This is a genomic window from Ruegeria sp. CDSA033 (genome assembly GCF_059612305.1).
The window spans coordinates 286898-344568 of record NZ_JBXWQI010000004.1 but is presented as its reverse complement, the minus strand read 5'-3'; the positions used below and the strand labels follow the sequence as shown (position 1 = coordinate 344568).

General features: G+C 56.2%; 50 protein-coding genes, 1 tRNA gene and 1 pseudogene (1 of these 52 cut by a window edge). 21 read left to right on the top strand and 31 right to left on the bottom strand.

Going from position 1 to position 57671, the window contains the following annotated elements:
* The 3 genes from phnY to AC2FLA_RS08385 all read right to left on the bottom strand — a co-directional run.
* Positions 1–570, bottom strand: the 5' portion of a protein-coding gene (gene phnY / locus AC2FLA_RS08395; protein WP_496721617.1) for a phosphonoacetaldehyde dehydrogenase. Its footprint begins 879 nt before the window's first position; 570 of the gene's 1449 nt are visible here — the first part of the coding sequence; the start codon lies at positions 568–570; its stop codon lies off the left edge, out of view.
* A 2-nt stretch (positions 571–572) separates the two neighbouring features.
* Positions 573–827 carry a hypothetical protein gene (locus AC2FLA_RS08390; protein WP_496721616.1) on the bottom strand — a complete coding sequence of 85 codons (255 nt, stop codon included), beginning with the start codon at positions 825–827 and terminating at the stop codon, positions 573–575.
* Positions 828–977: 150 nt separating this feature from the next.
* Positions 978–1997, bottom strand: a complete 1020-nt coding sequence (locus AC2FLA_RS08385) for a GlxA family transcriptional regulator (RefSeq protein WP_496721615.1) — start codon at positions 1995–1997, stop codon at positions 978–980.
* 150 nt (positions 1998–2147) lie between these two features.
* On the opposite strand from AC2FLA_RS08385, the gene AC2FLA_RS08380 reads away from it, so the two are divergent.
* Entirely contained in the window at positions 2148–2828 is a 681-nt protein-coding gene (locus AC2FLA_RS08380) for a GntR family transcriptional regulator (protein ID WP_496721614.1), read from the top strand.
* Positions 2829–2840: 12 nt separating this feature from the next.
* On the opposite strand, the gene AC2FLA_RS08375 is transcribed toward AC2FLA_RS08380, so the two are convergent.
* The 7 genes from AC2FLA_RS08375 to AC2FLA_RS08345 all read right to left on the bottom strand — a co-directional run bounded on the left by AC2FLA_RS08375 (position 2841) and on the right by AC2FLA_RS08345 (position 10579).
* Entirely contained in the window at positions 2841–3797 is a 957-nt protein-coding gene (locus AC2FLA_RS08375) for an ABC transporter ATP-binding protein (RefSeq protein WP_496721613.1), read from the bottom strand.
* Complete coding sequence (locus AC2FLA_RS08370) at positions 3794–4771, bottom strand: ABC transporter ATP-binding protein (RefSeq protein ID WP_058277169.1); 978 nt, start codon at positions 4769–4771, stop codon at positions 3794–3796. The genes AC2FLA_RS08375 and AC2FLA_RS08370 overlap by 4 nt, the downstream gene beginning before the upstream one ends.
* 4 nt (positions 4772–4775) lie before the next feature.
* Positions 4776–5681, bottom strand: coding sequence for an ABC transporter permease subunit (locus AC2FLA_RS08365; protein ID WP_082649183.1), 906 nt, complete (start codon positions 5679–5681; stop codon positions 4776–4778).
* Positions 5678–6685 carry an ABC transporter permease subunit gene (locus AC2FLA_RS08360; RefSeq protein WP_058277167.1) on the bottom strand — a complete coding sequence of 336 codons (1008 nt, stop codon included), beginning with the start codon at positions 6683–6685 and terminating at the stop codon, positions 5678–5680. The genes AC2FLA_RS08365 and AC2FLA_RS08360 overlap by 4 nt, the downstream gene beginning before the upstream one ends.
* Complete coding sequence (locus AC2FLA_RS08355; RefSeq protein WP_496721612.1) at positions 6685–7779, bottom strand: M24 family metallopeptidase; 1095 nt, start codon at positions 7777–7779, stop codon at positions 6685–6687. Before AC2FLA_RS08355 ends, AC2FLA_RS08360 begins: the two co-directional genes overlap by 1 nt.
* 68 nt (positions 7780–7847) lie before the next feature.
* Positions 7848–9431: an ABC transporter substrate-binding protein gene (locus AC2FLA_RS08350; protein ID WP_282119435.1), complete on the bottom strand. Its 1584-nt coding sequence runs from the start codon at positions 9429–9431 to the stop codon at positions 7848–7850.
* Between the two features lie 227 nt (positions 9432–9658).
* On the bottom strand, positions 9659–10579 hold the full coding sequence (locus AC2FLA_RS08345; protein ID WP_496721611.1) for a LysR family transcriptional regulator: 921 nt from the start codon (positions 10577–10579) through the stop codon (positions 9659–9661).
* Positions 10580–10924: 345 nt separating this feature from the next.
* On the opposite strand from AC2FLA_RS08345, the gene AC2FLA_RS08340 reads away from it, so the two are divergent.
* Genes AC2FLA_RS08340 through AC2FLA_RS08330 form a run of 3 tightly spaced genes read left to right on the top strand, consistent with a single transcriptional unit; the run spans position 10925 to position 18356 of the window.
* Positions 10925–15172, top strand: a complete 4248-nt coding sequence (locus AC2FLA_RS08340) for a beta strand repeat-containing protein (RefSeq protein ID WP_496721610.1) — start codon at positions 10925–10927, stop codon at positions 15170–15172.
* Between the two features lie 59 nt (positions 15173–15231).
* Complete coding sequence (locus AC2FLA_RS08335) at positions 15232–16989, top strand: type I secretion system permease/ATPase (RefSeq protein ID WP_496721609.1); 1758 nt, start codon at positions 15232–15234, stop codon at positions 16987–16989.
* Positions 16986–18356 (top strand): HlyD family type I secretion periplasmic adaptor subunit, encoded by a 1371-nt coding sequence (locus tag AC2FLA_RS08330; protein WP_496721608.1) that lies wholly within the window; start codon positions 16986–16988, stop codon positions 18354–18356. The genes AC2FLA_RS08335 and AC2FLA_RS08330 overlap by 4 nt, the downstream gene beginning before the upstream one ends.
* Before the next feature lie 70 nt (positions 18357–18426).
* Here AC2FLA_RS08330 and AC2FLA_RS08325 read toward each other — a convergent pair whose 3' ends face one another.
* Positions 18427–19044: a TetR/AcrR family transcriptional regulator gene (locus AC2FLA_RS08325; RefSeq protein ID WP_496697795.1), complete on the bottom strand. Its 618-nt coding sequence runs from the start codon at positions 19042–19044 to the stop codon at positions 18427–18429.
* Positions 19045–19250: 206 nt separating this feature from the next.
* Here AC2FLA_RS08325 and AC2FLA_RS08320 point away from each other — a divergent pair, with 206 nt between their 5' ends.
* The 5 genes from AC2FLA_RS08320 to AC2FLA_RS08300 all read left to right on the top strand — a co-directional run bounded on the left by AC2FLA_RS08320 (position 19251) and on the right by AC2FLA_RS08300 (position 23792).
* On the top strand, positions 19251–20180 hold the full coding sequence (locus AC2FLA_RS08320; RefSeq protein ID WP_496721607.1) for an AEC family transporter: 930 nt from the start codon (positions 19251–19253) through the stop codon (positions 20178–20180).
* A 101-nt stretch (positions 20181–20281) separates the two neighbouring features.
* Positions 20282–21115 (top strand): S-formylglutathione hydrolase, encoded by an 834-nt coding sequence (fghA, locus tag AC2FLA_RS08315; RefSeq protein ID WP_496721606.1) that lies wholly within the window; start codon positions 20282–20284, stop codon positions 21113–21115.
* A gap of 3 nt (positions 21116–21118) precedes the next feature.
* The gene (sthA, locus tag AC2FLA_RS08310; RefSeq protein WP_496721605.1) at positions 21119–22576 is read left to right on the top strand and encodes a Si-specific NAD(P)(+) transhydrogenase; all 1458 of its coding nucleotides are present in this window, start codon (positions 21119–21121) and stop codon (positions 22574–22576) included.
* Positions 22573–23028: a YaiI/YqxD family protein gene (locus AC2FLA_RS08305; protein WP_496721604.1), complete on the top strand. Its 456-nt coding sequence runs from the start codon at positions 22573–22575 to the stop codon at positions 23026–23028. Before sthA ends, AC2FLA_RS08305 begins: the two co-directional genes overlap by 4 nt.
* Positions 23029–23171: 143 nt before the next feature.
* Positions 23172–23792, top strand: a complete 621-nt coding sequence (locus tag AC2FLA_RS08300) for an HAD family hydrolase (RefSeq protein ID WP_496721603.1) — start codon at positions 23172–23174, stop codon at positions 23790–23792.
* Between the two features lies 1 nt (position 23793).
* On the opposite strand, the gene AC2FLA_RS08295 is transcribed toward AC2FLA_RS08300, so the two are convergent.
* On the bottom strand, positions 23794–25032 hold the full coding sequence (locus AC2FLA_RS08295; protein WP_496721602.1) for an MFS transporter: 1239 nt from the start codon (positions 25030–25032) through the stop codon (positions 23794–23796).
* Positions 25033–25178: 146 nt separating this feature from the next.
* Between AC2FLA_RS08295 and zapE the strand changes: the two genes are divergently transcribed.
* The gene (gene zapE, locus AC2FLA_RS08290; RefSeq protein ID WP_496721601.1) at positions 25179–26237 is read left to right on the top strand and encodes a cell division protein ZapE; all 1059 of its coding nucleotides are present in this window, start codon (positions 25179–25181) and stop codon (positions 26235–26237) included.
* A 78-nt stretch (positions 26238–26315) separates the two neighbouring features.
* Entirely contained in the window at positions 26316–26789 is a 474-nt protein-coding gene (locus tag AC2FLA_RS08285) for a phosphate-starvation-inducible PsiE family protein (protein WP_496721600.1), read from the top strand.
* Between the two features lie 3 nt (positions 26790–26792).
* On the opposite strand, the gene AC2FLA_RS08280 is transcribed toward AC2FLA_RS08285, so the two are convergent.
* From AC2FLA_RS08280 to AC2FLA_RS08265, 4 genes are read right to left on the bottom strand one after another with little or no spacing between them, the layout of a single operon-like run.
* Positions 26793–28067: a bifunctional folylpolyglutamate synthase/dihydrofolate synthase gene (locus tag AC2FLA_RS08280; protein ID WP_496721599.1), complete on the bottom strand. Its 1275-nt coding sequence runs from the start codon at positions 28065–28067 to the stop codon at positions 26793–26795.
* A complete protein-coding gene (gene accD / locus AC2FLA_RS08275) occupies positions 28064–28996 on the bottom strand; it encodes an acetyl-CoA carboxylase, carboxyltransferase subunit beta (protein ID WP_496721598.1) in 933 nt (310 codons plus the stop codon). Before accD ends, AC2FLA_RS08280 begins: the two co-directional genes overlap by 4 nt.
* A gap of 60 nt (positions 28997–29056) precedes the next feature.
* Positions 29057–29953 (bottom strand): CPBP family intramembrane glutamic endopeptidase, encoded by an 897-nt coding sequence (locus tag AC2FLA_RS08270; protein WP_496721597.1) that lies wholly within the window; start codon positions 29951–29953, stop codon positions 29057–29059.
* On the bottom strand, positions 29946–33044 hold the full coding sequence (locus tag AC2FLA_RS08265; protein ID WP_496721596.1) for an ABC transporter transmembrane domain-containing protein: 3099 nt from the start codon (positions 33042–33044) through the stop codon (positions 29946–29948). Before AC2FLA_RS08265 ends, AC2FLA_RS08270 begins: the two co-directional genes overlap by 8 nt.
* Positions 33045–33289: 245 nt before the next feature.
* On the opposite strand from AC2FLA_RS08265, the gene AC2FLA_RS08260 reads away from it, so the two are divergent.
* From AC2FLA_RS08260 to AC2FLA_RS08250, 3 genes are all read left to right on the top strand, one after another.
* Positions 33290–34051, top strand: coding sequence for a DUF6478 family protein (locus AC2FLA_RS08260; RefSeq protein ID WP_496721595.1), 762 nt, complete (start codon positions 33290–33292; stop codon positions 34049–34051).
* 11 nt (positions 34052–34062) lie between these two features.
* Positions 34063–34422: a hypothetical protein gene (locus tag AC2FLA_RS08255; protein ID WP_496721594.1), complete on the top strand. Its 360-nt coding sequence runs from the start codon at positions 34063–34065 to the stop codon at positions 34420–34422.
* Positions 34423–34512: 90 nt separating this feature from the next.
* Entirely contained in the window at positions 34513–36039 is a 1527-nt protein-coding gene (locus AC2FLA_RS08250; RefSeq protein ID WP_496721593.1) for an MFS transporter, read from the top strand.
* A gap of 48 nt (positions 36040–36087) precedes the next feature.
* Here AC2FLA_RS08250 and AC2FLA_RS08245 read toward each other — a convergent pair whose 3' ends face one another.
* From AC2FLA_RS08245 to AC2FLA_RS08220, 6 genes are all read right to left on the bottom strand, one after another.
* On the bottom strand, positions 36088–37428 hold the full coding sequence (locus AC2FLA_RS08245; RefSeq protein WP_058277149.1) for a S41 family peptidase: 1341 nt from the start codon (positions 37426–37428) through the stop codon (positions 36088–36090).
* A gap of 6 nt (positions 37429–37434) precedes the next feature.
* The gene (locus tag AC2FLA_RS08240; protein WP_496721592.1) at positions 37435–38565 is read right to left on the bottom strand and encodes a murein hydrolase activator EnvC family protein; all 1131 of its coding nucleotides are present in this window, start codon (positions 38563–38565) and stop codon (positions 37435–37437) included.
* Entirely contained in the window at positions 38562–40079 is a 1518-nt protein-coding gene (gene gpmI / locus AC2FLA_RS08235) for a 2,3-bisphosphoglycerate-independent phosphoglycerate mutase (RefSeq protein ID WP_496721591.1), read from the bottom strand. Before gpmI ends, AC2FLA_RS08240 begins: the two co-directional genes overlap by 4 nt.
* A gap of 103 nt (positions 40080–40182) precedes the next feature.
* Positions 40183–41856, bottom strand: coding sequence for a sulfatase-like hydrolase/transferase (locus AC2FLA_RS08230; protein ID WP_496721590.1), 1674 nt, complete (start codon positions 41854–41856; stop codon positions 40183–40185).
* Between the two features lie 75 nt (positions 41857–41931).
* A complete protein-coding gene (nqrM, locus tag AC2FLA_RS08225) occupies positions 41932–42168 on the bottom strand; it encodes a (Na+)-NQR maturation NqrM (RefSeq protein WP_058277146.1) in 237 nt (78 codons plus the stop codon).
* A gap of 15 nt (positions 42169–42183) precedes the next feature.
* Positions 42184–43209 (bottom strand): FAD:protein FMN transferase, encoded by a 1026-nt coding sequence (locus AC2FLA_RS08220; protein WP_496721589.1) that lies wholly within the window; start codon positions 43207–43209, stop codon positions 42184–42186.
* 374 nt (positions 43210–43583) lie between these two features.
* Here AC2FLA_RS08220 and AC2FLA_RS08215 point away from each other — a divergent pair, with 374 nt between their 5' ends.
* The 3 genes from AC2FLA_RS08215 to AC2FLA_RS08205 all read left to right on the top strand — a co-directional run bounded on the left by AC2FLA_RS08215 (position 43584) and on the right by AC2FLA_RS08205 (position 46502).
* Entirely contained in the window at positions 43584–44108 is a 525-nt protein-coding gene (locus tag AC2FLA_RS08215) for a CBS domain-containing protein (protein ID WP_058277144.1), read from the top strand.
* A gap of 84 nt (positions 44109–44192) precedes the next feature.
* The gene (locus AC2FLA_RS08210; RefSeq protein WP_496721588.1) at positions 44193–45206 is read left to right on the top strand and encodes an NAD-dependent epimerase/dehydratase family protein; all 1014 of its coding nucleotides are present in this window, start codon (positions 44193–44195) and stop codon (positions 45204–45206) included.
* Between the two features lie 72 nt (positions 45207–45278).
* A complete protein-coding gene (locus tag AC2FLA_RS08205) occupies positions 45279–46502 on the top strand; it encodes a nucleotide sugar dehydrogenase (protein ID WP_496721587.1) in 1224 nt (407 codons plus the stop codon).
* 43 nt (positions 46503–46545) lie between these two features.
* Here the strand turns inward: AC2FLA_RS08205 and nqrF are convergent, their stop codons facing one another.
* The 6 genes from nqrF to AC2FLA_RS08175 are packed head-to-tail and all read right to left on the bottom strand — an operon-like array spanning position 46546 to position 52406.
* Entirely contained in the window at positions 46546–47769 is a 1224-nt protein-coding gene (nqrF, locus tag AC2FLA_RS08200; protein WP_496721586.1) for an NADH:ubiquinone reductase (Na(+)-transporting) subunit F, read from the bottom strand.
* A 10-nt stretch (positions 47770–47779) separates the two neighbouring features.
* Entirely contained in the window at positions 47780–48388 is a 609-nt protein-coding gene (nqrE, locus tag AC2FLA_RS08195; protein WP_058272100.1) for an NADH:ubiquinone reductase (Na(+)-transporting) subunit E, read from the bottom strand.
* Positions 48388–49041 (bottom strand): NADH:ubiquinone reductase (Na(+)-transporting) subunit D, encoded by a 654-nt coding sequence (locus AC2FLA_RS08190; protein WP_058272101.1) that lies wholly within the window; start codon positions 49039–49041, stop codon positions 48388–48390. The genes nqrE and AC2FLA_RS08190 overlap by 1 nt, the downstream gene beginning before the upstream one ends.
* Positions 49041–49856, bottom strand: a complete 816-nt coding sequence (locus AC2FLA_RS08185; protein ID WP_496721585.1) for a Na(+)-translocating NADH-quinone reductase subunit C — start codon at positions 49854–49856, stop codon at positions 49041–49043. Before AC2FLA_RS08185 ends, AC2FLA_RS08190 begins: the two co-directional genes overlap by 1 nt.
* Complete coding sequence (locus AC2FLA_RS08180; RefSeq protein ID WP_496721584.1) at positions 49849–51057, bottom strand: NADH:ubiquinone reductase (Na(+)-transporting) subunit B; 1209 nt, start codon at positions 51055–51057, stop codon at positions 49849–49851. Before AC2FLA_RS08180 ends, AC2FLA_RS08185 begins: the two co-directional genes overlap by 8 nt.
* A 5-nt stretch (positions 51058–51062) precedes the next feature.
* Positions 51063–52406, bottom strand: coding sequence for a Na(+)-translocating NADH-quinone reductase subunit A (locus AC2FLA_RS08175; protein ID WP_496721583.1), 1344 nt, complete (start codon positions 52404–52406; stop codon positions 51063–51065).
* Positions 52407–52694: 288 nt separating this feature from the next.
* Here AC2FLA_RS08175 and AC2FLA_RS08170 point away from each other — a divergent pair, with 288 nt between their 5' ends.
* Together AC2FLA_RS08170 and AC2FLA_RS08165 are read left to right on the top strand one after the other, a co-directional pair.
* Positions 52695–53810 carry a THUMP domain-containing class I SAM-dependent RNA methyltransferase gene (locus AC2FLA_RS08170; RefSeq protein ID WP_496721582.1) on the top strand — a complete coding sequence of 372 codons (1116 nt, stop codon included), beginning with the start codon at positions 52695–52697 and terminating at the stop codon, positions 53808–53810.
* Between the two features lie 94 nt (positions 53811–53904).
* A tRNA-Pro gene (locus AC2FLA_RS08165) sits at positions 53905–53981 on the top strand.
* Between the two features lie 131 nt (positions 53982–54112).
* Here the strand turns inward: AC2FLA_RS08165 and AC2FLA_RS08160 are convergent.
* The 3 genes and pseudogenes from AC2FLA_RS08160 to AC2FLA_RS08150 all read right to left on the bottom strand — a co-directional run bounded on the left by AC2FLA_RS08160 (position 54113) and on the right by AC2FLA_RS08150 (position 55926).
* Complete coding sequence (locus AC2FLA_RS08160; protein WP_496721581.1) at positions 54113–55132, bottom strand: tyrosine-type recombinase/integrase; 1020 nt, start codon at positions 55130–55132, stop codon at positions 54113–54115.
* A gap of 14 nt (positions 55133–55146) precedes the next feature.
* Positions 55147–55302: pseudogene (locus AC2FLA_RS08155) on the bottom strand (helix-turn-helix domain-containing protein); the annotation flags it as partial.
* Positions 55303–55800: 498 nt separating this feature from the next.
* The gene (locus AC2FLA_RS08150; protein ID WP_425079684.1) at positions 55801–55926 is read right to left on the bottom strand and encodes a DUF3644 domain-containing protein; all 126 of its coding nucleotides are present in this window, start codon (positions 55924–55926) and stop codon (positions 55801–55803) included.
* Between the two features lie 204 nt (positions 55927–56130).
* On the opposite strand from AC2FLA_RS08150, the gene AC2FLA_RS08145 reads away from it, so the two are divergent.
* Entirely contained in the window at positions 56131–56709 is a 579-nt protein-coding gene (locus AC2FLA_RS08145; RefSeq protein ID WP_496668111.1) for a hypothetical protein, read from the top strand.
* Between the two features lie 94 nt (positions 56710–56803).
* A complete protein-coding gene (locus AC2FLA_RS08140) occupies positions 56804–57658 on the top strand; it encodes a hypothetical protein (RefSeq protein WP_496721580.1) in 855 nt (284 codons plus the stop codon).
* Positions 57659–57671: the final 13 nt, after the last annotated feature.

Sequence of the window (57671 nt, the reverse complement as noted above, 5' to 3'; positions counted from 1 at the left end):
CGCCAGCGTCAGGGCCGTCAGTGGGGTCAGCTCGGTCGGTTTGCAGACCATGCTGTTATTGGTGGCAATGGACGGTGCAATCTTGTGGCTGACCATGTTCAGAGGGTGATTGAACGGTGTAATTGCGCTGATGGTTCTGACCGGCTCGCGTTTGGTGAAAATCTTGCGCGCCTTGCCGTTGTGGGTCAGATCGCACGAGAAAACCTCACCATCGTCCTTCAGGGCCTCGGAGGCAGCGAACTGAAAAACGTCCTGCGCGCGCCTAGTTTCATAGATCGAGTGCTGATGGCAGATGCCAAGCTCAAGCGTCAGCCATTTTGCGAGGTTTTCGCGATTTTCACCAATCAACGCGCCGGCGTGCCGCAAAATCTCGCTGCGTTCGTAACGCGTCAATTTGGGTGTGTAATTTGCGGCAATCTCAAAAGCTTTGCGTACATGTTCAGAAGTGCCGGCAGGGACGGTACCGACAACCTCACTCGTGTAGGGGTAGTGGACCGGGATCTTAGCATCGGTAAAGACAATCTCGCCACCAATTCGCATGCCTTCATTGCGGATACCGGATGTGTTCATGATTAATGGGCCGTCGCTGTAGTGGCAAAAAGAAGTGCTTCAAAATTGCGCAATTGCTGGCGCTGCAGAGTGTCGATCACGCAACTGACGATGAAGGGAATGCCCCGCTCGGTCAATCCATCGTGGCAGCGTAAGTCGGCCGCCAGCGCGGCCAGATCATGACAGTTCCGGGAAGTACCCGCGTAGGTATTCTCAACCGGAACATTCAGGATTGAATAGACCCGCGGTTGGGCTGTGATCTGGATTTGCATCATCATCTTCGTAGCCTTGGATTAATTGCGCCCGTTCTAATGCCAGCCATAGATCACAGAATTGCAAAATTTCCGCGTTGGGTCGAAAGCCAGAGCAATCCACTGTGTCAGTCCAGAGCTTAATTTCACCTTGATTTCCAAGTCACACCAATGGTCTTAGCTGCTACTTTCGTGCGACCACGATCTGCGGAAGTTATGCGGCGAAACCTTGTACCGTCCTCGGAAATGAACCGAAAGCCTGTCCGTGCTGGAAAACCCGGATGCAAAGGCAATCTCGGATACGCTGAGATCGGTTTCATTCAAAAGGGCAAAGGCGCGATCCAGCCTGAGGTTATTATAATACTGGCCGGGCGACATCTTGGTGTGCTGCTGGAACAGCCGTTCCATATGGCGTCTGGACAGTGACGCCTGATCCGCCACCGCCTCAAGACTGAGCGGCGATTCAATGTTGTCCCGCATGATTTGGACAGCTTCGACCAGCTTGCCGTTGCGCGTCCCCAAAAGGGCCGAGACGGGCGAAACCTGATTGCTGCCACTTTCGCCGACCCGCCGATGCAGACACATCTCAGACACGTTGATGGCCAGGGCATTGCCGAACAATTCCTCGATCACTTCCAGCATCATATCGGTGCTGGCGTGCCCTCCCCCGCAAGTGCGCAACTTGCCGTCAATCTCGTACAGGCTCTGGGTTGGCGTCATTGTCGGAAAACACTCGCAAAACCCGGGGCGGTTTTCCCAATGAACGGTGAACTTTCTGTCGCCGATCAGGCCTGCCTTGGCCAAGGCAAATGCCCCCGTGCAGATACCGCCAAAATCGCATCCATGTGCCTTTTGCCGACGGATCCAATTCAGAACCCGGGTGTCATACGAGGCCATCGGCTCAGTGCCGGAACACACGAAGGTATAGGCCCCCTGCTCCAGATCGTGCATGGGTTGGTCGGCTTGAATGCGGATTCCGTTCGAACACGTGACCGGTGCGCCATCTGCTGACAGGACGTACCATTCGAACAATTGCTTTCGTGCCAGTTGGTTTGAAATACGCAAGGGTTCAATCGCAGCGCTAAACGCCAACATCGTGGTATTAGGCAGCAACAGGAAATGAAAGGCCTTGGGTGGTCCATCATAGGGAACGTCGACGGAAATCGCCCCCTTGGGCAGGAAACGTTGGCTGTCCACTATACCCCTCCTTCGCGTTCGAATACCGCATCGTCGCTGGCCTGCTGAAACGCTCGAGCAACTTTAAGTTATCAATAGATGTAAGACCCTTGGAAATCGAACGCTCATTTTGTATTTTGGATACAACTTACACCGACCGAGACCACTCTTATGCCCAGAACCCGCGCGATCGCACGTCAAAGTCTTCCAGAAGTCATCACAAATGATCTGCGGGAACGTATCCTAAGCGGAGAGATGGCTGAAGGTGAAACCATCCGCCAAGAGGCCCTTGCCGAGGATTATGATGTTTCGCGCATGCCGATCCGCGAAGCTCTGAAACGGCTGGATGCCGAAGGCCTTGTGCAGCTGACAAACAACCGAGGTGCATCGGTAACCTCGCATTCGCTTTCGGAAATTGGCGAGATTTTTGACCTTCGGGTTCTTTTGGAGGTCGACTTGTTTAAACGGGCCATTCCGCAGATGACGGAAGCTGATTTCGCCAGATGCGAGAAGCTGCTCGACGACATGGAAAGGTCTTACGAAGCTTACAATGTCGGGCGGTGGGGCAGCCTGAATTATGAATACCACAAAGCCCTCTATGCGGCTGCTGATCGTGGGCTGACCAATGAGATCCTGCAAAGGGTTAATCTGCAATCGGACCGCTATGTCCGTATGCATCTGAGCGTCATGGAACAGCGCGAGCCTGCCAAGCAAGATCACCGACAGCTTTTGTCGCTGGCACGCAAACGTCAGGTTGACGAAGCAGGTGATCTGCTGACCAAGCATATTCAACGGACCAAGGATCAGTTGTTGGCGATGGTTATAAAGACACGGAAAGGCGACGCTAGCTGAACGTCGGCATTCCTACCCCAGTGGATGCAGGCACGCCACTTTGTGGTCTGTCCCGCGCAGTTCTGGCGGCGCGGCGCGGCATTCTTCGGTTGCAAGCCAGCACCGTTGTGCAAAGGCACAGCCTTTGGGGATATTCATCGGGGACGGAAGCTCGCCTTCCAGTTTGATCCGATCCTTGCGCGCGTCGGGATCTGCGCGAGGTGTTGTCGACAAAAGAGCCTTGGAATAGGGATGCCTAGGGGCAGCAAACAGCTTTTCTTTCGGTGCCTTCTCAACCGCGCGGCCTAAATACATAACGATCACATCGTCGGCAAAATGCTTCACCACCGACAAATCATGCGAAATGAACAGATAGGCAAGGTTCAGACGTTCCTGCAGTTCGACCAGCAGGTTCAGAATTTGCGACTGGATTGAGACGTCCAGTGCTGAAACCGGCTCATCCAACACCAGCACCTTGGGGTTCAGCATCAGGGCGCGGGCGATTGCAATCCGTTGCCGCTGCCCGCCCGAGAACATGTGTGGATAGCGATCGTAATGTTCGGGGCGCAGCCCCACAAGGTCGATCATTTCACGCGCGCGCGCCTCGCGGTCGGCTGCGGACATCTCGCGGCGATTTATGATCAAAGGTTCTTGCAGGATTTGACCAATCCGTTGGCGCGGGTTGAGCGAGCCATATGGATCCTGAAACACGATCTGCACAGTTTCACGCATCTGGGCCCATTTCGATGGAGTTATTTCAACGCCATCGATGGTCAGACTGCCCGAGGTCGGTTCTTCGATCATCGTCACCACCCTTGCGAGGGTCGACTTCCCACAACCGGACTCTCCTACGATCGCCAACGTTTTGCCCGGCCGCAGTTCGAAGTCCACGCCAGACAAGGCCTTTACCGTTGCGGCCTTCGACAACAACCCGCCTTTTACGGTGTAAAACCTGGCCAATTCACTGGCCTGAACGATGGGGGCGGTCATGCCAGCTCTCCGGTTGTTATCTTTTCAACGTAGTGGCAACGAGCCTTGCCGAACTCCGCACTGTGCGGAGTTGGGGGCAACGATCGGCACAGATCATCTGCATATTGGCATCTGGGGCTGAACAGACACCCTTTTGGCCGGTCAAACTGCCCTGGAACGACGCCGGGAATAGTAGGCAGCATCTTCGACGTCGCCCGTTCCGGAAGCGCGTTAAGCAACGCTGTTGTGTAGGGGTGACGCGGGGTGCGGAACAGGTCTTTGACTGCCTGCTCCTCGACCTTTTGGCCAGCATATTGGACTTGAACCCGTTCGGCGGTCTCGGCGACAACACCCATATCATGAGTGATAAGGACCAAACCCATGCCCTGTTCGTCCCGAAGGCGAACCAACAGATCAAGGATTTGCGCCTGAATTGTCACGTCCAGTGCCGTCGTCGGCTCGTCCGCAATCAACAGCTTGGGTTTGCAGGCGATGGCCATCGCAATCATCACCCTCTGGTTCATGCCGCCGGACATCTGGTGCGGAAACGTGTTCAGGCGGCTTTCGGGTGCGGGGATTCCGACCTGATCAAACAGCTCTATGGCGCGTTGGTGGCGGTCCTTTCGGTTCAGGCCCAGGTGGATGCGCAAGGCTTCCTTGATCTGGAAGCCGACCGTAAAGCAAGGATTCAGCGAAGACATCGGTTCCTGAAAAATCATAGCAATGTCCTTGCCGATGATCTTGCGCCGGTCACGGGCCGAGATTTTGGTGAGGTCAATGCCTTCGAAGCTCAGTTGGTCGGCCGTAATCGTGGCCGTCCAGGGTAGTAGACCCATCAATGCCAGCATCGACACCGATTTGCCCGAGCCGCTTTCGCCGACGATGGCCATCAACTCACCCTTGTCGACGGACAGATCAACGCCATCCACAGCGCGAAACTGACCCGAGGCGGTTGCGAATTCGACAGTGAGGTTTCGGATATCCAACAGGCTCATGTCTTCAGCTCCGCTTTAGCTTAGGGTCCAGCGCGTCGCGCAGACCGTCGCCCATCAGGTTGATGGCCAACACCGTGACCAGGATGGCCAGACCGGGGAACGTCACCACCCACCACGCGCGCAGAATAAACTCACGCGCTTCGGCCAGCATGGTGCCCCATTCCGGCGTGGGCGGCTGCGCCCCCATGCCCAGAAAGCCAAGGGCTGCAGCATCCAGAATGGCGGTTGAAAACGACAGCGCCGCCTGAACGATGATCGGTGCCAGACAATTCGGCAGCACAGTCTTGAACATGAGCCGGGCCTTGCTGGCACCGGCAACGCGGGCAGAGGTCACATAGTCCTTTTGCCGTTCCGCCAACACTGATGCCCGGGTCAAACGCACGTAATGCGGTTGAAACACAATGGCGATGGCGATCATCGCGTTCGTCAACGAGGGGCCAAGGATGGCAACCAGTACCAGCGCAAGCAGTAGCGAGGGGAAGGACAGGATGATATCCATCACCCGCATGATCATCGTATCGACCCATTTGGGCGCGAAACCCGACAGCAGGCCGACAATCACCCCACCCGTCACGGCCACACAAACCACCACGATGCCGACAAAGAAGGAATAACGCGACCCCATGATCAGCCGCGACAGCATATCCCGACCCAGCGGATCAGTGCCCAACGGGAAGGCCCAGCTTCCGCCCTCTTGCCACGCAGGGGGCTGCAGGATGTGATTGCGGAACTGTTCAGTCGGGTCGTAAGGCGCCAATAAAGGTGCAAAGGCCGCACAGAAGACAAAAGCGGCAAAGACCCAAAGGCCCATCACCGCACCGCGGTTTTCGCTGAAATAGAACCAGAACTCTCGCAGGGCACTGGGGCGGTCTTCGGTTTTTGGTGGGGTCGCGGACAATTCAGCCATCATCGCCTCCGGATTTTGGGGTTGATGACGCCGTAAAGGACATCGACCAGCAGGTTCACCAGCATGACGATCACGGCGATCATCAGCAGGCCGCCCTGCACCACCGGGTAGTCACGGCGGAAAATGCTGTCGACCATCCACTTGCCGATGCCAGGCCAGCTAAAGATTGTCTCGGTCAGGATCGCCCCGGCCAGCAATGTGCCGACCGACAGGCCGATCACTGTAATCACCGGGATCAGCGCATTGCGCAGCGCATGCAGCCCATTGATCCGTGCGGGGGCAAGGCCCTTGGCGCGGGCGGTGCGGATGTAATCCTCACCCAACACTTCCAGCATGGCCGAACGGGTCTGGCGCGCAATTACAGCCAAAGGGATCGTGCCTAAGACGATGGTCGGCAGAATTAGATGGCGTACAGCCGATCCAAACGCCCCCTCCTGCCCGGACAGCAGACTGTCGATCAACATGAAGCCAGTGACGCTTGGAAAGTAGTACAGCAAGTCGATCCGGCCTGAGACAGGCGTCCAACCAAGGTTGCCCGAAAACACGATGATCAACAACAACGCCCACCAGAAGATCGGCATGGAATACCCGATCAGCGCGGACGACATCAGCGCCCGGTCGAAGAATTTGCCCCGGTTCACAGCGGCAATAACGCCCGCAGGCAGCCCCAAAGCCACTGCAAAAATCATAGCGCAGATCGACAGTTCCAGCGTGGCGGGAAACAGGGCAAAGAATTCGTCCCAAACCGGCTTCTTGGTGACAAAGCTCTCGCCCAGATCACCATGCAACACGCCAACCAGATAGTCCCAGTATTGCTCTAGCACTGGTTTGTCGAAGCCCAGCTTCTCGACCATCTCCTGATAGCGTTCTTCGGACATTCCGCGTTCACCGGCCATGACGATGATCGGATCGCCTGGAAGCACCCGAATGAACATAAACGAGATCAGTGTTACACCCAGAAATGTCGGAATGAACATGCCGAGGCGGGTAAGAAAATAGCCAAACATCAGCGGCCTATGATTGTTAGTTCTTTGGGAAAGCTGGTCAGCGACCGGCAACCGTCTTCGGTCACCAGTACGTCATCTTCGATCCGAACGCCGAAATTGTCCAGATCATAGAGGCCCGGCTCGTTGGTCCAAACCATGCCCGCGCGCATGATCTGGTTGTTTCCACGCATAATATAGGGCGCTTCGTGCACATCGCGGCCCAGCCCGTGACCCGTCTTGGTGCGGATACGATCCGCATAGGGCGAGGCTTCGAGCACGCTGGTCACTGCGTCGTCAATATCGTGGGCCGTTACGCCGGGTCGGCAAGCTTCGAACCCGACCAGGTTGGCCCGCAGAACGGTGTCGTAGACCGCCCTGCCCTCATCCGAGGCTTCGGCGACGAAAAAGGTACGCGTGATGTCTGCGGCAAACCCGTGTTTACGTGCGCCGAAATCGAACAGCAGCGCGTCGCCTGCTTTGATCTGATAATCCGCGCGCGCTTTACCATGCGGTTGAGCCGAGTTTCCTCCGGCTGTCACTATAGGTGAAAAGGCCATCGACGCGGCTCCTTCGGCGAACAGCGTTTGGATCAAAGCTTGTTCAATCTGTACTTCTGTCTGACCCACACGAACATCCGCAACGACCCGCTCCAGCGCTCGTTCCGAGATATCAATCGCCGCTTGCAGCGCTGCAATGTCATCGTCTGTCTTGATGATGCGCAGGCCGGATATCTCTCGTTCCGCGTCCACGATCCGCAGCTCGGGCAAGGCACGGGTAAAGGCCTTAGAGACAAAGACGCGCATCACCTGCCCTTCGACCGCCAGAGATCGCAACGGCATATGATCAGCCAGCGCCGCGAAGGCATCGTCATAGCCCGTCTGATCGCGCCAGTCGAAGACAGCGCCGTCAAACCCGACCAGCGCCCAAGAGCCCAATTCTAGGTTCGGCACAATCGCTGCCGGTACGCCTTCGGCCGGGATCACGACCACAAAGGGCCGCTCGTTGCTCATGAAGGGTTTTACCAAAGCGCGGGTAAAATTCGGGCCGGGCACCAGTGCCACGGCATCTACTGACATGTCCTTTGCCAGTTGTTGGTACTCGGACAAATCCGGCATTCGCGCCGACCTCCCAATAAAGAAAACCGGAGCCGCCAATTGGGCGGCTCCGGTCGTTGAGTGGTGGTTTATTCGACGCTCACACCGTAGAAGATGTGGCCGCCCAGCGGGTGCACTTTATAGCCCTGAACCTTATTGCTCATCGGCATATACACGACCGAGTGCGCAATGGTTGCCCACGGGGCCTGCTCTTTGAAGATGACTTGGGCATCTTCATACAGCTTGGTGCGTTCAGCCTGATCCGTGGACTGCTTGGCCTTCAGGATCAGATCTTCGAACGGCTCGTGGCACCATTGTGCGCGGTTCGACGCTTCGCGACCGTCACAGCCCAGCAGAACCGCCAGGAAGTTGTCTGGATCGCCATTGTCACCGGTCCAGCCCAGCAGAACGGCACCGTCACGGTCCAGATCTTTCGAACGCGACAGGTACTCACCCCATTCGTAAGACACGATCTCGACGTCCACGCCAACCTTCGCAAAATCCGCTTGGATCAGTTCGGCCATACGGCGCGCATTCGGGTTGTACGGACGCTGTACCGGCATTGCCCATACCTTCATCGACAGGTCGGAAACACCTTCGGCTTCCAGCATTGCCTTGGCCGCTTCGGGATCATAGGCATCGTCGGTGATCGCGTCGTTATAGCCCCACATGGTCGGCGGGATCGGGTTCTTTGCAACCTGGCCCGAGCCCTGGAACACCACGTCGATGATCGCGTTCTTGTCGATCGCCATGTTCAACGCCTTGCGGACGTTCGGGTTGTCGAAGGGCGCCATTGTGGTGTTATAGGCCAGATAGCCAACGTTCAGGCCTTCCTGCTCCAACATGTTGATGTCGGCATCATCCTGCATCGCCTGAATGTCAGCCGGGTTCGGATACGGCATGATGTGACATTCGCCCGCTTTCAGTTTCTGATATCGCACTGATGCGTCCGGAGTGATTGCAAAGATCAGGTTTTCGACATCCGCAGGAGCCTTCCAGTAGTCGGCATTCTGCGCGTACCGGATTACGGCATCTTTTTGATAAGCCAAGAACGAGAACGGGCCGGTGCCGATGGGTGCGGTGTTCAGCTTTTCAGGTGTTCCGGCTTCCATCATCGCATCTGCATATTCTGCAGACAGGATCGAAGCGAAATCCATAGCCATGTTGGCAACAAACGGCGCCTCGGGCTTGGTCAGCGTGAATTTGACGGTGTAGTCGTCGACCTTTTCAATGGACTCGACCAGATCGGGCATACCCATACCCTTGAAGTATTCCCATGTACCACCAGAGACCTGATTATAAGGATGGCTGTCATCCTTCTGGCGCATGAATGAGAAGATCACGTCATCCGCATTGAAATCGCGGGTCGGTGTGAATTCGTCATTCGAATGGAATTTAACGCCCTGACGCAGCTTGAATGTGTACTCCAGGCCATCATCACTGGCTTCGACGCTTTCGGCCAGACCGGGGATAACGTTGGTCGTACCGGTTTCGAACTCCAGCAGGCGGTTGTAGATCGGGTGCGATGAGGCATCAAATGTGGTTCCGGCTGTAAACAGTGCGGGATCAAACCCCTCGGGTGAGCCTTCTGAACAATAGACCAGCGTGTTGGCCTGCGCGGCCGCGCTGGACAGGGCAATTGCCGCCGTTGCAGCCAAAAATTTAAGTTTCATGATTGTCTCCCAGAAAAATTATCAATCGGCTTTCGCGTTGCTTTTGTTGACCAAGCAATTTCTGACGACTCTCATCGCCGCGAAATCTGTGCCCAATGTATCCAAAATACAAAATCCATTGTCAACTCACTTTGATAGCTCTTGCACAGCTTGACCAAACGCAAAGGAAGCAACCGAAAGTCTGTCTCTCTTCATTGCGTTGTCTTATCAAAAGGGTCGACGGGTATTTATTGCGAGAATGTTGGGGTCACACCAACCGGTGGCCGGTCTTGAATATATGCCCCGACACGGTTCAGCACGGGGCTTCTGGGGCATCCCGGGCGGGTCGCGGCCCCAAGGTTGCGCAGGTTTCCCGGGCCCTCAAACGGAACAAAGCACATGGGCCACTTGTCTCGTTTGAATTGCTCGGCAGCCAGGGCCGACACAATTGTACAATCTTCAGAATGACAAATGTGCCGGCAGATCGTTTCAAACCTCAGCGCGCTCAGATCAAACCGCTTGGCGACCCGGATCGCAGGATCAGCTTTGGGCAAACGGTCCTCAAGCTCATAGCCAAAACTGTGAGGAAGCCGGATGAAGTCATGCGGAGGCACATCCTCTGGTGCGATAGAGGGAAGCATACAAAGTGGATGCCCTTCACGCATGGCCAGAAACAGGGGTTCGGACCAAATCGACGTGAAAGCCAGAGCGTCACTGTTGTTGACTTTGGCCACCAGCGCCATGTCCAATTGATGATCTTCCACCATCTGCAACATGTTTTGCGGAAGGTCCTCGATCATGGTCACACGCATCCGCGGGTACAGATCGCTGAACAACCCTGAGAAGTACTGCGTCAGGTAGGGTGCAAGCGTTGGTGTCATGCCAATCCGGTACGCGACGGCCTCGGGGTCGCGGTATTGGGTGGCAGTGTCGCGGATCTGTTGTGCATCAGACAGGATGGATTCAGCTATTTTTAGGATGCTTTGACCAAACGCGGTTGGCCGCACTTCGTTATTCAGCCGCAGGAACAGTTCAACACCCAGTTCCTTTTCCAGCTTCTTGATCTGGTTCGACAGCGCCGGTTGTGAAACGTTGCACATAACCGCCGCCTGGCTGAACTTGCCATGTTTCGCAATGGCAAGCACGTACTCCAAATCTCTGAAATTCATCCGCCCAATCTCTCTGCGGTCATACAAAAGACGGCACTGGACCGTTCCCTTCTCTACCGTAAAGCGGGGAAAGGTGCATGAAATACTGATCAATTTCGCTGACAAAACTGTTAACCAGCGCTTTCGAATAGAACGTCATGTGGGGCATTCCCGGCATAACCTGTTGATTTATATAAGGTGAACTTCCCAGACTCTCACGGAAACCGTGATTATTAGCATTGGTTATACAACCGATTTGCAGGATGAATTTCAGCTGACCCGGGGTGCCGTCTACCCCTTTGCTACGTGGAATGCCCGAAACACCGGGCGAACTGCCAAACGTAACAATATTTGACGGAGTACCCCATGCTGTCCCAACTTCTGACAAGCCTGCGCGCTCGTCTCTTGACCACGTCTACAATAGCGCAAGAGACTACCCGCGACGGTCAAACCCTTTTCAATAACTTTTTCCAAAGCACAGTCGTCGATGACACTCCGGCCTTTGTTCTGGCAAACGACTTCTCGCGTCTGCTGAACTTTGGCGAGATCATCACCAACAACGCCGTCGCTGCCGTTCAGGCGCAGGGCCAGGATGTTGACGTGTTCAACTTCCGCTCGGGCCGGATCGAGGCGAACAACGGCCCCGACGCACTGGCCACCGGCGTTCAGGTTAGCGGCAGCGCAAGCGTTCGCAACTTTGGCGAGATCGCAGGTGAGTTCAACGGTGTACAGTTTGCCGGCGCTCAAAGCTCGGGCGGTCTGGATAACTTCAGCGGTGGTGTGATCAGTTCGGACAGCCGTGCGGTAGACATTCAGGGCCAGGGCATTGATGTACGCAACTTTGGCGACATCATCGGCACCGGCGATCAGCGCAATGGTACGATCTACACCAACAGCACCGCCGAAGACATTTCGATCTCGAACTTTGTGGGTGGCACGATTGACGCCGGTGAAGGCAATCAGGGTGCTGGTATCTCGTTGCAGATCGGCGACGAGGTCGGCGATCGCGTGGAAACCGACATCTTCAACGGCTTTGGTGCCACGATTCAGGGCCGTGGCCAAGGTGCGGCCAATACCGGGCTGGCCGGGGACGGCATCCGCATTGACGACGGTGCCGAAGGGGCCACGCTGGAAACTGAAATCATCAACAGCGGCCTGATCTCGACCGAAAGCAATCAAGGCACAGCCGCCGGTATCCGCATCGCAGATGGCGTAAATGCCGAAGGTGAGATCCTGAACACCTCGACCGGTGTGATCGAAGGCCCCCGTAACGGTCTTTACATTGGTGACGGCGAGCATGATCTGGACGTGCTGAACTTTGGCACCATCCAATCCGGCAGCCGCGCAGTGAATCTCGACGGCTCGGGTGTCAACCTGATCAACGGCGGTGACATTCTGGGCACCGGCGATCAGCGCAACGGCACTGTTTATGCCGATGGCACAGCCGACGATTTCTCGGTCCGTAATCTGGCCAATGGCACAATTGACGCAGGCGAGCACAATCAAGGTTCAGGTTTTGCTGCTGAAATCGGTGGTGCAGCCGACGGTGCCAATACATTCACACTGGAAAACGACGGCCTGATCCAGGGTCGCGGCAACGGTGCGGCAGGCACAGGTCTGGCCGGTGATGGTATCCGTATCGGTAATCCGGGCAATCAGGGCGTCTCGGACGCGACCATTGTTAACCGTGGTGAAGTCCGCTCGGAAGGTGCCAACGGTACTGTGGCGGGTGCGCGCGTTGTGGATGGCGTGAGCTTCCAAGGCGAATTCACCAACTCGGGCACGATCTCGGGTGTTCAAAACGGTGTCTACTTTGGCAACGCGGATCATACGGGCGGTCGCTTTGTGAACGAAGCAGGCGGTGTCGTATCATCGGACAGCCGCGCACTCAACATTGATGGTATCGGTCTTGAGGTTTCCAACCAGGGTGAGATCCTCGGCACCGGCGATCAGCGCAACGGGACGGTTTATGCTGACGGAACCGCGGATGACTTTTCAGTACAGAACTCCGGTCTGATTGACGCAGGTGAGGGCAATCAGGGTTCAGGCATCGGAGTTGAAGTCGGTGGCGCAGAAGACGGTGCAAACACCTTTGTGCTAGGTAATGTCGGTGTTATTACTGGACGCGGAAACGCTGATGCGGCCTCGTCGCTGGCCGGTGACGGCATTCGCATCGGCAACGTAGGCAACACTGGTACCGTCGACGGGTCGATCGGCAATGCCACCATCATTTCGTCAGAAGGGAACAACGGCACCGTCGCTGGCGTCCGTATTGTCGACGGAGTAAACTTTCAGGGTGAATTTGTTAACTTTGGCGGCATCTCCGGTGTGCGCAACGGTGTCTACTTTGGCGATGGCGATCACACAGGTGGTTCGTTTATCAATAGGAGCAACGTGTCCTCTGACAGTCGCGCCCTGAACATCGACGGTATTGGCCTGGCCGTTGAGAACTCTGGGTTCATCTTCGGTACCGGGGATCAGCGCAATGGGACGGTCTATGCCGATGGCACTGCCGATGACTTCACGGTCATCAACTCTGGTCAGATCGATGCACTCGAAGGTAACCAGGGTTCGGGTTTTGCTGTGGAAATTGGTGGCGCGGAAGACGGTGCCAACACATTCACGCTGGAAAACACGGGTCGAATTGACGGTCGCGGCGACGCTGCTGCTGCCACGTCTCTTGCTGGTGATGGCGTTCGGATCGGCAATGTTGGCAACACGGGCACCACTGATGCGACAATCCTGAATACCGGGGATATTGTCTCAAGAGGTGCCAATGGCACAGTTGCTGGCCTTCGTGTCGTCAATGGCGTGAACTTCCAGGGTACACTGGAAAACACAGGCTTCATTACAGGCACTCAGAACGGTGTCTACTTTGGCACGGGTGATCACACAGGCGGTTCGTTCCTGAACGCGGGCATTGTCGCCTCGGCAAGTCGTGCGCTGAACATTGATGGCGAAGGCCTGGAGGTCTTCAACTCAGGCCAGATTGTCGGCGCAGGCAATCAGCGCAACGGCGCAGTTTATGCCGATGGAACCGCTGACAACTATAGCTTCACCAACACTGGTACGGTCAGCGTCAATGACGGCGCCAACGGTTCAGCTGTATCGCTGCAAACCGGTGATGTTGATGGCGATGTCGTCTCGGCAACCATCGTTAACCAAGGAACATTCCGGGGTAACGGCGATGCCACCGAGGGCAACCAGGTTGGCGATGGTCTGCGCCTGTTCACGGGTCAGAACGACGCCTCCTTTGCCGGGGTTGTCATCAACGAAGGTCTCATTACCGGGTCCGAACAGTCGGACGCTGCAGCCGGTATTCGTATCGATGGCGGTCTGAACCTTCTGGGTGCGATCCTGAACGAAGGCGAAATCCGCGGCACGGTCAATGCGATCGATGCATCGGATGCTGGTGACGTTACCATCGTCAACGACGACGAAGGTGTGATCAACGGCAACGTCCTGCTGGGCGATGGCAATGACATCTTTGTTGATCTGGGTACCACCAACGGTGACATCAACGGTGGCGCAGGTGATGACGTTCTGATCGCTGGCGATGCAGACAATGTGCTGACCGGTGGTCTGGGCAATGACTTCATCGACGGTGGAGACGGCATCGACACAGCCGATTTCTCGGATCTGGATGTTGCGGTCGAGGTCCGTCTGGACGCCAACGGCAACGGCACCGCTACGCGCGATACAGGGTTCAACGTCTCGATCGTGGATGCGGCTGTTGTGGATCCGGACCAGTTTGGTGCGAATATCCCGGATGGAGGCTGGTTTGTAGAAGAGGCCGTTCTGGGCAATCTGTACTACAACATTCACACCTCCGACTTCCCTGCCGGGGAAATTCGCGGGCAGCTTCTGGTCGACGGCGATGTGACCGAGAACGGGATCCGCACAGTCACGCTGAGCGGCGGTCTGGACGCGGCGCAAGAGCCTGGGCCGACATCGGACAGCGAGGCCTCCGGCAACGCAACCGTTGTCATCACTCAGAACCTGACAACCGGCGAAGTCACCTACTCAAGCGAGCTGAGCGTTGTGGGCCTGAACGAAGCCGACCTAAACACGCCGATCCCCGGTGCTGTATCGGCAATCCATCTGCACAATGCACCAGCGGGCGTAAACGGCCCAGTCGTGCAGGACACGCTGGTGGATGCGGGCGCAACTCTGAATGTTGGCGCAACTGGCGGCACCGGTGTTGTCGGGCTGGACGTGATCGACAATCAGGTTGAAACCGACGTGCTGGTCTCGATCGAGAATGTCATCGGCTCCAATGATGGTGACGTAATCGTCGGCAGCAATCTGGAGAATGTTCTGAACGGTGCAGATGGCGACGACCTGCTGAACGGTGAGGGCGGCAATGATGTCCTGATCGGCGGCGAAGGCGCTGACACCTTCCTGTTCCAGGGCACCTTCGGTGACGACACAATCTCGGACTTTGAAACGGGCGTGGACAGAATTCAGATCGGAGATCTGGATCCCGACTTCGCCGGTGGTCCGAACCCTGTTCAGGATGGTGAGGACACGGTGATCAGCTTCGGCGACGCAGGTTCCATCCGTCTGACCGGTGTCGATGCTGCTGACCTGACCGAAAACGACTTCATCGTTTAACCAATCAACAGCGGGGCGGCCTAGGTCGCCCCACTTGTCAAACCGGAAAGGGTTCCCTGATGTCCCAGCAAACCAATCCCGTGAAAACCGCCTGGAGGTCGTTGCGCAAGGGTTTTGTCGCAGTTGCCTTCTTCAGCTTGTTTCTGAACCTTCTGATGCTGGCTGGTCCACTTTATATGCTGCAGGTCTATGACCGCGTTCTGACCAGTCAAAATGTCGACACCTTGATCGCGCTGTCTGCATTGCTGGCCGGTGTTTTCGTCGTGGTCGCCTGCCTTGACCTGATGCGGATGCGCATTTTGGGACGTCTGGCCGCCCGTTTTGAACTGAACGTTGGTGCCCCGGTCCTCGGCGCTGCGATGCGCCGCCGTGTCCATGGCGAAGCCGAGGCTGGAGAAAACCTTGTCGAAGACGTGAACGGCTTTCGTGAATTCATCTCGGGAACCACGCTGACCGCGTTTTTCGACGCGCCGTGGATCCCGCTCTATTTGCTGGTCCTTTATGCCCTTCACCCCTATCTGGGTCTGCTTGGTCTCGCCGGGGCCGTCATGCTGACGATCATGGCCCTGATCAACAACTCGCGCGCCCGGGAACCGATGCGGTCGGCTTCGCAAGCGCGCGGTCGTTCAGATGCATTGTTCAGCATCAGTGACAAAAACGCCGAGCTTGTTCAGGCGCTAGGCATGAAATCCGATTTACTGCGTCGCTGGACCTCGCTTCAGGCTGAGGCGCATCAGCACAAGACCCGTGCCGCTGACCGGGTTGCCAGCTTTTCTGTTGTGTCCAAGACCGTTCGGATGGGTTTGCAGTCGGCCATTCTGGGACTTGGCGCGGCACTGGCCATCACCGGAGAATCCACCGCTGGCGTCATGATCGCGGCAACCATCGTGCTGGCACGTGCACTGGCCCCAATTGACCAATTGATCGGTCAGTGGCGCAGCTTTCTGGCCGCGCGCGGATCGTATTCCAAGCTGGCCAAACTAACCGAAGAGTTTGCCGAAGCCCCACCCAATCTGCACCTGCCGCGCGCGTTCAAATCTCTGGACGTTAAGATTGCGCAGGCAGGCCCCCCGCGTGCCGTCAACGCCTCGCTCCGCCAGATCGACTTTGGCCTTGTGCCCGGAGACGTGCTGGCGGTTATCGGGCATAGCGGCTCGGGCAAGACCACTCTGGGCAAAATGATGGCCGGTATCTGGCACCCGCAGCGGGGCGAAGTCTTGCTGGATGGCAGCCCGATGTCCAAATGGAACCACGAGGATCTGGGCAAACAGATCGGCTATCTGCCACAGGACATCGAGTTGTTCGACGGCACGATCCGCGAAAACATCGGGCGCTTCTCGGTCGCCATAGATGATGCAGAGGTGCTGCGTGCCGCCCGCGAAGCCGGTGTGCACGAAATGATCAGCGCCCTTCCCGATGGATATGAAACGCACATCGGTCGCGGGTTCTTTTTGTCAGGTGGTCAACGTCAGCGGCTGGCACTGGCCCGGGCGCTTTATGGCGATCCGTTTGTGTTGATTTTGGACGAACCGAATTCGGATCTGGATGCCGAAGGCGAACAGGCTCTGCGCGATGCGATCGTGTCGGCGCAGGCCCGCGGTGCAATTGCCATCGTCATGACCCATCGTCCGGCAACGCTGCAGGCCGCCAACAAGGTGATGGTCCTGCGAAACGGTGCCCAATCTCAGTTCGGAGACAAAGAGGACGTTCTGAAGGTCAATCGCCGGAACGTTCTGGACAACCCTTCCCAATCCGCGGCGAAAAAAACCGACGCGGCCCCTGCCAATGAAACTCAGATCAGCGGAGCTGCCCAATGACCCAGTTGATGAAACGCTCGCAATCTCAGAACGCGCTTGCTGCCCACGATGTACAAGCCTTGGACATCACGACCGAGACCTCTGAGATCAAACGCTATGTCCTGTTCGGGTTGTTTACCCTGATGGCCTTCGTTGGCGGCAGCGCCTATTGGGCCTTCGCCTCGAAACTGGACGGGGCGGTGGTCGCGCCGGCCTCGTTTGTGGTGGAAGGTGACCGCAAGACGGTCGAACATCTGGATGGTGGCATCATTGACTCGATCCTAGTCACGGACGGTGAATTTGTTCAGGCAGGTCAGCCCCTTGTGCGGCTTGACAGCTCGGATATCGACGTAGATCTGAGCATCCTGGGCAGCCAATTGGGCGAATTGTCGGTCCGGCGCGCCCGCTTGCTGGCGCAGATCAACGGCACGGACAGGTTTGACGAACCAACCGCCTTGGCCGGGTTCAGCGATGGAATGCAACGGCTGCATTGGTTGTCGCCTTACCTGACGCAGAAACAATTATTTGACGCCGAAGCCCGCGCCCGCCGGACCGAGGCTCAAATCAACGCGCAGCGCATTCAGGGGCTGCGCAATCAGATCTCCGGCCTGAACGAACAACGCCTCTCGACCCAAAACCAAAAGGACATCACGCAGATTGACCTGTCCAATCTGAAATCCTTGCTGGATAAAGGGCTTGTGGCCGTCACACGGGTCAGCGCGCGCCAGATCGAATTGGAACGTCTGGGCGGTGTCGATGCGTCGTTGCGCACCCAGATCGCGCAAGCCCAGGATCAGGTGCAAGAGTTGCAGTTGTCCCTGCTTAGCCAACAAAAGCTGCGCGACGAGGTGATCGCCGGAGAGCTTGCGGTTGTGGATGCTCAGCTTGATCTGATCCGGTCGCAATATTCAGGAGTATCGGAACGGTTGAAACGAACACATGTTCTGGCCCCTGCCAGCGGGCGGGTCGTCAATCTGGCAGTATCCACAACCGGTGGCGTCATTCGCCCCGGAGAGTCGATGATGGATATTGTTCCCGCCAATCAGGCCCTGATCGTCGAAGCGCGGATCAAAACCGCCGATATCGACAAGCTGCAGATCGGTCAGGCGACGCGCATTCGCCTGTCAGCCTTTACGCAGACCGATGTGCCCGAAGCCAGCGGCCGGATTTTTGACATCTCAGCCGACGCGCTGGAGGACGACCGCACCGGCGAGCCTTTTTACAAAGCCCGGGTGAAACTGGATCCCGATCAACCCATCGAAGTCGCCGCACTGGATCTGTTGCCAGGAATGCCCGCGGATCTGTTCGTGAAAACCGGCGAGCGCGCAGTAATCAGCTACCTGTCACAGCCAATCAGTGACCGGCTGGCCAAGACTTTTATCGAGTGACTTGTTTTGCCCGCATCCGGCTTGTCGGGTGCGGGTCGTTCACATCTTTCTCGTGATTAAATGCAACAGGTTAGACGCCGTATCGCGCCATGAACATATCAACGGCCTGCGTCGCAATTGCGTCCAACTCTGCTTTGGAAAAGCTCTTTTGAACGCCAATGGCAGCGCGGGTCCAAATCCGAACCTTGCATAGTTCGCTGAACTGTTCGGCTGCCAATTGCAGATTGTCGATGGCCAACTCACCCTTGTTGACTGCCTTTTCCAGATACTCGACCATCTGGCGCTGACCGTTCTGCGGCCCGGCCTCATAAAATGTTTGGCCCAGCTCGGGGAACCGGTCACGCTCGGCGATGCAGATGCGGAACATTTGTTGCGAGAAGTCCGAGACTAAAAAAGTCGTCAGTTCCGTCGCCGCGATAGTCAGAACTTCGCGCGCTGGCTTGCAGTCGTCGACCATCGCCACGACGTTTTCGGCCATTCGCCTGCACTCGACCTGCGCCACTTCCATGAACAGTAGGCGTTTGTCCGGGAAATAACTGTAGAGCGTCGCCTTCGACACCCCCGCAGCGCGCGCAATGTCGTCGACGCTTGCACCTTCGAAACCATCCGCCATGAAAACCTCTCGGGCTCCGCGCAGGACCTGATCAAATTTTCGGCCTGTACGCAGAATGACGGCTGCTTCGGTCATGTACTCTCCTTCGGTCGATTGGGTGACAAATGTTTAAACCGTTCAGTTCAGATACAACAAATCGCACAATTAGCAGGCATCTGGCAACACAGATGACGTTACGTTTCGATTGACCAGTTAAGTTAATTTACAACGCGCGTCCCCAAAACCCTATAACTGGCCCGTCATATCTTGCAGCCTGTGTGCTACGTGCTACCACTTTGCACATGGTCGATATCTTTCTGCGCACACTGCCCTTTTTTGCGATCATCGGCTTGGGATACTGGGCTGGGCGCAGTCGATTTTTTTCAGAAGAAGCAACGGCGTACCTGACGAAATTCGTTTTCTATTTTGCGCTGTCGGCCATGCTGTTTCGCTTTGCCGCCACCCTGCCCTTTGCGGATATTTTCAATGCAAGGCTAGTCGTTGGATACTTGATCGGAACCGCCGCTGTGTACGTCTTGGCGACGGTTGTCGCATGGATACGTCGGCTTGATATCCCGACCGCAGCGGTAGAGGCGCAATGCGCGGCCATCGGCAATGTCGGTTTTCTGGGCCTGCCCATGCTGGCGCTGCTGTTTACCGAAGCCGCGATTGGCCCGGTTATGCTGGTTCTGACGGTTGATCTTGTGGTGTTTTCATCCCTGATTGTCATCTTGATAAATGGTGGACGCGACGGGCGGTTGACACCTGCAACCATCCGCCTGATCGGTGTCGGGTTGCTCAAGAATCCAATGATCGTTTCGATCTCGGCGGGAATGCTGTGGTCCGCGTTGCAGATTCCTGTTCCTGTCCCATTGAATGATTTCCTGACAATTCTGGGCGGGGCAGCCACACCGGGTGCCCTGTTCGCGATCGGAGCTTCTCTGGCCAGCAAATCCGCCGAACGCGTTCACATTGCAGGCTGGCTGAGCTTTTGCAAATTGGTCGTTCACCCTGCTTGTGTTGCCGTTGTTTTGCTTTGGGTTCTGCCTGTCGCGGCATTTCCTGCCTCCGTCGCTATCGCTGCCGCGGCACTGCCGGTGGCGGGTAACGTCTACATGCTCGCCGCCCACTACAGAGTGGCCCCGCACCGTGCATCAGCTGCGATACTACTGTCCACAGCGGCCAGCATTCTGACGGTGCCATTGGTCATCGCCTGGGTCGGAACGCCCTGATCTAAGCCTTGTTAAAAATGGCACACTAAAGCCGCTCAGCCTTTACGTATCGAGCGTGTAAGGATAGCCATGTCGCAAACCTAACGTAAGGACGAAACCAAATGGAAACCCTTTCGGAAAATGCATGTTTCGGAGGCGTTCAGGGCGTCTACCGCCACGCCTCGGCTGCTTGCCAATGCGACATGACCTTTGGCCTGTTCCTGCCGGCCGAGGCCAAGGACGGCCCGGTTCCGATTTTGTGGTATCTGTCAGGCCTGACCTGCACCCATGAAAACGCAATGACAAAAGCTGGCGCTCAGGCCTGGGCGGCCGAGCAAGGCATCGCGGTGGTCTTCCCGGACACCTCGCCGCGTGGTGAGGGTGTCGCCGATCACGATGATTACGATCTGGGCCAGGGTGCCGGGTTCTATCTGAACGCCACGCAGCAGCCTTGGGCGCCGCATTTCAATATGTGGGATTACGTGGCCGAAGAATTGCCTGCTTTCCTGACCGAAAATTTCGCAATCGACGCGGACCGTCAGGCCATAACTGGACATTCGATGGGAGGTCATGGGGCGCTGACTCTGGCTATGAACCTGCCAGGTCGCTACCGATCTGTGTCCGCTTTCGCACCCATTTCAAACCCGACGGGTGCGGATTGGGGTCGCAAGCAACTAAGCGCCTACTTGGGCGATGATCAGACGGCATGGTCCAAACACGATGCCTCGGTCATGATGAAAGAAGTCGGCTTTGACGGCCCTATCCTGATTGACACTGGTGCCAGTGACCAATTCATCGATTTGCTGCGCCCCGAAACTTTGGCGCAGGCAATTGCCGAACGTCGTCAACAGGCAATCATCCGTCTGCAGCCGGGCTATGACCACTCATACTTCTTCGTGTCGACCTTCATGGAAGACCACATCACCTTCCACGCCGAGGCACTGTACGGAGACTGAGGCATGAGTAAGTACGACTATGACCTGATCATCATCGGGTCCGGCCCCTCGGGTCGATCGGCCGCAATTCAAGCGGGCAAGTTGCAACGGCGCGTATTGGTGATTGACCGCAAGGACCGGTTCGGCGGCGTATCCGTCCACACCGGCACGATCCCATCAAAGACGCTGCGTGAAACGGTGCTGAACCTGTCTGGCTGGCGTGAGCGCAGCTTCTATGGTCGCTCGTACCGGGTCAAAGATCAGATCCGGGCCGAAGACCTGAAGGCACGTCTGCATATGACGCTAGATCATGAAGTTGACGTGCTGGAACACCAATTCAACCGCAATCATGTGGAGACCTTGAACGGGTTGGCCAAATTCGTTGGACCTCACGAGATTGAGGTTGCCACTGATGCCGGTGAGACCACGAGACTTACGGCGGCCAAGTTCCTGATAGCAACCGGAACAAAAACCTATCGCCCGGATTATGTGCCATTCAACGGCAAGACCGTAGTGGACGGTGACGACTTTCTTGAGATGGCAGAGATCCCGCGCTCGCTGGTCGTGATAGGTGCCGGAGTGATTGGCGTGGAATACGCCACCATGTTCTCGGCTTTGGACGTTCGGGTGACGTTGATCGAACCGCGCGAGACCTTCCTGGATTTCATCGACACCCGCTTAATCCATGATTTCACCCATCAGATCCGCGAAAACGGCGTGGACCTACGTCTGGGCTCAGCCGTTCAAAAGATAGAAGACGCTGGCGGCCATGTCGAAGTTACGCTCGAGAATGGCCGCCACGTGCGAGCTGAGATGTTGTTGTTCGCCGCCGGGCGCATGGGGGCGACATCGGCATTAAACCTGCAGGCCGTTGGCTTGGAAACCGATCATCGCAACCGGATCGAAGTGGATCGCAAGACGTATCAAACTGCTGTGCCGCATATCTACGCGACGGGCGATGTGATCGGGCACCCATCATTGGCCTCGACCTCGCTGCAACAGGGCCGCGTGGCTGCATGTCACGCGCTGGAAACCCCTACCCTGCCGGAAAGTCCGTGGTATCCTTACGGCATTTATTCAGTCCCCGAGATCTCAACTTGCGGCATGTCCGAAGAGGAACTGCAAGAACGCGGCATCCCATACGAAGTCGGCGTGGCGCGGTTCCGGGAGACTTCGCGCGGGCATATCATGGGGTTGGAGCACGGCATGCTGAAGATGCTGTTTTCACTGAAAACCCGCCGGGTGCTTGGCGTGCAGATCGTGGGTGAAGGCGCGACAGAGTTGATCCATATCGCGCAGGCAGTCCTGAACCTGAAGGGCACGGTGGATTACTTCGTGCAGAATACGTTTAACTATCCAACCCTGGCCGAGGCCTACAAGATCGCCGGTTTGGATGCGTTCAACAGGATGCCCATTCCGGAGGAATTTAAAGTGCGCAAGAAACCTTCTGAAGCCGTCAAGAAAGAGGCTAAAAAAGCGTGACGACGCTCTATATCGATGGCGATGCCTGCCCCGTAAAAGCTGAGGCTGAACGGGTTGCAACCCGGCACAAAGTTCCTTTGGCACTGGTGTCAAACGGTGGCTTGCGGCCGTCTGCAAACCCATTGGTGCAAGTGGTCATCGTGTCCGAGGGCGCGGATGAGGCAGACAAATGGATTGCCGAACGATGCGGCGCAGGGGACGTTGTGGTGACCTCGGATATCCCGCTGGCCGCAAAATGTGTCGAAGCCGGTGCCCGGGTTCTACGGCCAAACGGTGAAGCCTTTACCGCGGCCAATATCGGCCAGCAACTGGCCATGCGTGATTTGATGGCCGACTTGCGCGCATCCAACCCATTAGGCGCGGGTGGCGGCGGAAAACCCTTTGGCAAGGCTGACCGATCCCGGTTTTTGGACGCCCTGGAACGGGAATTGAGGGCTGCACAGCGGGGCTAGTCCTCCCGCTTGCCAGCGTCGCATCAAAGATGCGCCTTTGACAATTGGGCCGAGCAGCGCTGCGCGCTGCGGTTGTGCCTTGAACAATGCCGTCGCGCTTGGTTCAGTGGTACCAACCAAGAACCAAGCAAACAGGTACCAACATGTCGGTGAAAGCTGTTGTTTTTGACATCGGGAACGTTCTGATCGAATGGCAACCCGAACGCTATTACGACCGGGTCATCGGGGAAGAGCGCCGTCGCGCCATGTTCTCGGAAGTTGACCTGCACGGGATGAATGACCTTGTCGATCAGGGTCATCACTTCACTGACACGATATATGACTGGGCCGAGAAATATCCGGAATGGCGCGATGAAATCCGCATGTGGCACGACAAGTGGATCGAACTTGCCGCGCCCGAGATCCCCCACTCGGTCCGTCTGCAACGGGCCTTGCGGGCCAAAGGCGTGCCGGTTTTCGCATTGACCAATTTTGGGGTGCAAAACTTTGACTATGCGACAAAGGTCTACCCGTTCCTCAACGAGTTCGACAAACAATACGTGTCGGGGCGGATGCAGACCGTCAAACCGCATGTTCCGATCTATGAAATGGTCGAAGCAGATTGTGGACTGCCGCCCGAGGCGCTTTTGTTCACCGACGATCGACTAGAGAACATCGAAACGGCGCGCGCCCGGGGATGGCAGACGCATCACTTTACCGGCCCACAGGGTTGGGCGGACCGGTTGCTGCAAGAATGTCTGCTGTCGGCCGAAGAGGCGCTATAGCTCAGGCGGTGACGGGCGTTGGGCGGTTTTCGCGAATGGGAAGGTGGACGATGGCACTGAATGCCCCAATCGCGACTCCGATCCACCAGACCATGGTGTAGTCGCCGTACTGGTCATACATGCGCCCGCCCAACCAGACGCCCAGGAAACTACCGACTTGATGGCTGAAAAAGATGATCCCATACAGCGTTCCCATGTAACGCAATCCGTAGAGATGCGCGACCAGCCCCGAAGTCAGCGGGACGGTGGCAAGCCACAGCGAGCCCATGACCAGCGAAAACACAATGACCGACAGCGGCGTGATTGGGAACACAATGAAGGCCGCCGCGGCGAGTGTTCGCGCGGTGTAGACTCCTGCCAGCAGGTATTTTTTGGGGAAATGGTTCCCGGCCCAACCCGCCAGCAGCGTGCCCGCAATATTTGCCAGGCCTATCAATGAAATTGACACGGCCCCCAGTGCTGATGTGGTTGTGATGCCAATCGAATGCAGAACGCCGCCGGGTTGTATGGGTCCGCACATCTCGGTCACGAAAGCGGGGAAATGTGCGGTGATGAAGCCAAGCTGATAACCGCAGCTGAAAAAGCCCAGAAAGATCAGCGTATAGGATGGATCGCGGAAAGCCCTGGTCAGGATCTGACTCATGCTTTCTTCGATCTCTGCTTTACTGGCAGCCTGTGGGGCGCGCATGAACGGCAGTGTCAGCACCAGTGCCAAGATCGCTGCGGCGAATACAATGAACACCTGCTGCCAAGGCATAAAGCTTAGCATCCATTCGGCTGTAGGCGCCCCCAGAACCTGACCGAAACTGCCAGCAGCTGTGATAATCGCAAGCGACATAGAGCGGTTTTCGTCCGACGATGCCCGCGCCACCACGGCAAGCACCACGCCAAATCCTGTTCCCGCGATACCGAAACCCACAAGCCATGCGTACATTTGGTGCTCGAACGGAGTGACGGACCAAGCCGACAGAACCATACCCGCCGCGTAGGTCAGAGCCCCTAGAATAATTGCGCGCCTGTCGCCGACCTTTTCGGCGATGGCCCCGAAAATCGGCTGCCCAATGCCCCAGGCCAAATTCTGAATTGCGATTGCCATCGAGAAGTCCGAGCGCAGCCAGCCGAATTCATCCGCGATGGGGATCTGAAACACGCCAAACGATGCACGCACGGCAAAACTGACGGTGATGATGATACATCCGACGATCAGGATGGGGTTCAGCAAGCGCGTGTGTTGGGTCATTAGGTCCTCGGGCGTTCAAGATCCAGACGTTACCGCGTTTAGTTTGTGCGTCAATTCAGGAGTTTTGCGGTCACGGATCAGCAAAATTGATGCGTCCGAGAAATGGCTGCTTTTCAACGGGCAAACCGGGCGCTATGCCTCAAAACATGACGGGTTTGATATCGCTTTATGACACGCAGGTGGCCGACGGCACCCTGACCAGAGACGACGCTCAAGAGGCCGTTCTTCCTCATTTTGAACGCATCCGGGCGGCATTGGCCGAACCTGTGAAACGGGGGTTCTTTCGAAAGGCCCCGCCGCCACCCATAGGTTTATATCTGTGGGGCGGGGTCGGGCGCGGAAAATCCATGCTGATGGATATGTTCGTCGACTCTTTGGCAGACATCCCCGCCCGCCGAGTGCATTTTCACGCCTTTATGCAGGAAATCCACGCAGGCATGCACAAGGCCCGTAAGGACGGGGTCGAAGATGCGCTGGCTCCTGTCGCCGCCTCGGTGATCAAGTCCGCGCGCGTACTGGCATTTGACGAAATGCAGATCACCGACATCACGGACGCAATGATTGTTGGTCGTCTGTTCGATCTGCTGCATGAAGGTGGTACCGTGGTCGTGACGACATCGAACCGCCATCCGGATAACCTTTACAAGGACGGGCTAAACCGTCAGCTATTTTTGCCTTTCATTGCACATATCAAAGAACAGCTTGAGGTGTGGGAGCTGATCTCACCCACGGATTATCGCCAAAACCGGTTGGAAGGCGCGCCTGTATACTTTGCCCCAATCGGCCCCGAGGCCCGCGCGAGCATTCGCAGCGTTTGGAACGATTTGTCCGGAGGGACTGCAGAGCCGCTGATACTGCAGGTCAACGGTCGCGCGGTTGAATTGCCTGCCTTCCGCAATGGCGTAGCCCGCGCCAACTTTTATGATCTCTGCGGGCGCATGCTGGGCCCGGCGGACTACCTCGCCATCGCCGACGAAGTCAAAGTGCTGGTGCTCGAGGACATCCCACGCCTGTCACGCAACAACTTCAACGAAGCCAAGCGATTTGTGACTTTGATCGATGCTTTGTACGAAGCCAAAGTTCGTTTGGTCTGTTCTGCTGCGGCTGAGCCCGAAATGCTCTATGTTGAAGGTGAAGGAACTTTCGAGTTCGAGCGAACGGCCTCGCGCCTGCGCGAGATGCAAGCCAAGGATTGGGGGCTCTAGGTTCAGATTGAATTGTGGACGCACGCCTAAATCCTGCGGTATTGAAGGTGGAACATCAGTTCAAGCGGGGCAGGATACATGGCAAGTGACGATCAGGAAATTCATGTCGAACTTGACCCGGAACACGAAGACCCGGTCATTCGAATAGCGAATATAATGATCCGCCAGATGGCGCGCGTGCTGTCCATCCTGATGGTTTTCGTAATCGCCTGGACGATCATCGACGCTGGTTACACATTTATTGCGCACCTGTTCGAAAAACCCGTATTCCTGATCGAGGGCGAGGATTTGCTGTTGGTTCTGGGGGCGGTGCTATCAGTGCTGATTGCGATGGAGGTTTATACCAACGCTGCCCTGTATCTGACGTCCAACATCATTCATGTCAGACTGGTTATTGCGACCGGGCTTATGGCCGTGGCGCGAAAGGTTATTACCTTTGATTACAAAAGTATGGACGCGGAGTACATCTTTGCATACGCCTTCATGGCGCTGGCTTTAGGCATTGCCTATTGGTTGTCTGGCAAGCCCGTCGACAGAAACAAGTCGCGCTAGACCCTAGCCATTTTCGCGAAGAACGTGGCCTGCAAGATAAAGCGACCCACAGATCAGCACTCGTGCCTGCGGGTCTTTCTCTGTGATGGTCTGTAGGGCGCCTGCGACGCTTTCGGCAGTGGACGCCGCTAGCCCAACCCGAGCGGCAGCTTTAGCAGTGTCTTCGGCGCTCAGTGTATTGACCTCACCCGGGATAGAGACTGCCGTCAGGCTTTGCGCCTGAGCGGCAAGCGGCGCCAGATACCCGGTGACGTCCTTTGTGTTCAACATCCCGCAGATCATGTGGGTTGGACGTGCAGGCAGCTTCGCCAGTAGATCGGCCAATGCCAAACCTGCGGCGGCGTTGTGACCGCCATCCAGCCAGAGTTCGGCCTCGGGGGCCTGTTCGACCAGCGGGCCGGTTTTCAATCGCTGCATGCGGGCTGCCCATTCAGCCTTGGTCACCGCGGCCTCATAGGTGTCTTCCCCAAGATCCAGATGACGTAAGACCGCTAGCGCGGCACCGGCATTTTGGTACTGATGGGCGCCCAACAGATTTGGCAGCGGTAGATCGCGCAGGCCGGTTTCGTCCTGATAGACGAGCCGCCCGTTTTCTTCGGTGACGTGCCAGTGTTGGCCATGCACCAACAAAGGTGCACCCAGGCGCGCGGCGGTGTACTCAATGACTTCCAACGCCTCATCCTGTTGCGGGCCAACGATGCAGGGAACACCGGGCTTGATGATGCCGGCCTTTTCCGCTGCGATCTTGCCCAAGGTATCGCCCAGAAACTGCTCATGGTCGATTGAAACCGGTGTGATGACCGTTACCACTGGGTCATGAATGACATTGGTCGCATCCAACCGGCCACCCAGCCCGACCTCAAGCAACGTGTAGTCCGCCTTGGACCGCGCAAAAGCCAGCAGGGCCGCGCAGGTCGTGATCTCAAAATACGTGATGTTCTCGCCACCATTGGCGGCATAACATTCGTCCAGAACCGCCGTCAGATCCGGTTCGGAAATCAGATCCCCCGCCAAACGGATGCGCTCGTGAAACCGCGCCAGATGGGGCGAGGTATAGGCATGAGCGGACAGCCCTGCCCCTTCCAGACCCGCGCGGATCATGGCCTGGGTTGAGCCTTTGCCGTTGGTTCCGGCGATGTGGATCACCGGGGGCAGTTTGTTTTGCGGATGGTCCAGCGCGGCCAACAGACGCCAGACACGATCCAAGGTCAGGTCAATGATCTTGGGATGCAGCGCCATCATCCTCTCCAGAATGATGTCCGATGTCTGAGAGGTCATTTTTCTTCCGCGTTTTCAGTCGGGGCTTCTGCCACTGCATCTTCGGGTTCGGGCGCAGGCAGATCGCCTTTGACCGCTGGAGGCTGGTTCATCAACATCCGCGTGATGGTGATCAACTCATCGCGCATTTCGGTCCGCTTGGTCACACGGTCCAACATGCCGTGGTCCAACAGATACTCCGCGCGTTGGAAGCCTTCGGGCAACTTTTCCCGGATCGTCTGTTCGATCACGCGTGGACCGGCAAAACAAATCAGCGCATTGGGCTCTGAGATATGGACATCACCCAGCATCGCGTATGAAGCCGTCACACCGCCCGTCGTTGGGTGTGTCAGCACAACGATGTAGGGCAGATTTGCTTCTTTCAGCATCTCTACCGCCACGGTCGTGCGCGGCATCTGCATCAGGCTCAGGATACCTTCCTGCATCCGCGCGCCACCAGCGGCAGAAAACAAGATCAGCGGACGTTTCAACTTTACCGCCTCTTGCGCCGCAGCGATGATCGCGTTGCCGACATACATGCCCATGGATCCGCCCATGAACGAAAAATCCTGCGCAGCCGCCACAATCGGGGTTCGCCCAATTTCACCCAGGGCGACCAACATCGCCTCTTTCTCGCCCGTTTTCTTTTGGGCGGCTTTCATCCGGTCGGGGTACTTTTTCTGATCGCGGAACTGCAGCGGATCGTCTTTGGGCGCGGGAACCTCGACCTCGGTAAAGATCCCACCATCGAACAGGTGATCGAACCGCTCGCGCGGTGTGATCGCCATGTGATGATCGCACTGGGTGCAGACATTCTGATTTTCCGCCAACTCACGGTGAAATAGCATGGTTCCGCATTCATCGCATTTGTGCCAAAGATTCTCAGGCACTTCTCGGCGCGAGAAGATCGAGTTGATCCGTGGGCGGACGTAGTTTGTAATCCAGTTCATATCGGAACCTTGGCTTGTGCGGCTTTGACGTCAAATAAGACGCTACGGAAAGAAATGCAATCAACGCCTGAGCGCAACCCGCGCTGTTAGCCAACTGACGATCATCACAGCAAAATCCACATACAGCCATTGCCGCAGCGCCCCGGTATCCGACATGTCGTAAGGAAGCAGATACAATGCCAGACCACTTAAGCCATCGGGTAAGGAAACAAACAGCAGAGCGACCATATTATTGAATAGATGCAATGCGATAGCGGGTCCTAGCGTCCCTGATCTGGCCGTTAGATCCGCCGCCATCAGGCCGAACATCCCGGACCACACGGCAACCAATAGCGCGTTGTCTCCGGCTGCGCCGGGGGCATAGTGACCTGCTGCGAACAAAATCGACGGTACGCCCAACCAAATAACCGGTGATCGGAATCGTGCAGCAAGACATTGTTGTATGTATCCCCGAAACAGAACCTCTTCTGCGCTTGTCTGAATCAGCACTGCAAATAGCGAGAAAGGCAGAAACAACAGCCAGGTCGACAGTTCCAAATTCTGCGTCAGCGTTGCGCCCATGCCATATGGCGGCAAGATGGCCACGACGACCCCAACGATCAGCAATGCCTTAAAAACACTCCAGAATTGCCCAATGCCCTCGCGCCATGGGCCACAGATTGAGCTCAGGGTTCGATGCTGTAGGCGTTTTGCAGCGATGGACACGCCCAATGTGATGAAGCCAAAGCTTGCCAGTAGCACCAAAAGTGCAACCGGGGATGCGCCAGTCAGCAAGCCTTGGGCCCATTCGACGGATCCAAGACCCGCAACCAATCCAAAAAGTAGAAAGTTCAGCAGGATGCCAACCACGCCAACAATGGTCAGCCCGACCAGCAGGCGCCACAGCTCTGGCCGTGCGCGCGAAGGTGCAACCAGTCGTTCATGCGCTGTGTATCTGCCGGGGTGGGCGTCAGGCATTGTCGGCCGTATCCCGGTTCGGCGCGTCATCGTCAAAGATCAATGAGGTTGCATTGGCGGCGTTCAGCCTTTCGGAAATCGTTGTCAGATAGCCGGCAACCGTTTGCAGCAGCTGCATTGCAACACCAGCGTCACTTTCAATAACCGCGCGCAATTCCTCGGCCCCAATGCGCAGGAACGAACAATTTTGGACCGCAACCAAATCGAATTGCCGAATTTCGCCAGTGATAATCGACAAATCACCGATCAGACGTCCTGGCTCGATGACCGAGATCGTGCGCGCGGTTCCATTCCCTTCGTTCAAGATCAAATCTGCTTCGCCCGATATGCAAAGGTAAGCCGCATCTGGCGTCTGCCCTGCGGAAAAAATGATCTGCCCGGCTGCTGCATCGTACCATTGCGCCGAAAACGCCAGAAGGCGCTGGTTGCGACCGTCAATGCCGGAAAACAGCTCGGTCGACGAAATAATCTTGAGCTTGCGGCTCAGGTCATCCGTTGAGCTGGCCTCTTCTTCTGGACGGGTCCGCGAGACGCCGTCAATTCGACCATCCTTGATCTCGACGAAAAGATCATAGGCTTCGGGATGGGCAAAGTAATCCTCCATGAAGACCATGATGGAATCCGGCAACAATTCCCGCAGTTTCAGCCGGGTTCTCAGCCGGCTCTCGGAATCATGGCTGGCCAGAGCTTTGTCCAGAATCAACACATCAGGACGCTTGATTCCAGCGCGCGAGAATGCGGCGCGTTCCTGAAATACCGTCGGCAGATTATTCCCACCCAGACCAGAGGGCAGGTCATAGATAATGGCTGCCGCCCGGCGGCGCAGACCAGCTTCGTTCATGGCTTCGGCGACGACATCTTCGATTTCATCAGTGTGCGCCCCGGCCATCAAAGAAACCCGCCCGAACAGGGCATTTTCCATGACAGTCATGCGTTCAATATATGCATCCGGCGTGACCGGAACGAACATCCCATCCATCGAGGCACGCAGCTGTTCCGCTTGCCCCCTTCGAATGGCCAAGATCTTATCTTTGTACTCGTCCGGAAAATCAGGTCCGATCTGTTCCGCCGTCAGCAGGAACGGAACGGTCAGCAACAAGGCCCGCTCGCCGTCGCTGATTGCTTCATCCCCTTTGGCTTTGCGCCGATCCTCGATATCAAGCAGACGGTGGAACATATCCTTGGCCATACCCAGACGAAGAAACAGCGGGTGATCTGCCCCGTCCCGCCCAAACGTCTGGTGCAGTGTTTCCAGCACCGCGCTTGCAATGCTCATGGCGTCATCGTCCAGATCGTGATGGCGCAGCATCCACATGAACCGATCATCGCCCGCCAGAATATCCGGTGAGATATCGCGCGACGGAGCGGCAAACAGCAGGTTGCCCCCCAGTGGAACAGCCGGGTTAAAACGGTCCGGTTCGAACCGATAGACATACCGCGCCAGGTCTTTTTCTTCCAACCTTTGCGCAACCGTATCACGCAGATTTACTATATCCCGCGCCAGGGCAGAATGTTGCACTGGATCGAACTGGGTACGTAATGTCCGGCGGAACATGAACTCGTCGATGCCCATCGCCTCGACCAGCTGGAACCACCAGTTACGGATATCCTCGATGTCTTCCAGCCCTGCCAGGCCGGGATCGATCCACTCATCCAACAGGGAATCCGGAGGGTTCCCGGCCCGCACCGCTTCGATCTGCCACCGGCTTGGGGCCTTCTTCGCGTCGGGTTCGTGTTGTGGATGGGTTCGCAACGGCATCAAGAGGTTGTCACCTAAAGTCCCGTCAAACAGGTAGGGCCGCGAATAGGCATAGCCGATCCGCGCCGCAATTACCGTCTGATGGAGCTTTAGAAGATCATGGCCCGCAATTGTGACGCTGCCCTGTATCGGCATAAGCTCTCGTGTCAGCAGTTGCGCCAACGCGCCGCGTTCGGCGGCGCTTGACGACTGAATAGCAACGCGGGCACCCTTGGGGATGGTCAGGTCGATATCTTCAAGGATGGTTTTCCCGTCATCATCGCGCACTGTTACATTGCGCAGTTCGATATCGCCGCTGAGATGCGGAATAGACTCTGGCTCACCCACAAACAGCTCTTCAGGGATCATGTTGTCCGGGGCAAATCGTTCAATCACGATTTCCCAGCGCAAAGACATATCCTGAACCTGGTTGTAATAGGTCAGCAAGTCTTTCCATGGGCCACTGAGGTCCTTGTATGCCCCAAGCGCCGCGACCAACGCGCCCACTGTCACCTCACCCGTGATCGCCAGATAGCCACCGACCGAATAGAACAGGAACGGCGTCATCTGCGTGATCAGATTGTTGAGGAACTTCATAAAGAACTTCTTGTTGTAGATCTTGAACCGGATCTCGAACAAGGTTCCCAGCCGATGGCTGAACTGTGCCAATCGATAGCGCCAGCCACCATTGGCCCGCAAATCGCTGATGCCCGCCGCGCTTTCGCCAATTTCCGAGCTGAGGTGGCGGACCTGCTGAATACGTTCCTTGTTCAGCAGGTTGATCTGGCGCTGCAGTTTTGGGATCAGCCATGCCTGCAACGGAATCAACGCGATGCTGGCCAGACCAAACCAAACGCTTTGCATGAACAGAAAGGTGACAATGGTCATCATCTGACCGAACTGAAACACCGGTTGAGCAATCGCATCACCCATCAGACCGCCCATCGGTTCGGCCTCTGAGGTGATCATTGAAACAAGTTCACCCTGGCTGGTGGTGGCAAAATACGATTTCGGGAATCGCATCGCGCGGTGAATCAGCGTGAACCGAAGCCTGCGCAGCATACGCTCGGCCAATATGCCCTTCATCGTGTTGATGCGCATCTTCATCAAGCCGCTGGCGATTACAGTGGCCAAAAATGCAAAACAGAGGATCAGCAGATATTGGACCTGCGTGAAGGTGAACCCAAAAAGCGTAACGCTATCGTTGGGCGCACCAATTGCGTCGTTGATGATCTGTTTTGGCAGCTCGAGCGAGGCGTAGAGAAACGGAAACGACAATACCGTCAGAAACAACAGCACAAGCTGCTGCTTTTTCGAGTGTTTCCAGATGAACGAAAATAGTGTGGGTTCCATGCCCCGGCCTTGCCTCAAAGAATTTAGTACGTGGTTTTTCGGATAATCCAAAGCAATCAGGTGCCGGACGGTACGCACAGTCCCAGATGATTGCAAGAACGGCGATGGGGGCCTTAGCAGACACAACCAAAACCGCCTAGTCACAACCACGTTAGTGTCGGATAGTTTTATACGGATTTCACCAATTCGGCCTTATCCTCGCCGTTGTCTTTGACTAAAGAAGGTCAAGTTCAGACGATGGGATCATGGGCAAACTTCTGGAGCGATATCTACACCGCAAAACTATTGCGCGTTGGCAACGGGCCGTTCAAGACGCGGCTGGGGCCACGAACCCCCAATTGCGTCAACAGCGCGACGAGGCGCGCAAACTGCGTGCGCAATTGGACCGTTTGCTACGGGAAGCAAACGAAAGACTGACGCTGCCCCTGATTGGATCAAAGCAATTCCCCAAGCCGCTAGGTACTGACTGGTGCTGGCGACCTGATTTGTGGCGGGGTCCCTTGCCCCGGCCTGGTCTCGCCTCAATCCCGCGTAAGGTCGAGTTGGATCAACAGGTAAAGATATTCCATGACTGCGCTCTATCCGAGATCAGTGTGCGACAGGCACGAAACATGGACGAAAAGGACCTGGCCGCTTTTGGACTTGGCGTCGAAGTATTTGGCTTTGCGGGGTCATTCCTTTCCGTGTCGCTGGATTTGCCGCCTGAGGCTGTGCATGGCCTGACGCGGCAGCACTTGATGCGGGTCGATGCCCAGATTGAAACAGAACGTCCGCTGGACGTGACCGCGCGACTGAATATTCAGCACGGCCCAAACACCGATTCCGTTCCACGGTCTCTAGATTTGTCGACAAGTTCGAATGTTTTGGATTTCGATCTTGCCAATTTGCCGCTGAACGAACGGCGCATAGACAAGATTTGGCTGGACCTGGTTCTGACCAATCCGGCTATGAACCGCATAGTTCTGCGGGACCTGACCCTTTGTCGCCACCACCGCGCCGACCTGTGAGAGCATTGGCCATGACACAACCAACCTTGACCCCAACCCTGTTCGAAAACGGCATCTGGCGCGGGTACCTGCAGGCCGACACTGAACCGCATGTCGAAGTCCGTTATTTGGGCCAGGCGCTGGAGGGTGTGTTCATTACCGCCACCGATGGTGGTTGGGACCTGAGTGTGCCGGTGCCATCAACCGCGATTGCCGACGGGGTTCATTGCTTTGTAATAGCCGATGCAAACACATCACAGAAGATCGGTGAATTCACAATCCTTGCGGGTGCATCAGCCGCGGATGATTTGCGGACCGAAATAGCTTTGTTGCGGGCGGAGCTGGATTTGTTGAAACGGGCATTTAGACGGTCTCAGGCACCTTCGGACTGATCCGGGTTTTCTTCGTTTCCAAGGCTTTGTCTATCTTTCAGGCGGAATCCGTGCATCATAAATGTCATCCGAAGCAATCCGGGTGCGAAAATGGACCGCAGCAGTATCGTCAAGGTCATCGCTCTGATGGTGACAGGGTTCGGGATCGGTATCGACTTTACCGGCGCTCTTATTCTTGTCCCAGCCATCGAAAACAGCTTTGACGCTGATATTACCAGCACCCAGTGGGTTCTGAACATCTACGCCTTGTTTTTTGCCATGACCATGGTCGCCGGGGGGCGCATGGGGGACATGTTCGGGCATCGCAAGATGATGATCATCGGGCTGGCAATCTTTCTATTTGCGTCCGTCATGTGCTTTGTCTCTCCCAGTCTCGATTTCCTGATCGCCGCGCGTGCTTTGCAGGGGATTGGTTCGGGTTGCGTCTGGCCTTGCACACTTGCTTTTGGCGCTACCAAAGTTTCGCGTCCTGAACATCGCGCCATGATCATGGGTATGATCCTCGCCGGTGTGACCAGCGGCAATGTCTTTGGTCCTCTCATCAGCGGCGCCGCAGTCAGCTTTGGCGACTGGCGGTTGTTCTTTCTTGCAAACGTGTTGTTTTCGACGATTTCGATGGTTACGGCCCTGATCCTTATGGAGCGTGAAACTCAACACAAACAGGGCGAACATATCGATTTCGCCGGAATAGGTATTCTTTCGTTTGCCGTTCTTTTGCTGCTTTACGGGCTGGACATCGGTGCGGACTGGGGCTGGACGTCTGTCCCGCTGCTGATGTTGTTTTTCGTCAGTGCCGCGCTGTTCTTTTTTTTCCCGCTGGTCGAGAAGCGCGTGAAAGAGCCGCTTTTACTGCCGCAAATGATGCAGAACCGCGAGTTTCGGATCACTCTGGGCCTGAACATGTTCAACGTGTCAGCGGCCTTTGTCGGGCTGCTATACTTCCCTCAATACATGCAAAAGGTCCTTGGGTGGTCCGTGTTTGAGTCGGCGATTGGGCTTGCCCCGCTGACACTCCTGCTGGCCGTCGGCTCGATTGTTTCGGGTACTCTTTATAACGATTTCGGGCCAAAGCGCCTGCTGTTCTGGGGGTATTTAATCGCAACGACTGGCGCTCTCAGCATTATCATCTTGCCGGCGGGGCTGGGCTATTTTCAGATTTTGCCCGGCATGGCGATGATCGGGCTGGGCGCAACGTTGACGGTTGGGCCGTCAGGCACTGCAGCCGTGTGCGCCGTCAAACCTGAACGCGCTGGCCTTGTCGGCGGGCTGAGCTTTATGACCCATCTGGTATATGGTGCCATATCCGTCGCCTTCGCGACCGCAATAATGTATGTCGTCAGCCTGTCCAGCCTCAGCAAACAGCTGGTTGCGGATGGGATCAACATGTCTGTAACCGATCAAAAGGCGATCAACGGTGGAACGCTTACGACCGGTGCGGCCCGCGCTGTTATGGAAAAACTAAGCTCGGAAGAGGCTGAAAAGGTCAAATCTGCCATCGGCGCCGCATTTGATGCAGGTATGAACATGGCCTTTGTTTTCGCGGCCATATCGGTTTCGATAGGTATTGTTCTGGCGATGATGCTTGACGAAGAGAAACTGCACAAGGTTGAGGTCTGATCCCGGCCTTTGCAGAAAGGGCCGCCGGTATCGGCGGCCCTGTTTGTCTTACTGAGACGGTCCGTTGGGGTTGAACGCCGACAAACCTTTGAGGATGTCGATGGCGTAGGCCAGCTGATAATCCTCTTCCCGCAATTCAGCCGTGGCTTCGGCTTTGGCGCGGTCTTCTTCGATCTGACGAATTTCATCTTCGCTGAGGCTGTCATTGTTCAGGCTGCCGCGCAGGTCAGCTTCGGACCGCGTGCGGGCGTTGGCTTCCTCTTCCTCGGCATCCGGCGCAGGGCGCGGTTGTTCAACGATGATGTCGGGGCTGACGCCAAGTGCCTGAATTGACCGGCCCGAGGGCGTGTAATAGCGCGAGGTCGTCAGACGCATTGCACCATCGCCACGCAGCGGCATGACCGTTTGCACCGATCCTTTGCCAAAGCTCTTGGTGCCGACAACGATCGCGCGACGGTGGTCTTGCAGCGCGCCGGCCACGATTTCCGATGCAGAGGCGGACCCGCCATTAATCAGGACAACGATTGGTTTACCTTCGGCCAGATCACCCGCTGTTGCATTGAAACGCTCACCGTCGCTTGGGTCACGACCACGGGTGGACACGATCTCGCCTTCGTTCAGGAACGCGTCCGAAACTTTGATCGCCTGGGTCAGCAGCCCGCCAGGATTGTTCCGCAGGTCAAGGACAAAGCCATTGACCTTGTCCAGACCACCAGCTTCTTCGATCTGTTCATTCAGGCCTTCCTGCAGGTTCGGGAAAGTCTGGTCGTTGAATGTGGTGACACGCAGAACAACGCTGGTGCCTTCGGTTCGGGCACGCACGGCTGTTAGCTTGATGGTGTCCCGGATGATGGTGATATCAAACGGCTCTTGCTCGCCCTCACGGACGACCGTGATCACGATTTCCGACCCAACCGGGCCACGCATCAGATCCACGGCCTTGTCCAATGTCAGGCCAAGGATGCTTTCCCCATCGACATGCGTGATGAAATCACCCGCTTCGATCCCCGCCTCATCTGCCGGGGTATCGTCGATCGGCGAGACAACTTTGACATAGCCTTCCTCTTGTGTGACCTCGATGCCCAATCCGCCGAATTCGCCACGTGTCTGCACGCGCATCTGCTCAGCATCATCTGGCGAAAGGTAGCTGGAATGCGGATCAAGCGACGTGAGCATACCGTCGATGGCCGCTTCGATCAGTTCTTCCGGCTCCACGTCTTCGACATACTGGGCGCGGATACGTTCAAAAATATCCCCGAACAGATCCAGTTGCTCGTACACGCTGGCCTTCCGGTCAGCCTCTTGCGCCAGCAAAGGACCAGCAATTTGTGTAGTTGCGATTACACCTGCCACGGTTCCGGCCAGACCGGCCATCAGAAATTTCTTCATACTCGTTTATCCATCCTTGTCGGTCCGAAACCATGATTCCGGGTCCACGGGGCTATTATTCTGTCTTACCTCTATATAGAGCGTTTCTGACCGGTCAGTTCCAGTGCCATCACCGCTTGTTGACAAAATTGCGCCGATTTCGGGCGATTCACCGGGCATCAAACCCACCGGAGTGCCTTCGGGGATCACCTCGCCCATGTCTCCGTACACGTCTTGCAGCCCGGCGAACACGAACAACAAGCCCGGTTGCGGCTCGAGGATCATGACGTTCCCGAGTTCCAGCAATGGTCCACGGTACCGGATTGTTGCCGCGGTTGGCGCTGTAACAATTGCCCGCGGACGGGTGGCCAGAACCACACCGGGACGCGTCACACCAGCCGCGTCAGTCTCGTCCGCGCGGTGCAAAACAACGCCTTGGGTCGGCAATGCAATCCGCCCTTTGCGGTCAGAGACATCCGCATCTGTTTCGGCAATTTCGCCTTCCGAGATTTCGGACAATCCACTGGCAAAGCCGTCCAACGTCTCGGTTGATGAAATCAGGATGGCGGTGCGCACTGGATCTTCGACAAAGCGACGCGGCAAATCCGTGCGGTCGGCGATGGCTTCGCTTAGACTGGTGCGCGCGTTTTGCACACCGGTTAACCCTTCGACCAGGGTATCCGCAGCACTTTGCTGCAGTTTCCGAAGGGTCTGAACCTCTTGCAGATCATGGGCCAGTGCCTGCGCGCGCGCGTTCAGTCCGGGAGTAACTTCGGACAGCATCATGCCTGCCCGCGCCGAACCAAGGGGCCCGGACGGGTGCAGCATCAGAACGGGTGGTGCCGTGGTCTCAATGGTCTGCAATACACCCAGCAGCTGCGCGACCTCCTGTTCCCGCGACCGCAATTCTGCTGTCAGCTGTGCCTCGCGGGTCGCTGCCATGCGCAACCCGTCCCGCATCGCTGAAAGCCCGGCCTCATAAGCCTGAATAGTTTCGGTCAGGGCACGCACGCGGTCGCGGGCACCGTCGGCTTCGGTCAAGTTGATCGAGGCCTGTTCTAGCATGCGCGCCGCATTCAAGGCCGCCGTGGACGGATCATTCTGCGCGCTGGCAGGCGACGCAAGACATATCGCAAAGATAAGCGCGCGCATCCTCATGACAGCAGGCTCTTCCCCGTCATCTCGGGCGGTTGCTCAAGACCCATCAGGTCCAGCAGCGTCGGGGCCAGATCGGAAAGGCGGCCGTTTCGCAGCGATGCATCTTTTGGTCCACCGACCAGCGCCACGGGAACCGGGTTCAGAGTATGCGCGGTGTGCGGCCCGCCGGTTTCGGGGTCAACCATGACCTCGCAATTGCCGTGATCCGCAGTGACGATCATCGCGCCACCGACCTTGTTCAGCGCCGCGACAACCTGTGACAAGCCCTGATCGACGGCCTCACATGCCTTGATAGCAGCCTGCAGATCGCCCGTGTGACCGACCATGTCAGGGTTGGCATAGTTGGTGATGATCAGGTCGTATCCGGCCTCGATCGCCTCGACAAACTTCGCCGTCACTTCGGCCGAAGACATCTCGGGCTGCAGGTCGTAGGTGGCCACTTTGGGCGACTTCGGCATAAACCGGTCTTCGCCTTCCTCGGGCGTTTCCTTGCCACCATTGAGGAAGAACGTGACATGGGGGTATTTTTCGGTCTCGGCCAGACGGAACTGGCGCAACCCCTTCTTGGCAACCCACTCACCCAAAGTGTTCACAATTTTCCGCTTTGGGAATACGGTTGTCATATAGTCATTGTGACCATCGGAATATTCGACCATCCCCAACAGGGCGGAAAGCTGCGGGCGTGGGCCTGTGTCGAATTCAGCGAAGTTGGGCTCGCCAATTGCACGCAAGATTTCACGGGCGCGGTCCGCTCGGAAATTCAGGCAGAAAACCCCGTCACCATCCTGAATGCCTTCGTAGCCTTCCAGTACAGTGGGAGAGATGAATTCATCGGTTTCAGACTGGCTATATGCGTGATCCACAGCGCCATGCGCGGTTGTGGCTGCCCGACCCTGGCCTTTGACCATCGCATCAAAAGCCTCGGTGACGCGTTCCCAGCGATTGTCCCGATCCATTGCAAAATACCGCCCGCAAACCGTGACGATACGCGCACCGTCGGGCAAACGATCTTCAAGTTCCGACAGGTAGGTGAATGCCGATTTCGGAGCGACGTCGCGCCCGTCCGTCATGGCGTGCAACGCCACCGGAACGCCCGCATCGGTGATCGCCTTGGCAGCAGCGACGATGTGGTTCAAATGACCGTGGACACCACCGTCCGAGACCAAACCCATCAGATGCGCCGTTCCACCTGCTGCCTTCACCTTTGCGATGAAGGTCTGCAATGCGGCATTGTCGAAAAAGCTGCCGTCTTCAATCGCCAGGTCAATCTGCCCCAGATCCATCGCAACAACGCGGCCAGCCCCGATATTGGTGTGACCTACCTCGGAATTGCCCATCTGGCCGCTGGGCAAGCCTGCATCCGGGCCATGTGTAATTATGGTTGCGTGCGGCCCATTGGTCATGACCGCATCAAAGGTCGGAGTATCTGCAAGAAATGGCGCGTTAGACCGAGTGTCTTCGGACAGGCCCCAACCATCAAGAATGCACAGGACGACGGGTTTGGGGGCGGTCATTGCGGCTCTCCGGATTTCTGCTCTGGTCGGTCTTGTATCGCCTGCCCTCGGGCAATTGAACCTTATTTTGTGCGCGGTTGTGCAGATTTAATACTTAGGCCGCTCAACCCTTGTTTATCAATTCCGTATACGGACGCGCCTTACGGTCGCGATACTTGACGGTCAGGTCTAGCGGCGCATCATTTTCATCATAGACCCCGACCACGATCCCCCTGCCCCGGCTTTTGCTCCGCATCTCAATCAGCTGTTGTTCCGACCGAGTCGTGCGCTGCGACTGGCGGCGTGTCCAAACGAACAGGCGGTCGTACATTTTGGCAATAATATCGGCGTGATCGGCACTGTTCCCCAGATCGACAAGCTCGTTAGGGTCATTTTCCAGATCAAACAGGATAGGCCGATGGCCGCCTTCGCAGTGGATCAGCTTCCATTTTTTGTTGGCCGCCATGAACATGACTGCGTCCCGGACAGAGGCATTCAGCATGTCTGCAATTGGTGATGCAGAGTAATCGTACTCACAAATTACCACGTCGCGGGGTGTTTCATTCTGCTGCCCATGCAGGATCGGAAGCAAGGAATGCCCCTCAAGGATATACCCTGCGATCTCACCGCCCGCCACATCCACAAATGTCGGAGCAAGGTCGATGGATTCAATCAGCGCTTCGCTGACGGTGCCACGCGTTCCGTCTGCTTCGGGTGACGGGTCATAAATGATCAGTGGCACCTTGGTTGATGCGTCCTGAAAGAACGTTTTCTCGCCCATCCAGTGATCGCCCAGAAAATCGCCGTGATCGGATGTCAGCACGATCATCGTGTCCTCCATCCGGCCGGTTTTCTCCATCCATTCAAACAGGCGACCCATCTGGTCATCGGCCTGCTTGATCAGCCCCATATAGGCCGGGATCACCGCATCCCGCGCATCCTGCCGCGAGAAAGTTTGCCCGACTTTAGTACCCATGAATGCCTTGAGCACCGGATGCGCATTCTGACGTTCCGCGTGGGAGCGCACAACCGGCAGAACATGTTCCGGCCCGTACATCGAGGCATAAGGTTCCGGCACGATGTATGGCCAATGCGGCTTGATAAAGCTCAGATGACAGCACCACGGGCCATCATGGGTGTCCATGAATTTGATGCCAAGTCCGGTCAGATAAGGGGTTTCGCTGTCCTCTTCCGCTATGTTGGCCGCCTCGGTTGAGTTCTTCAAAAACCAGCCGGACAGGACATTGCCGCCCTCATCCAGACCCGAATTGGCAAAGTCGTGCCAGGGATTGTCACTCTCATACCCTTTTGCAGCCAGATGCTTGTTGTATTCCTTCGCACCATCGGGATCATAAAAACCGTCGAGCCCTTCGGGCAGCATACCGTCATCGCGTTCATATACATCAAACCCGCATTCCGCGACGCGCGCGCCAATCAGACTGTCGGGCTCCAACCCCAGCCGTTCCATGCCTTCCGCATCTGCGCGCATAAGGGTCTTGCCGACCAACCAGCAGTCCATGCCTGCCTTGCGCAGGTGATCCCCCATCGTGATTTCACCAACTTTCAGCGGAATTCCATTCCATGAGGCACCGTGTGAATGTACGTAGCGGCCGGTATAATTCGACATGCGCGAGCTGCCGCAAATAGGGGACTGGATATAGGCCCGGTCAAAGCGCACACCCTTGGATGCCAGCCGGTCAATGTTGGGGGTCTGCAAATGCGGATGCCCGTAACAGCTGAGATAATCCCAGCGCAACTGATCGAACATGATAAACAGTATGTTTTTGGCTTTGGCCAAACCCGCGCCATCCCCCAAGATGTCTCAGGGGTCTATTTAGCCATTTCCAACACTATAGCGAAGCGCAATCTGGGCTTAAGCCTGACGCTCCATCTGCTCAAGCATCTTTTTGGCGCGTTTACACTGCAACTGATCGCGTAGGGGCGAGTCCGGGTCGACATCCTTTTGGCAGACCACGCACTTGTCCGCGCCTGAAATCGCATTCAGACCACCACAGCTACCTTTGATCGTCTTGCCCATCAGCATGACACCCAGCGACATGCCAACTACGATGATCAAAAGCAGAAAAAAGGCTATGATAAAGGTGCTCATCCCGGTTCCTACCTGTCAGTTGGTGCCCAGTGCGTCTTTGAACGCAGTGCTGTGAACCGTAATATAGGCATCATCGCCGCCTGTCACATCCCGCGAGATGAAATACACGGCAAGTTTATGTTCTTCAGCCAACTCCAGGCCCTTATCCTGACCCAGCGCTAACATCGCTGTCGCCCAGGCATCCGCCATCATCGCATTTTCGGCCAGAACTGTGACCGAGGTCGTGCGATGCGTGATCGGACGACCTGTTGTTGGGTCGATGATATGCGAATACCGCACGCCGTCTTGTTCAAAGAAATTCTTGTAGTCGCCCGACGTCGCCATACCAAAGTTGTCAAGCTCAACTACCAACTGCAGGTTTTGGGCCCCCGCTTCGGGCTTTTCGATCCCGATCCGCCAAGCCTCACCCTTGTCGTTCTCGCCCATGGTGACCAAATCACCGCCGATCTCGACCATATAGTTTTCGATCCCAGCGTCGCGCAGCGTCGCAGCCACCGCGTCGATGCCATATCCTTTGGCGATTGCTGACAGGTTGATGCCCACGCCAGCATCTGATTTGGCCAAAGTTCCGTTGTCGCTGTCCAACATCAGCAAGCGTTCCTGACCAACGCTTTCCAACGCCGCCTGTATCTCGGCATCTGAAGGCACCGGATCTTCTGGCTTGCGCGGACCAAAGCCCCACAGTTCGATCAGCGGGCCAAGCGTTACGTCGAACGTGCCGCCCGATTTTTCGTGCACGTCATTTGCTGCACCTAAAACCAGCGCAAATTCTTCGGAAACCTCAGTGGGTTCAGTGCTGGACGACGCCGAAAATGTCGAAACCTCTGAGTTGGGGTCCCAGTTGGACATCTTGGCGTTCACGTCTGCCAACGTCTCTTCGACGGCAGAGCCCAATGCAGTCTCATCCACATCCATGCCGATAGCGGTGATGTTGAATGTGGTACCCATGGTCTCACCGGACAGACGCACAACCTCGAGTTCTTTGTCAAAGAGACATCCGGAAACAAGTGTTGCAACAGCCAGAACAGGCAAAAGGCGCATCGAGAGACCTCCAGAGGAAAACCGTGCCCGGCATATGCCAGCGGCCCCATGCAGAGTCAAACCGACTTCACAGCTTTAGCGGCAGGAAGCCTAACATAAGTAGCCCAATGCCGGCCGGCACACCGAACAACCAGGCTTTCTTTTGCCAGCCAACCGGCTGCTGTTTCCAGGCCATTCTAAAGTTATGGCCGCATACGACAACGGCAAAGAAAATCAGCACTGCGACGGGCGGGGTAAGGTACAAGTCAGACAACAGGCCGGATATCCTTGTTTAGCGGCAGTTTTCCCCGGTTTGGGCATTTGCACCCTATACAGACCGCATTGCTGCGGTAAGGTGTAAGGGAAGCCATCTCAAAAATAAGAGGAGATTGCCAATGGCCCCAACCTCATATCAGCCCCCTACCCGCGGCGACAAGACCGATACAAGCACGCACAGCCAATCGGTTGAATCCAATCTGTCGCACTCGCAGACGACGGTGGCAAAATTGCTTGCGGGTAAAGGGGATGCTGTATTTGCGGTGCGCCCAAACGACACGATCCATTCGGTCGTGAATACCCTCAGTGAAAAGCGGATTGGCGCCGTGGTCGTGACCGACCAGAACGGCACCCTTCAGGGTATTCTGTCCGAACGCGACATCGTCCGGCGCATGGCTGACACGCCCGGCCAGACCCTGCCACAATCCGTCGAGGATCTGATGACGCGCGAGGTCAAGACATGTTCACCAGACGATTTGTTGAATGATGTCCTGAAAACCATGACCGAAGGACGTTTTCGCCACATGCCCGTTGTTGGCGACGGCAAACTGCGCGGCGTAGTCACAATCGGTGACGTTGTTCATTTCCGGCTGAAAGAGCTGGAGTATGAAGCGTTACGTATGAAACAAATGATCGTAGGCTGATCCTTCCGGCAGAAATCCCTTGACCTTGGCTGACTGACAGTATCCTTGATGCCAAAATTGGTTCGGTTATAGGTCGAGGGTAAAATGAAGCACGTTCTGGTAACGGGTACAGCGGGTTTCATCGGGTTCCATCTTGCGAAACTGTTGCTTTCGGAAGGATTCCGGGTGCACGGCTATGACGGGATGACCGATTACTATGATGTCGCGCTAAAAGATCGCCGGCATCAGATGCTGCTGCAAAACCCTGGATTTTCCGTCACCGAGGATTTGTTGGAAAATCACGAAAAGCTCAAACAGGTTGGTGATGATTTTCAGCCAGATGTGATCGTGCACCTGGCCGGTCAGGCAGGCGTGCGTTACAGCCTGGAGAATCCGCGTAGCTATATCGACTCGAATATTGTGGGCACATTCAACGTGATGGAGGTTGCCCGCGAACATAAGGTTGAACACCTGTTGATGGCGTCCACCTCGTCGGTCTATGGCGCGAATGAGGTGATGCCCTTCACCGAGGTGGATAAGGCCGACGCGCCACTGACTATTTATGCGGCAACCAAAAAGGCCAATGAAGCGATGGGACATTCCTATGCGCATCTTTGGAACCTTCCGACCACAATGTTCCGCTTCTTTACCGTATATGGCACTTGGGGCCGTCCCGATCTGGCGTATTACAAGTTTGTAAATGCCATTCTGGAAAACCGCCCAATTGACATCTACAACCACGGTGACATGTACCGTGATTTCACCCATGTAGATGATCTGGTGCGCGGAATCAGGTTGCTGATCGACGTTCCGCCAGTGCGCCCGGACAACGCAAACGACATCGAAGACGGAGACAGCCTTTCACCCGTAGCGCCCTGGCGCGTGGTCAATGTAGGTAATGGCGACAAAGTTCGGCTGATGGATTTCATCGATGCCATCGAAGAAGCCGTTGGTAAGAAAGCTATCCGCAACTACATGCCCATGCAAAAGGGCGACGTGCCCGCGACTTGGGCCAACAATGATTTGCTTCAGAAACTCACTGGTTATCGTCCCAAAACCGACTTCAAAGACGGGATCGTTCGTTTTGTCGAATGGTTTCGTGAGTATCACGGGAAATGAACTGAGTTCCTGCATGTACGAAACTAATCTCGGTTCCCGAAGAAATGTCGTCATTGGGTTAGCTATGGCGATTTGCCACTGGTTGTGGCGTTTGCCGGGGTGGGCCCGGTAGTTGGGTTTGATATTAATGCCAAACGCATTGATGCGTTGCACGCGGGACGTGACAACACTCAGGAAGTCGAACCCAAAGATCTGACCGCTGCGACAGGTTTGACCTTTACTTCGGAACCTTCCGATTTGGCGGGATGTGACACCTTTATTGTGACGGTTCCAACGCCAATCACGGCGGGCAAACAACCGGATTTGTCGCCTTTGCTGAGTGCGTCCGAGACGGTCAGGCGTATTCTGAAAAAAGGTGACTTGGTAATTTACGAATCCACTGTCTATCCAGGTGCAACCGAGGATGACTGTGTGCCGGTCCTCGAACGGGTTTCAGGACTTACATTCAACACGGACTTCCTTGCCGGATACAGCTCAGAGCGGATCAATCCGGGTGATAAGGCCCATCGGATCTCGGACATTTGCAAGGTGACCTCGGGCTCGACACCCGAAGTTGCCGATTTGGTAGATGTGCTTTATGGCCGGATTATCGCGGCAGGTACACACAAAGCGGAAAGCACCCGCGTAGCCGAAGCCGCGAAAGTTATCGAAAACACCCAACGAGTCCTGAACATCGCGCTGGTCAATGAATTGGCGATGATTTTTGGACGCCTGGGCATTGATACCGATGCCGTTTTGCGCGCAGCTGGCACCAAGTGGAATTTTTTGCCCTTCCGTCCTGGCCTAGTCGGCGGACACTGCATCGGCGTCAATCCTTATTACCTGACACATAAGGCAGAGGCGGTTGGCCATCATCCACAGATCATTCTGGCCGGGCGACGCCTGAACGACAGCATGGGCGGCTATGTCGTGTCGCAACTGGTAAAGCGGATGACCCGTGTCGGGATTGACGTCGGATCGGCGCGCGTGTTGGTCATGGGGCTGACATTCAAGGAAAACTGTCCCGATCTGCGCAACACCAGGGTCGTCGACATCATAGACGAACTGAAGGATTACGGTATTGAGGTCGATGTGCATGACCCGCACGCCGATGCCTCCGAAGCACAGGTAGAATATGGCATTTCCCTTGTTGCCGCCCCCAACGAACGCGCCTATGACGGCGTCGTTTTAGCCGTCGCACATCGAGAGTTTTTGGATGTCAAACCCGCGCAAATCAGATCGTACGGAAAAGACACAAGTGTGGTCTTCGACGTCAAGTCGGTCCTACCGATAGAGGCCAGCGACCTTCGCCTTTGAACACAAAAGATAACCGGCGCTATAAGCGCCGGTTCTTTGTTTCTTACCCGCCGAAATCGTCGAGCATAATGTCTTCGCGGTCCACGCCCATATCCAGCAGCATGTTGATGACCGACTGGTTCATGATTGGCGGGCCACACATATAGAACTCACAGTCCTCAGGCGCAGGGTGGTTCTTGAGATATTCTTCGAACAGAACATTGTGGATAAAGCCGGTGTAGCCTTTCCAATCGTCCTCTGGCTGCGCATCCGACAGGGCCACGTGCCATTCGAAGTTGTCGAATTCCTCGGCCAGAGTGTCGAAATCCTCGACAAAGAACATCTCTTTCTTGGACCGTGCGCCGTACCAGAAGCTGATTTTGCGGTCGCGATTTTCCAGGCGCTTGAGCTGGTCGAAGATGTGGCTGCGCATCGGCGCCATACCGGCGCCGCCGCCGATAAAGACCATCTCTTTCTGGGTGTCGCGGGCAAAGAATTCGCCAAACGGGCCCGAGATGGTGACCTTGTCACCCGGTTTCAGGTTGAAGATGTAAGACGACATCTGTCCCGCTGGGATACCTTCGGAGCCAGGAGGTGGCGAGGCAACGCGGACGTTCAGCATGATCATGCCTTTTTCGTCCGGGTAGTTGGCCATTGAATACGCGCGCTCGATCGGTTCGTTCACAACCGACTCATACTGCCACAGATTGAAGCGGTCCCAATCTTCGCGGTATTCCTCTTCCACGTCGAAATCAGTGTATTTCAACGCATGCGCAGGGGCTTCGATCTGGATGTATCCGCCGGCGCGGAAGTTCACGTCCTCGCCCTCGGGCAGATCCAGCGTCAGCGCTTTGATGAAGGTTGCCACGTTTTCGTTCGAGCGAACCGTGCATTCCCATTTTTTGACGCCAAAGACCTCTTCAGGAACTTCGATGTTCATGTCCTGCTTGACCGCAACCTGACAGGACAGGCGGTCGCCGCAAGACGCTTCGCGCTTGGTGATATGGCTTTCTTCAGTCGGCAGGATCGAACCGCCACCTGAATGCACACGCACGCGGCACTGCGCACAGGTGCCACCACCGCCGCAGGCAGAAGGCACAAACAGCTTTTCGGCCGCCAGTGTCTGCAGCAATTTGCCACCTGCGGGAACGGAAATGGTTTTTTCGCCGTTGATTGTGATGTTCACATCGCCGGTCGATACTAGTCTCGAACGTGCGGCCATGATGAGGGCCACCAAAGCGACAACGATCAGGGTGAAAAGGACGACGCCCAGGCTAAAAGTTTCCATTCGTCCCTCCTTACAGCTTCACGCCCGAGAAAGACATGAAGGCCATCGCCATCAGTCCCGCGGTGATGAAGGTGATGCCAAGACCCTGCAAGCCATCCGGAATATCCGAGTATTTCAGCTTTTCACGAACGCCCGCCATCGCGGTGATCGCCAGTGCCCAGCCAAAGCCCGAAGACACACCGTAAGTGGCTGCTTCGGCAAAGTTATAGTCACGCTCGACCATAAACAGCGATCCCCCCAGAATGGCGCAGTTCACTGTGATAAGCGGCAGGAAGATCCCCAGCGCGTTGTAGAGCGGCGGGAAGTACTTATCCAGAACCATCTCAAGGATCTGCACCATCGCCGCGATCACGCCAATGTAGGAGATCAGACCAAGGAAGGTCAGGTCCACATCAGGGAAACCCGCCCAAGCCAACGCACCGGGCTTCAGCAGATAACTGAGCAGCAGGTTGTTCGTGGGAACGGTGATCGCCTGAACGACCATGACCGAGATGCCCAGACCCAGCGCGGTCGAGATCTTCTTGGATACGGCGATGAATGTACACATCCCGAGGAAGAAGCTGAGCGCGAGGTTTTCAACAAAGATGGCCTTCACGGCCAGTGAAATCAGACCTTCCATCAGTGGGCCTCTACCTGCTGAATTTTGTATTCACGCTCTTCGACCTGGTTCGGCTTCCATGTGCGGAAGGCCCAGATGATCAAGCCGATGATAAAGAACGCGGACGGCGGCAGCAGCAGCATGCCGTTGGGCACGTACCAGCCACCATTGTTCACGGTTTCCAGAATGGTAACGCCAAACAGCGATCCGTTGCCGAACAGTTCGCGAATGAAGCCAACAAGCAGCAGGATCAGACCGTAGCCCATTCCGTTGCCCAAGCCGTCAATGAAGGACGCGACGGGCGGGTTCTTCATCGCAAATGCTTCGGCGCGGCCCATCACGATACAGTTGGTGATGATCAGGCCGACAAAAACCGACAAGGTTTTGGAAATCTCAAAGGCGTAAGCCTTGAGAACCTGATCCACCAGGATCACCAGCGAGGCGATGATCACCATCTGTACGATGATCCGGATCGAACCCGGGATCTGGTTGCGCAGGCATGAGATGAAGAAGGACGAGAACGAGGTCACGAAGGTAACCGCCAGCGCCATCACGAAGGACACCTGCAGCGAAGAGGTCACCGCCAGCGCCGAACAGATACCCAGCACCTGCAGTGTGATCGGGTTGTTGTCGACAAGCGGGTCGACCAGCATCTCTCTCTTGGTCTGGGACATCAGAACTCTCCTGCTTGCAGTTTGGCCAGGAACGGAGCGAAGCCCGCATCACCCATCCAGAATTTCACCAGGTTATCAACACCAACCGAAGTCAGCGTGGCACCGGCCAGCGCATCTACATAAAAGTCGGCGCCAGCGGCAGGTTGCGACTTGGATACTGTGATCTGCAGATCACCGGCATCATCCCGCAGCTTCTTGCCGTTCCACAATGCTTTCCAACGCGGATTGTCCACCTCGGCGCCAAGACCGGGGGTTTCGCCGTGCTGATAGAATTGAAGGCCGTAGATATCGTTGCCGTTGTTTTCCAGCGCGATAAAGCCATAGAGCGTCGACCACAGACCATAGCCGTGCAGCGGCAGGATCACCTTGTCCAACTCGCCGGATTCGTCGCGCAGCAGGTAGACAACACGGTACAACGCCTTGCGACCGATACCAGCCGGGTCATCGTCCAGCACGACGCTCAGCTCTGGATCGCTTGCGGCGGCCAGATCGTCGAATGTTGCGGGATCGAACTGGTCGTCGACGAACTCACCCGTCGAAAGCTCAACAACGTGCGGCTCGAATGCGGCGAATGCCTCGGACACGCCGGTGCCGGGTTCGTAAACACCAGCTACCTGCAGAACGTTGATCTGCTTGTCCTTCAGCGCGTTGGCTTCCTGGACCGGGCGCAGGCTTACGGCTGCGGCTGACACAACCATCGAGGCCACCAGACAAACGGCGACGGCGATAAAGATCGTTTTACCGACCGAGTCCGGCGAGGCCGCCAGAAACTTGGCAATCGCGCCCTTGGGTTCTGGGGATTGCGTATCAGACATGGCGACGCGCCCTCCGTTTGATGTTTGCCTGAACGACGAAGTAGTCAATCAGCGGTGCAAAGACGTTACCGAACAGGATTGCCAGCATCATGCCTTCGGGGAAAGCGGGGTTCACCACACGGATCAACACAACCATGATACCGATCAGAGCACCGTAGATATACCGGCCCATGTTGGTATGGCTGGCTGAAACGGGCTCGGTCACCATGAAAGCCAGACCGAAAGCGTAACCACCGACGACGACGTGCCAGTACCATGGCATCGCGAACATCGGGTTGGTATCCGACCCAATGAGGTTAAACAGCAGCGTCAGACCTATGGTCCCAGCCAGACAGCCGACAATCAGTCGGAAATTGGCGATGCGGGTCGTCAGCAGGAATGCCAGGCCGATCATACAGGCGAGCGTTGATGTTTCACCAAAGCTGCCCTGCATCTGACCCAGAAACGCATTCCACCATGTCAGCCCCTCGGTGGCCAACGCCTGATATCCTTCCGATGCGGATACCGACAGCGCCGTCGCGCCTGAAAAGCCATCAACCGGAGTCCAGACCGTGTCACCCGACATGTTCGCCGGATAGGCAAAGTACAGGAACGCACGACCGACGAGTGCTGGGTTCAGGAAGTTCTTGCCAGTGCCGCCAAAGACTTCTTTACCGATCACCACCCCGAAGATGATGCCCAACGCAACCTGCCAAAGTGGCGTGGATGCGGGCATGATCAGCGTGTAAAGCATTGATGTTACAAGGAAACCCTCGTTCACCTCATGGCCGCGAACAGTCGCAAAGATGACCTCGAAGATACCGCCTGCAACCAGAGTGACGATGTAAATCGGCAGGAAATACATCATCCCGTGCATCACATTGGCAAAGATGCTGGCGGGGTTCAGGGAGATGCCGAACATCTGCAGGATCGCGATCCGCCAGCCAGTGGCTGAATCGGGTCCAAGCGCGGCAATGGCCGAGTTCGCCTGAAAGCCGGTATTGTACATTCCCCACAGGATACAAGGGATCGTGGCGATCACGACATAGGTCATGATCCGCTTCATATCCACGTAGGACCGCGCATGGGGTGCAACGGAGGTTACGGTTTTCGGAGTGTAGATAAAGCTTTCGACCATCTCATAGATGGGGAAATACTTCTCGTACTTGCCGCCTTTGGTAAAGTTCGGCTCGATCCGGTCAAAGAAGTTGCGCAAACCCATTCGGATCAGCCCTCCTTTTCAATCTTTGTAAGGCAGTCGCGCAGCGCTAGCCCATATTCATATTTCGCCGGACAGGCAAAGCCGACAAGGCCCAAATCCTCTTCGTCCAACTCGAGCGCACCCAGCGCCTGTGCGGAATCCGTGTCCATCACCAGCAATGCGCGCAGCAGTTGCGTCGGCAAATAGTCCTGCGGCATCAACTGTTCGAATGTACCGGTCGGAACCATCGCACGGCGTCCACCATTCAGGTTAGACGTGAATGCAAACAGTTTCTTGGCAAAGGCCGAACCCAAAACGGGCTGAACCGCATATTTCGAAGGCATCGGAAGAATCCAGCCCAGCGTGTGCTGATCATGATCTTCGCGGATGATGCTGATCTGCCTCGCAAAACGGCCCAGATAGGCTTGCGGCCCCTCAGCATGACGGCCCGACAGGATCGAGCCCGAGATTACGCGGGCAGTCCCGTCCACATTGATTTCGTCGCGGGTCAGGTCATCGGTCGATGCCCCCATGACAGTGCGGATCAGGCGGGGTTGACGCGCGCCGGGGCCTGAAAGGGCAACCACAATGTTCGGATCCAGATGGCCCGTTTGCATCAGACGGCCAATCGCGATGACATCCTGATAGCCGATCGTCCAAACCTGCTTTTCGCCGGCCAGCGGCTCAAGGAAGTGGATGTGTGTTCCAGCCAGACCTGCGGGGTGCGGTCCGGAAAATGCAGCGGCTTCAACACCCGAAACGTCGGCGCCCGGCAGGGCTGCACCCTCATTTTGGCACAGATACGTCTTGCCCTCGGTCAGCTTGGCAACTGCGCTCAGGCCGACAGCAAAGGCGTCACCTGCATCCTGGATAATGATCGCGGCATCAGCGGCCAAAGGCTCACTATCCATTGCTGTCACGAAAATTGCCGTGGGCTTGGTACCTGGTGGGGGCATCTTGGAATAGGGCCGTGTGCGGAAAGCGGTCCACAGGCCAGCCGCACATAGACGTTCGGTCACGCCCTCGGCGGTATCGGCGTTGCCCACAGCCGAGAAATCCAGACCTGTGTCGTTGGCGTCCGAGACTTCGATCACGACGCTCTGCAACACCCGACGCGCACCACGGTTGATGGCCACGATCTTGCCGCTGAGCGGGGCGACCATCATCGCCTCGGGCACGTCCTTGTGGCAAAACAACGGTGTGCCCCGCTGAACCTCTTCACCCTCTTGAACCAGCATGCGCGGTTTCAGGCCCAGATAATCAGCCCCCAAAACCCCGACAGACCTGAATTCAGGACCCGGTTGGATCGTCTGCTCTGGCGCGCCTTGCACCGGCAGCTCCAACCCTTTTTTCAGTTTGAAAGTTTGCATGTCGCTACTGTCTTCCAAGCCTCTTTCCTGCAACACATCGTTCCCACCACTGCATAGTGGCACAAAACGATCTGCATGTGGGAGCTTGAGAGCAAAAAAGGCGCATAGCACCTGTTTTCATTCCAAGCTTCGTTTTGATCACGGTCCCTTTACGCGGGGATGGTGCCAAACGCAAACCCGTTGCCGCCTAAATTGCCGATATTTTGTCAATTTAACTTGAAGGGCTGCATTTTGGACCTGTTGAAATTGCATATCGCACCCGCAACGCTTCCGGTGTAAGCACCCGGGATGGAACCAAACAACGATTTTGAGATTTTTCTGGTGGCAACGCCGGGCCTCGAAGCCCCGCTGCATGCCGAAGCGGTCGAGCAGGGATTCGCAGATGCAAAGCCCGGACCCGGCGGCGTCACCTGTCGCGGAGGCTGGCCTGAAGTCTGGCGCGCGAACCTGTGTCTGCGCGGCGCGAACAAAGTTCTGGTGCGATTAGGTGGGTTTCCCGCAGTTCATTTGGCACAACTGGATAAACGGGCCCGAAAATTTCCCTGGGCCGATTTTTTGCGCCCCGATGTGCCGGTCAAAGTCGAAGCGACAAGTCGCAAATCCCGAATCTATCATGCAGGGGCCGCCCGGCAACGTATCGAAGTGGCAATTTCAGAAACGCTGGGTGCGCCTGTTTCATCTGAAGCGGCCGTGCGCGTCCTGCTGCGCATCGAAAAGGACTTGTGCACTTTTTCGATCGACAGTTCCGGCGAGCCTTTGCACAAACGCGGCCACAAACCGGCTGTCGCCAAAGCGCCGATGCGCGAAACGATGGCGGCTATGTTTCTTCGAGAGTGCGGATTTGATGGGTCCGAGCCAGTTTTGGATCCGATGTGCGGCTCTGGCACCTTTGTTATTGAAGCCGCCGAAATCGCGCTGGGGCTGCGCCCCGGCCGTACCCGCAACTTTGCTTTTGAAAATCTGCCAAGTTTTGACCCCAACGCCTGGTCCTCGATGCGCCAGCAACAACCTTTGGCCAAACCGGACGTCGTTTTTCATGGCTCAGACCGCAATAGCGGAGCGATTGAGGCCTCGACCAAAAATGCTGACCGCGCCGGGGTTGCCGATCTCACCATGTTTCAGACGCGCTCGGTTAGCGACATAAAACCCCCGTCGGATGCCGCAGGTCTTGTTATTGTCAATCCACCCTATGGGGCCCGGATCGGGGATGAAAAACGCCTGCGATCAGTTTACGGCAGCCTGGGCAAGGTACTGCAAACCAAGTTCAAGGGCTGGCGTGTCGGCATCGTGACCAGCAACGCAGGCCTGGCCCGATCCACCCGTCTGCCGTTGTTGCCCCCCGGGCCAATTGTGGACCATGGTGGCACCAAAATCCGACTGTACCAAACTGGTGTTCTGACCTGATCCGATGCCCGGGAACGACGAAGGCAATTCGCACAAACGACACGGAAACCCCCTTGCACATCCAAAAATGCAAGTATAAATCACGCGCCACGGTCGGAGTGTAGCTCAGCCTGGTAGAGCACTGTCTTCGGGAGGCAGGGGTCGGAGGTTCGAATCCTCTCACTCCGACCAATAAAACAAGGCGCCCAATGGCGCCTTTTTTGTTTTCTGGGGATCGGCCGCAACGATATCCGCAACGTTTCGTTCGATAGATGTGCCCAGTTCGTTCACTACCGGCATCCACCAACTATCGAATTAGCGCTTCATATCTTCCAGTCCATTATTCCCGCTGCGTTCTTAAGCGCATCTGGGCTGTAGGACCGATAGACGTTTTCCAGGGTTTCGCGCGAGGTCGCAAAATAGGCCGTGGCGTCCTCCAGTGTCATGCCGTGCATGAACGCCCAGGTAACCGCTGTGTGCTTTAGGGTGTGCGGCGTCACATCCTTTAGACCGGCCCGCTGGACGGCCGCTCGAAAGGCCTTGTCGATCCGATCTATCGGCGCCCCATTAAACGACACTACGTGGCTCCCCTCCTGGGCCCAAGTCTTCATCTCCGTGTGGAGCGTGCCAGGCATCTTGACCATTCCCTTGCGCTTCTTGGTCTCGGCCTCGGCCTTGCCAAGGAAATGGATCACCCCGCTGTCAAGATCGACCCAGCCGCTATCAAGGGAGGGCATCCACTTCAGCCGTGTGATCGCGGTCTTCCGACGTCCGGTGTATAGCGCGATCTTGATGAACCGCTGGACGTGAGAAGCAGAGGCTTCCAGCAGGCGCTGGATCTCCTCCTCGGTCAGCCAGCGGTCATTGGCGACTCCCTTCTCAGGCAGGGTTACGATCGGTGCATGGCTGATCCTGCGCGACGCCAGGGCGTATTTGACAGCGGCGTTCAGTGTGTTCATCTCGCGCCGGACGGTCCATGCGGCGCACCGCCTCCAGGCAGTATAGCCCCGGCACCTGTCGATGTCGATCTGGGACACGTTGAGGTCGCTCCAGTAGGGCGACAGTGCCTGTATCGTGTAGAGCAGGCGGTCCCTGTCGCGGACCACCTTTACCTTAGCCTCGCCGTAGTGCACCAAGATCTCGCCGACGGTGATCTCGCTCGGGTCGCGGACGCGATTATCTTGCCGCTTCTTACTGGCGATGTAATTGCTCAGGACTTCTTCCGCTGCCTCATGAAATCCATCACCAAAGCCTGTCCGGATCTGCTGTCCTCCGTCCAGGATGACCCAAGCGCCATCGTCTTTGCGTTGGAAGAGCCGGGCAGGTTTGCGCTTACGTGGCATGTCTTTGTGAACCTCTTCAATTCCTCGCGGGTCATGTAGTAGCGCTTGCCGAGGCGAACCGCGTGGATCTCGCCCTGGTGAATCATGGTCCGAACCGTTCTCAGGGTGATCGTGCGATGTAAGGCGGCCGCGAATTTCTCGATCGTGAGGAGTGCTTCGTCACTACTCATTACGTAACCGCCCGGAGGGTTGTATCCACAACCCAGATGCAAGGGTGGTATTCAGCCATCGAAGTTTCGGACACGGGCGCCAATTTCATGATCTGCGTACGCATTGCCGGGAGGTTCCTTTTTCGTGTGATCAATAAGCCTATAGCAAGCACAACGTCGGATGCGCATTGTAGATCGGAGAAAAATCATAAGCTATTGATATATTTCGAAAGAAATTTCTAGATAGTGCCGCTCTCCACTATTTCCGATAGTGATTTCGACAACCACGGGCCAACTACATGTTCAGGCCGCCGCTCCCTAGCGGGCTTCCCGCTCCGACCTCTGCGTCCGACTAAAACAAGGCTGCGCAACTAAGATGATCCTCTAGCCGATGTTTCAATCCACGCTGCTTGGACTACGCGGCTACTGATCATCATCAACAATAGCTATCCTGTTTTTCTGCACACTCTTCGAGAACAAGTTCGATCCAGCGGTCGCCGGTAGTCGATGCCCTCCTTTTTAGTAAGTGCGGACTAGATATGTCCACGCGATGTTGGCCGTCACGATGAACAATTTGGCACGGAAGGTAGGGTCGATTGAATTGATGAGGTGAACAGCAGCGATCAAGGCCTCATTATTTTCCATTCCAATAGAAGGGTAGTCTTAGAACACGGCAGAGAACCGTTTTGTTAAGAAAGAGCACCCACCACTGGATGTTCACTTCGACATGTCACAAAGTTTAAGTCAAAAAAATTTCGCAACAAGCCGCAAGTCGACAGCCGCAGCGCTATAAAGGAGATGCGCGCGAACTTAGTCGCACACAATAAATAAAGTTGAAAGGAATCCTATATGGACGCCGCACCCAACCGCCTTGGCGGAACAATAGATGTTGGCAAACTGACTGCTCTCAACATCGATCTCAAAGAGAATATCTCTGGAGAAAATCACGATTTCATCGACAAGGGCACAGTGTTTTTCTTGCTGAAATCGATGGCCGATGAGCTTAATGGCGACAAGGATGCACCGGAGCTTGTCAGTTGCCTTCTGGGTATAACCAATGAGTTGCTCCAGGTGCTTGAAAACCATGAGTCAATTCATGTAACGCCCACCAAAATCGACGGAACAAAATCCGTTACCGAAATCCCGTTGTTTCCGCCGCAGATTCCGCCTTTGCCCCCGCTTACCGCACTGCGTCAGCTTTCTCGTGAAGATCAGGTTCGCTTTCTCGACAAGCGTGCCAGTGATTTAATGCGCGAAATTGAAGGTCTGCGTTTAGGTTACTATGAGGCACCGGATTACCGGCAGGCCTATCGAATGATCGAGCAGGCTCGTCGCCGATTTCGCAAGTTGCGCGACACCGCCATGAAGCTGGGTCACTGGACTGATGGACGCTGGAACGCAGGTTCTGAAGAGACCCACCTCGTCTGATCTGGCGCAAGCCACCTCCCACCCAACCCAAGCACAAAGACATGACCGGGATTTCGACCGCAAGGTCGGTCCCGGCACGAAAGAGATATGTCAAATGACAATGGATCAACACAAACTGAGGCTAAACAAGCTTCATCGCATGCTCACGCTTATACCGACAAAATACCGCGCGCTCGAGGCCGAAGTGATGCCGACCAAATGGCCGGAGTATCGTTTTCTTACACCTTTTGATGCCACGAAGCAGTTCCATCGTGCCTACATCGAAGCGTACAGGAATTACTATCGCGAGAACATCGACGCGACCGCTGCATCCGACATTAAGGTCGGTTTCAAGTTGAACTTTTTCAAACGGAGCTCCGATCTGACTCAGCTCAATGATGCACGTCTGAAGGCCGATCGGATCGGATTGCCGTATCCTGCTTACTTGGAGTTCGCATTCAAGTTCGCGTCGGCGCGTAAACGCAAATATCCACCGCAGCCAAATCAGCTTTGGCCTGGCGAGAAGAAACGCGATGCCTATCTGACCAAGATAGTGGAGTTCTGGAGTGATGACCGCCATGGCCTCGAATTGAACCGGATGAAGGGTATGCCCCAGTACGCATATTTTTCCCACCAAAGCCTTCCGGCGCAGCATCAATTTCGTAAAGAAATGCTCGATTTGGTCAGTCGCGGCGTATTTTCGATAGAAGGGTTTGTTGCCAAGCACGTGATCGAGCGCCAGTACTTCCGTGCCGTTGACTGTAACTTCCTTGGGGAAAAAGCCGTCGAGAGTGCTGAACGCAAAGCACGAGAAGACGTAGCCAACGGCTTCCTTAAACCCGTTGAGCTCAAGACGCCTAAAAGCGAGGAGTTCTACCAGAGTTGTTTTGGTGTGCCTGGGGTAGTCACGTCTGACAATCCTATTTGCTCATTCTGTACGCAACGTGGAAATTGTGAGCTGGCGCGCTAGGCGGTCATCTCGA

What these genes read in the sequence shown, in the direction of transcription:
- AC2FLA_RS08320 (WP_496721607.1), top strand. Translation starts at nt 19,251, where the DNA reads ATGGTCGATATCTTTCTGCGCACACTGCCCTTTTTTGCGATCATCGGC.
- fghA (WP_496721606.1), top strand. Translation starts at nt 20,282, where the DNA reads ATGGAAACCCTTTCGGAAAATGCATGTTTCGGAGGCGTTCAGGGCGTC.
- AC2FLA_RS08245 (WP_058277149.1), bottom strand. Translation starts at nt 37,428, where the DNA reads ATGAAGAAATTTCTGATGGCCGGTCTGGCCGGAACCGTGGCAGGTGTA.
- AC2FLA_RS08265 (WP_496721596.1), bottom strand. Translation starts at nt 33,044, where the DNA reads ATGGAACCCACACTATTTTCGTTCATCTGGAAACACTCGAAAAAGCAG.
- AC2FLA_RS08145 (WP_496668111.1), top strand. Translation starts at nt 56,131, where the DNA reads ATGGACGCCGCACCCAACCGCCTTGGCGGAACAATAGATGTTGGCAAA.
- AC2FLA_RS08355 (WP_496721612.1), bottom strand. Translation starts at nt 7,779, where the DNA reads ATGCCGGATTTGTCCGAGTACCAACAACTGGCAAAGGACATGTCAGTA.
- AC2FLA_RS08380 (WP_496721614.1), top strand. Translation starts at nt 2,148, where the DNA reads ATGCCCAGAACCCGCGCGATCGCACGTCAAAGTCTTCCAGAAGTCATC.
- AC2FLA_RS08260 (WP_496721595.1), top strand. Translation starts at nt 33,290, where the DNA reads ATGGGCAAACTTCTGGAGCGATATCTACACCGCAAAACTATTGCGCGT.
- AC2FLA_RS08325 (WP_496697795.1), bottom strand. Translation starts at nt 19,044, where the DNA reads ATGACCGAAGCAGCCGTCATTCTGCGTACAGGCCGAAAATTTGATCAG.
- AC2FLA_RS08150 (WP_425079684.1), bottom strand. Translation starts at nt 55,926, where the DNA reads ATGGAAAATAATGAGGCCTTGATCGCTGCTGTTCACCTCATCAATTCA.
- nqrF (WP_496721586.1), bottom strand. Translation starts at nt 47,769, where the DNA reads ATGGAAACTTTTAGCCTGGGCGTCGTCCTTTTCACCCTGATCGTTGTC.
- AC2FLA_RS08335 (WP_496721609.1), top strand. Translation starts at nt 15,232, where the DNA reads ATGTCCCAGCAAACCAATCCCGTGAAAACCGCCTGGAGGTCGTTGCGC.
- accD (WP_496721598.1), bottom strand. Translation starts at nt 28,996, where the DNA reads ATGAACTGGATTACAAACTACGTCCGCCCACGGATCAACTCGATCTTC.
- AC2FLA_RS08170 (WP_496721582.1), top strand. Translation starts at nt 52,695, where the DNA reads ATGGAACCAAACAACGATTTTGAGATTTTTCTGGTGGCAACGCCGGGC.
- AC2FLA_RS08300 (WP_496721603.1), top strand. Translation starts at nt 23,172, where the DNA reads ATGTCGGTGAAAGCTGTTGTTTTTGACATCGGGAACGTTCTGATCGAA.
- AC2FLA_RS08250 (WP_496721593.1), top strand. Translation starts at nt 34,513, where the DNA reads ATGGACCGCAGCAGTATCGTCAAGGTCATCGCTCTGATGGTGACAGGG.
- AC2FLA_RS08375 (WP_496721613.1), bottom strand. Translation starts at nt 3,797, where the DNA reads ATGACCGCCCCCATCGTTCAGGCCAGTGAATTGGCCAGGTTTTACACC.
- zapE (WP_496721601.1), top strand. Translation starts at nt 25,179, where the DNA reads ATGACGGGTTTGATATCGCTTTATGACACGCAGGTGGCCGACGGCACC.
- AC2FLA_RS08285 (WP_496721600.1), top strand. Translation starts at nt 26,316, where the DNA reads ATGGCAAGTGACGATCAGGAAATTCATGTCGAACTTGACCCGGAACAC.
- gpmI (WP_496721591.1), bottom strand. Translation starts at nt 40,079, where the DNA reads ATGACCGCCCCCAAACCCGTCGTCCTGTGCATTCTTGATGGTTGGGGC.
- nqrM (WP_058277146.1), bottom strand. Translation starts at nt 42,168, where the DNA reads ATGAGCACCTTTATCATAGCCTTTTTTCTGCTTTTGATCATCGTAGTT.
- nqrE (WP_058272100.1), bottom strand. Translation starts at nt 48,388, where the DNA reads ATGGAAGGTCTGATTTCACTGGCCGTGAAGGCCATCTTTGTTGAAAAC.
- AC2FLA_RS08240 (WP_496721592.1), bottom strand. Translation starts at nt 38,565, where the DNA reads ATGAGGATGCGCGCGCTTATCTTTGCGATATGTCTTGCGTCGCCTGCC.
- AC2FLA_RS08190 (WP_058272101.1), bottom strand. Translation starts at nt 49,041, where the DNA reads ATGTCCCAGACCAAGAGAGAGATGCTGGTCGACCCGCTTGTCGACAAC.
- AC2FLA_RS08160 (WP_496721581.1), bottom strand. Translation starts at nt 55,132, where the DNA reads ATGCCACGTAAGCGCAAACCTGCCCGGCTCTTCCAACGCAAAGACGAT.
- AC2FLA_RS08370 (WP_058277169.1), bottom strand. Translation starts at nt 4,771, where the DNA reads ATGAGCCTGTTGGATATCCGAAACCTCACTGTCGAATTCGCAACCGCC.
- AC2FLA_RS08360 (WP_058277167.1), bottom strand. Translation starts at nt 6,685, where the DNA reads ATGTTTGGCTATTTTCTTACCCGCCTCGGCATGTTCATTCCGACATTT.
- AC2FLA_RS08330 (WP_496721608.1), top strand. Translation starts at nt 16,986, where the DNA reads ATGACCCAGTTGATGAAACGCTCGCAATCTCAGAACGCGCTTGCTGCC.
- AC2FLA_RS08270 (WP_496721597.1), bottom strand. Translation starts at nt 29,953, where the DNA reads ATGCCTGACGCCCACCCCGGCAGATACACAGCGCATGAACGACTGGTT.
- AC2FLA_RS08185 (WP_496721585.1), bottom strand. Translation starts at nt 49,856, where the DNA reads ATGTCTGATACGCAATCCCCAGAACCCAAGGGCGCGATTGCCAAGTTT.
- AC2FLA_RS08215 (WP_058277144.1), top strand. Translation starts at nt 43,584, where the DNA reads ATGGCCCCAACCTCATATCAGCCCCCTACCCGCGGCGACAAGACCGAT.
- AC2FLA_RS08340 (WP_496721610.1), top strand. Translation starts at nt 10,925, where the DNA reads ATGCTGTCCCAACTTCTGACAAGCCTGCGCGCTCGTCTCTTGACCACG.
- AC2FLA_RS08350 (WP_282119435.1), bottom strand. Translation starts at nt 9,431, where the DNA reads ATGAAACTTAAATTTTTGGCTGCAACGGCGGCAATTGCCCTGTCCAGC.
- AC2FLA_RS08365 (WP_082649183.1), bottom strand. Translation starts at nt 5,681, where the DNA reads ATGATGGCTGAATTGTCCGCGACCCCACCAAAAACCGAAGACCGCCCC.
- AC2FLA_RS08180 (WP_496721584.1), bottom strand. Translation starts at nt 51,057, where the DNA reads ATGGGTTTGCGCAACTTCTTTGACCGGATCGAGCCGAACTTTACCAAA.
- AC2FLA_RS08220 (WP_496721589.1), bottom strand. Translation starts at nt 43,209, where the DNA reads ATGCGCCTTTTGCCTGTTCTGGCTGTTGCAACACTTGTTTCCGGATGT.
- sthA (WP_496721605.1), top strand. Translation starts at nt 21,119, where the DNA reads ATGAGTAAGTACGACTATGACCTGATCATCATCGGGTCCGGCCCCTCG.
- AC2FLA_RS08210 (WP_496721588.1), top strand. Translation starts at nt 44,193, where the DNA reads ATGAAGCACGTTCTGGTAACGGGTACAGCGGGTTTCATCGGGTTCCAT.
- AC2FLA_RS08390 (WP_496721616.1), bottom strand. Translation starts at nt 827, where the DNA reads ATGATGATGCAAATCCAGATCACAGCCCAACCGCGGGTCTATTCAATC.
- AC2FLA_RS08175 (WP_496721583.1), bottom strand. Translation starts at nt 52,406, where the DNA reads ATGCAAACTTTCAAACTGAAAAAAGGGTTGGAGCTGCCGGTGCAAGGC.
- AC2FLA_RS08295 (WP_496721602.1), bottom strand. Translation starts at nt 25,032, where the DNA reads ATGACCCAACACACGCGCTTGCTGAACCCCATCCTGATCGTCGGATGT.
- AC2FLA_RS08140 (WP_496721580.1), top strand. Translation starts at nt 56,804, where the DNA reads ATGACAATGGATCAACACAAACTGAGGCTAAACAAGCTTCATCGCATG.
- AC2FLA_RS08345 (WP_496721611.1), bottom strand. Translation starts at nt 10,579, where the DNA reads ATGAATTTCAGAGATTTGGAGTACGTGCTTGCCATTGCGAAACATGGC.
- AC2FLA_RS08255 (WP_496721594.1), top strand. Translation starts at nt 34,063, where the DNA reads ATGACACAACCAACCTTGACCCCAACCCTGTTCGAAAACGGCATCTGG.
- AC2FLA_RS08280 (WP_496721599.1), bottom strand. Translation starts at nt 28,067, where the DNA reads ATGACCTCTCAGACATCGGACATCATTCTGGAGAGGATGATGGCGCTG.